General features: G+C 34.6%; 55 protein-coding genes and 1 pseudogene. 22 read left to right on the top strand and 34 right to left on the bottom strand.

What is annotated here, in order from left to right; all coding sequences use genetic code 11:
* The first annotated feature begins 3,146 nt into the window (after nt 1–3,146).
* From H4O20_RS08625 to H4O20_RS08615, 3 genes and pseudogenes are all read left to right on the top strand, one after another.
* Nucleotides 3,147–3,302 (top strand): hypothetical protein, encoded by a 156-nt coding sequence (locus tag H4O20_RS08625; protein WP_185098970.1) that lies wholly within the window; start codon nt 3,147–3,149, stop codon nt 3,300–3,302.
* A gap of 12 nt (nt 3,303–3,314) precedes the next feature.
* Nucleotides 3,315–3,440: pseudogene (locus tag H4O20_RS15375) on the top strand (helix-turn-helix domain-containing protein); the annotation flags it as partial.
* A gap of 460 nt (nt 3,441–3,900) precedes the next feature.
* Nucleotides 3,901–4,323 (top strand): hypothetical protein, encoded by a 423-nt coding sequence (locus H4O20_RS08615; RefSeq protein ID WP_185098969.1) that lies wholly within the window; start codon nt 3,901–3,903, stop codon nt 4,321–4,323.
* 67 nt (nt 4,324–4,390) lie between these two features.
* On the opposite strand, the gene H4O20_RS08610 is transcribed toward H4O20_RS08615, so the two are convergent.
* Genes H4O20_RS08610 through H4O20_RS08595 form a run of 4 tightly spaced genes read right to left on the bottom strand, consistent with a single transcriptional unit; the run spans nt 4,391 to nt 6,024 of the window.
* On the bottom strand, nt 4,391–4,624 hold the full coding sequence (locus H4O20_RS08610; protein ID WP_185098968.1) for a hypothetical protein: 234 nt from the start codon (nt 4,622–4,624) through the stop codon (nt 4,391–4,393).
* Between the two features lie 4 nt (nt 4,625–4,628).
* A complete protein-coding gene (locus tag H4O20_RS08605; RefSeq protein WP_165150503.1) occupies nt 4,629–4,865 on the bottom strand; it encodes a hypothetical protein in 237 nt (78 codons plus the stop codon).
* Nucleotides 4,843–5,265: a DUF5675 family protein gene (locus H4O20_RS08600; protein WP_185098967.1), complete on the bottom strand. Its 423-nt coding sequence runs from the start codon at nt 5,263–5,265 to the stop codon at nt 4,843–4,845. The genes H4O20_RS08605 and H4O20_RS08600 overlap by 23 nt, the downstream gene beginning before the upstream one ends.
* 3 nt (nt 5,266–5,268) lie before the next feature.
* On the bottom strand, nt 5,269–6,024 hold the full coding sequence (locus tag H4O20_RS08595) for a hypothetical protein (protein ID WP_185098966.1): 756 nt from the start codon (nt 6,022–6,024) through the stop codon (nt 5,269–5,271).
* Nucleotides 6,025–6,222: 198 nt separating this feature from the next.
* Here H4O20_RS08595 and H4O20_RS08590 point away from each other — a divergent pair, with 198 nt between their 5' ends.
* Nucleotides 6,223–6,423 carry a hypothetical protein gene (locus H4O20_RS08590; RefSeq protein WP_185098965.1) on the top strand — a complete coding sequence of 67 codons (201 nt, stop codon included), beginning with the start codon at nt 6,223–6,225 and terminating at the stop codon, nt 6,421–6,423.
* Nucleotides 6,424–6,694: 271 nt separating this feature from the next.
* Here H4O20_RS08590 and H4O20_RS08585 read toward each other — a convergent pair whose 3' ends face one another.
* A complete protein-coding gene (locus H4O20_RS08585) occupies nt 6,695–6,982 on the bottom strand; it encodes a hypothetical protein (RefSeq protein ID WP_185098964.1) in 288 nt (95 codons plus the stop codon).
* A gap of 815 nt (nt 6,983–7,797) precedes the next feature.
* Here H4O20_RS08585 and H4O20_RS08580 point away from each other — a divergent pair.
* Nucleotides 7,798–7,938, top strand: a complete 141-nt coding sequence (locus H4O20_RS08580; protein WP_185098963.1) for a hypothetical protein — start codon at nt 7,798–7,800, stop codon at nt 7,936–7,938.
* An 8-nt stretch (nt 7,939–7,946) separates the two neighbouring features.
* On the opposite strand, the gene dnaE is transcribed toward H4O20_RS08580, so the two are convergent.
* Together dnaE and dinB are read right to left on the bottom strand one after the other, a co-directional pair.
* Nucleotides 7,947–10,934, bottom strand: coding sequence for a DNA polymerase III subunit alpha (gene dnaE / locus H4O20_RS08575; RefSeq protein ID WP_185098962.1), 2,988 nt, complete (start codon nt 10,932–10,934; stop codon nt 7,947–7,949).
* A complete protein-coding gene (gene dinB, locus H4O20_RS08570) occupies nt 10,935–12,149 on the bottom strand; it encodes a DNA polymerase IV (protein ID WP_185098961.1) in 1,215 nt (404 codons plus the stop codon). It lies immediately after the preceding gene.
* Nucleotides 12,150–12,342: 193 nt separating this feature from the next.
* Here dinB and H4O20_RS15370 point away from each other — a divergent pair, with 193 nt between their 5' ends.
* From H4O20_RS15370 to H4O20_RS08535, 7 genes are all read left to right on the top strand, one after another.
* Entirely contained in the window at nt 12,343–13,059 is a 717-nt protein-coding gene (locus tag H4O20_RS15370) for a DUF6624 domain-containing protein (protein ID WP_368856697.1), read from the top strand.
* A gap of 130 nt (nt 13,060–13,189) precedes the next feature.
* On the top strand, nt 13,190–13,663 hold the full coding sequence (locus H4O20_RS08560; protein WP_185098960.1) for a hypothetical protein: 474 nt from the start codon (nt 13,190–13,192) through the stop codon (nt 13,661–13,663).
* 220 nt (nt 13,664–13,883) lie between these two features.
* A complete protein-coding gene (locus H4O20_RS08555) occupies nt 13,884–14,426 on the top strand; it encodes a DUF4287 domain-containing protein (RefSeq protein WP_139855226.1) in 543 nt (180 codons plus the stop codon).
* A 242-nt stretch (nt 14,427–14,668) separates the two neighbouring features.
* Nucleotides 14,669–15,157, top strand: a complete 489-nt coding sequence (locus H4O20_RS08550; RefSeq protein WP_139855224.1) for a MepB family protein — start codon at nt 14,669–14,671, stop codon at nt 15,155–15,157.
* 55 nt (nt 15,158–15,212) lie between these two features.
* Nucleotides 15,213–15,833 carry a hypothetical protein gene (locus tag H4O20_RS08545; protein ID WP_185098959.1) on the top strand — a complete coding sequence of 207 codons (621 nt, stop codon included), beginning with the start codon at nt 15,213–15,215 and terminating at the stop codon, nt 15,831–15,833.
* A gap of 324 nt (nt 15,834–16,157) precedes the next feature.
* Nucleotides 16,158–17,507, top strand: coding sequence for an MATE family efflux transporter (locus H4O20_RS08540; RefSeq protein ID WP_185098978.1), 1,350 nt, complete (start codon nt 16,158–16,160; stop codon nt 17,505–17,507).
* Between the two features lie 204 nt (nt 17,508–17,711).
* Complete coding sequence (locus H4O20_RS08535) at nt 17,712–17,918, top strand: hypothetical protein (RefSeq protein WP_139855218.1); 207 nt, start codon at nt 17,712–17,714, stop codon at nt 17,916–17,918.
* Nucleotides 17,919–18,020: 102 nt separating this feature from the next.
* On the opposite strand, the gene H4O20_RS08530 is transcribed toward H4O20_RS08535, so the two are convergent.
* From H4O20_RS08530 to H4O20_RS08520, 3 genes are all read right to left on the bottom strand, one after another.
* Nucleotides 18,021–18,509: an MgtC/SapB family protein gene (locus H4O20_RS08530; RefSeq protein ID WP_185098958.1), complete on the bottom strand. Its 489-nt coding sequence runs from the start codon at nt 18,507–18,509 to the stop codon at nt 18,021–18,023.
* Between the two features lie 230 nt (nt 18,510–18,739).
* Complete coding sequence (locus tag H4O20_RS08525; RefSeq protein WP_185098957.1) at nt 18,740–19,504, bottom strand: CDP-alcohol phosphatidyltransferase family protein; 765 nt, start codon at nt 19,502–19,504, stop codon at nt 18,740–18,742.
* 95 nt (nt 19,505–19,599) lie between these two features.
* Nucleotides 19,600–21,090, bottom strand: coding sequence for a PLP-dependent aminotransferase family protein (locus H4O20_RS08520; protein ID WP_185098956.1), 1,491 nt, complete (start codon nt 21,088–21,090; stop codon nt 19,600–19,602).
* An 86-nt stretch (nt 21,091–21,176) separates the two neighbouring features.
* Here H4O20_RS08520 and H4O20_RS08515 point away from each other — a divergent pair, with 86 nt between their 5' ends.
* A complete protein-coding gene (locus tag H4O20_RS08515) occupies nt 21,177–23,066 on the top strand; it encodes a TonB-dependent siderophore receptor (protein ID WP_185098955.1) in 1,890 nt (629 codons plus the stop codon).
* A 153-nt stretch (nt 23,067–23,219) separates the two neighbouring features.
* On the opposite strand, the gene H4O20_RS08510 is transcribed toward H4O20_RS08515, so the two are convergent.
* Together H4O20_RS08510 and H4O20_RS08505 are read right to left on the bottom strand one after the other, a co-directional pair.
* Nucleotides 23,220–24,515 carry a T9SS type A sorting domain-containing protein gene (locus tag H4O20_RS08510; RefSeq protein ID WP_185098954.1) on the bottom strand — a complete coding sequence of 432 codons (1,296 nt, stop codon included), beginning with the start codon at nt 24,513–24,515 and terminating at the stop codon, nt 23,220–23,222.
* Nucleotides 24,516–24,763: 248 nt separating this feature from the next.
* Nucleotides 24,764–26,044 (bottom strand): sorbosone dehydrogenase family protein, encoded by a 1,281-nt coding sequence (locus H4O20_RS08505; protein WP_185098953.1) that lies wholly within the window; start codon nt 26,042–26,044, stop codon nt 24,764–24,766.
* A 197-nt stretch (nt 26,045–26,241) separates the two neighbouring features.
* Here H4O20_RS08505 and H4O20_RS08500 point away from each other — a divergent pair, with 197 nt between their 5' ends.
* Nucleotides 26,242–28,593 (top strand): TonB-dependent receptor, encoded by a 2,352-nt coding sequence (locus H4O20_RS08500; RefSeq protein ID WP_185098952.1) that lies wholly within the window; start codon nt 26,242–26,244, stop codon nt 28,591–28,593.
* Here the strand turns inward: H4O20_RS08500 and H4O20_RS08495 are convergent.
* The 5 genes from H4O20_RS08495 to H4O20_RS08475 all read right to left on the bottom strand — a co-directional run bounded on the left by H4O20_RS08495 (nt 28,588) and on the right by H4O20_RS08475 (nt 32,514).
* A complete protein-coding gene (locus H4O20_RS08495) occupies nt 28,588–29,040 on the bottom strand; it encodes an isoprenylcysteine carboxylmethyltransferase family protein (RefSeq protein ID WP_185098951.1) in 453 nt (150 codons plus the stop codon). The genes H4O20_RS08500 and H4O20_RS08495 overlap by 6 nt on opposite strands.
* 89 nt (nt 29,041–29,129) lie before the next feature.
* Nucleotides 29,130–30,350, bottom strand: a complete 1,221-nt coding sequence (locus H4O20_RS08490) for a metallophosphoesterase (protein ID WP_185098950.1) — start codon at nt 30,348–30,350, stop codon at nt 29,130–29,132.
* Nucleotides 30,351–30,431: 81 nt separating this feature from the next.
* Nucleotides 30,432–30,722: a hypothetical protein gene (locus tag H4O20_RS08485; protein WP_260402662.1), complete on the bottom strand. Its 291-nt coding sequence runs from the start codon at nt 30,720–30,722 to the stop codon at nt 30,432–30,434.
* 153 nt (nt 30,723–30,875) lie between these two features.
* Complete coding sequence (locus H4O20_RS08480; protein ID WP_185098949.1) at nt 30,876–31,727, bottom strand: universal stress protein; 852 nt, start codon at nt 31,725–31,727, stop codon at nt 30,876–30,878.
* A gap of 154 nt (nt 31,728–31,881) precedes the next feature.
* Nucleotides 31,882–32,514 carry a YceI family protein gene (locus H4O20_RS08475; protein WP_185098948.1) on the bottom strand — a complete coding sequence of 211 codons (633 nt, stop codon included), beginning with the start codon at nt 32,512–32,514 and terminating at the stop codon, nt 31,882–31,884.
* A 128-nt stretch (nt 32,515–32,642) separates the two neighbouring features.
* On the opposite strand from H4O20_RS08475, the gene H4O20_RS08470 reads away from it, so the two are divergent.
* Nucleotides 32,643–33,413 (top strand): patatin-like phospholipase family protein, encoded by a 771-nt coding sequence (locus tag H4O20_RS08470; protein WP_139855193.1) that lies wholly within the window; start codon nt 32,643–32,645, stop codon nt 33,411–33,413.
* On the opposite strand, the gene H4O20_RS08465 is transcribed toward H4O20_RS08470, so the two are convergent.
* The 5 genes from H4O20_RS08465 to H4O20_RS08445 form a co-directional block, all read right to left on the bottom strand.
* Nucleotides 33,414–34,178, bottom strand: a complete 765-nt coding sequence (locus tag H4O20_RS08465; RefSeq protein ID WP_185098947.1) for an exodeoxyribonuclease III — start codon at nt 34,176–34,178, stop codon at nt 33,414–33,416.
* 183 nt (nt 34,179–34,361) lie between these two features.
* Nucleotides 34,362–34,940 (bottom strand): outer membrane beta-barrel protein, encoded by a 579-nt coding sequence (locus H4O20_RS08460; RefSeq protein ID WP_185098946.1) that lies wholly within the window; start codon nt 34,938–34,940, stop codon nt 34,362–34,364.
* Between the two features lie 119 nt (nt 34,941–35,059).
* Nucleotides 35,060–36,601, bottom strand: coding sequence for an acyl-CoA carboxylase subunit beta (locus H4O20_RS08455; protein WP_185098977.1), 1,542 nt, complete (start codon nt 36,599–36,601; stop codon nt 35,060–35,062).
* Between the two features lie 81 nt (nt 36,602–36,682).
* Nucleotides 36,683–38,122: an acetyl-CoA carboxylase biotin carboxylase subunit gene (gene accC, locus H4O20_RS08450; protein WP_185098976.1), complete on the bottom strand. Its 1,440-nt coding sequence runs from the start codon at nt 38,120–38,122 to the stop codon at nt 36,683–36,685.
* On the bottom strand, nt 38,118–38,612 hold the full coding sequence (locus tag H4O20_RS08445) for a biotin/lipoyl-containing protein (protein ID WP_139855185.1): 495 nt from the start codon (nt 38,610–38,612) through the stop codon (nt 38,118–38,120). Before H4O20_RS08445 ends, accC begins: the two co-directional genes overlap by 5 nt.
* A 116-nt stretch (nt 38,613–38,728) precedes the next feature.
* Here H4O20_RS08445 and H4O20_RS08440 point away from each other — a divergent pair, with 116 nt between their 5' ends.
* Nucleotides 38,729–39,847, top strand: a complete 1,119-nt coding sequence (locus tag H4O20_RS08440; RefSeq protein ID WP_185098945.1) for a PQQ-dependent sugar dehydrogenase — start codon at nt 38,729–38,731, stop codon at nt 39,845–39,847.
* Between the two features lie 151 nt (nt 39,848–39,998).
* Here the strand turns inward: H4O20_RS08440 and lepB are convergent, their stop codons facing one another.
* From lepB to H4O20_RS08410, 6 genes are all read right to left on the bottom strand, one after another.
* Nucleotides 39,999–41,558 (bottom strand): signal peptidase I, encoded by a 1,560-nt coding sequence (gene lepB / locus H4O20_RS08435; protein ID WP_185098944.1) that lies wholly within the window; start codon nt 41,556–41,558, stop codon nt 39,999–40,001.
* Between the two features lie 117 nt (nt 41,559–41,675).
* A complete protein-coding gene (gene dapB / locus H4O20_RS08430; protein WP_185098943.1) occupies nt 41,676–42,386 on the bottom strand; it encodes a 4-hydroxy-tetrahydrodipicolinate reductase in 711 nt (236 codons plus the stop codon).
* A 27-nt stretch (nt 42,387–42,413) separates the two neighbouring features.
* On the bottom strand, nt 42,414–42,992 hold the full coding sequence (locus tag H4O20_RS08425) for a DUF5683 domain-containing protein (protein WP_139855177.1): 579 nt from the start codon (nt 42,990–42,992) through the stop codon (nt 42,414–42,416).
* Nucleotides 42,982–43,881 carry a ParB/RepB/Spo0J family partition protein gene (locus H4O20_RS08420; RefSeq protein WP_139855175.1) on the bottom strand — a complete coding sequence of 300 codons (900 nt, stop codon included), beginning with the start codon at nt 43,879–43,881 and terminating at the stop codon, nt 42,982–42,984. Before H4O20_RS08420 ends, H4O20_RS08425 begins: the two co-directional genes overlap by 11 nt.
* The gene (locus H4O20_RS08415) at nt 43,882–44,652 is read right to left on the bottom strand and encodes a ParA family protein (protein WP_139855173.1); all 771 of its coding nucleotides are present in this window, start codon (nt 44,650–44,652) and stop codon (nt 43,882–43,884) included.
* 190 nt (nt 44,653–44,842) lie between these two features.
* Nucleotides 44,843–45,727: an SDR family oxidoreductase gene (locus H4O20_RS08410; RefSeq protein ID WP_139855171.1), complete on the bottom strand. Its 885-nt coding sequence runs from the start codon at nt 45,725–45,727 to the stop codon at nt 44,843–44,845.
* A 179-nt stretch (nt 45,728–45,906) separates the two neighbouring features.
* On the opposite strand from H4O20_RS08410, the gene H4O20_RS08405 reads away from it, so the two are divergent.
* Nucleotides 45,907–46,533: an SDR family oxidoreductase gene (locus H4O20_RS08405; RefSeq protein WP_139855170.1), complete on the top strand. Its 627-nt coding sequence runs from the start codon at nt 45,907–45,909 to the stop codon at nt 46,531–46,533.
* Between the two features lie 69 nt (nt 46,534–46,602).
* Here H4O20_RS08405 and H4O20_RS08400 read toward each other — a convergent pair whose 3' ends face one another.
* A complete protein-coding gene (locus H4O20_RS08400; RefSeq protein ID WP_139855169.1) occupies nt 46,603–47,286 on the bottom strand; it encodes a 2'-5' RNA ligase family protein in 684 nt (227 codons plus the stop codon).
* Nucleotides 47,287–47,459: 173 nt separating this feature from the next.
* Here H4O20_RS08400 and pheT point away from each other — a divergent pair, with 173 nt between their 5' ends.
* Nucleotides 47,460–49,886, top strand: a complete 2,427-nt coding sequence (pheT, locus tag H4O20_RS08395; RefSeq protein ID WP_139855168.1) for a phenylalanine--tRNA ligase subunit beta — start codon at nt 47,460–47,462, stop codon at nt 49,884–49,886.
* 18 nt (nt 49,887–49,904) lie between these two features.
* Here pheT and H4O20_RS08390 read toward each other — a convergent pair whose 3' ends face one another.
* Complete coding sequence (locus tag H4O20_RS08390; RefSeq protein WP_185098942.1) at nt 49,905–50,483, bottom strand: fasciclin domain-containing protein; 579 nt, start codon at nt 50,481–50,483, stop codon at nt 49,905–49,907.
* A 153-nt stretch (nt 50,484–50,636) separates the two neighbouring features.
* Between H4O20_RS08390 and H4O20_RS08385 the strand changes: the two genes are divergently transcribed.
* The 3 genes from H4O20_RS08385 (at nt 50,637) to H4O20_RS08375 (ending at nt 51,957) form a co-directional block, all read left to right on the top strand.
* The gene (locus H4O20_RS08385) at nt 50,637–51,356 is read left to right on the top strand and encodes a hypothetical protein (protein WP_306785643.1); all 720 of its coding nucleotides are present in this window, start codon (nt 50,637–50,639) and stop codon (nt 51,354–51,356) included.
* Nucleotides 51,357–51,482: 126 nt separating this feature from the next.
* On the top strand, nt 51,483–51,725 hold the full coding sequence (locus H4O20_RS08380; protein WP_139855166.1) for a DUF2007 domain-containing protein: 243 nt from the start codon (nt 51,483–51,485) through the stop codon (nt 51,723–51,725).
* Between the two features lies 1 nt (nt 51,726).
* Complete coding sequence (locus H4O20_RS08375) at nt 51,727–51,957, top strand: DUF2007 domain-containing protein (protein ID WP_139855165.1); 231 nt, start codon at nt 51,727–51,729, stop codon at nt 51,955–51,957.
* Nucleotides 51,958–52,052: 95 nt separating this feature from the next.
* Here H4O20_RS08375 and H4O20_RS08370 read toward each other — a convergent pair whose 3' ends face one another.
* Nucleotides 52,053–53,678 (bottom strand): ABC-F family ATP-binding cassette domain-containing protein, encoded by a 1,626-nt coding sequence (locus H4O20_RS08370; RefSeq protein ID WP_185098941.1) that lies wholly within the window; start codon nt 53,676–53,678, stop codon nt 52,053–52,055.
* Nucleotides 53,679–53,821: 143 nt separating this feature from the next.
* Here H4O20_RS08370 and H4O20_RS08365 point away from each other — a divergent pair, with 143 nt between their 5' ends.
* Nucleotides 53,822–55,210: a hypothetical protein gene (locus tag H4O20_RS08365; protein WP_185098940.1), complete on the top strand. Its 1,389-nt coding sequence runs from the start codon at nt 53,822–53,824 to the stop codon at nt 55,208–55,210.
* Between the two features lie 88 nt (nt 55,211–55,298).
* Here H4O20_RS08365 and fsa read toward each other — a convergent pair whose 3' ends face one another.
* From fsa to H4O20_RS08350, 3 genes are all read right to left on the bottom strand, one after another.
* A complete protein-coding gene (gene fsa / locus H4O20_RS08360) occupies nt 55,299–55,952 on the bottom strand; it encodes a fructose-6-phosphate aldolase (RefSeq protein WP_139855162.1) in 654 nt (217 codons plus the stop codon).
* A 118-nt stretch (nt 55,953–56,070) separates the two neighbouring features.
* Entirely contained in the window at nt 56,071–56,556 is a 486-nt protein-coding gene (locus H4O20_RS08355; protein WP_185098939.1) for a hypothetical protein, read from the bottom strand.
* A gap of 31 nt (nt 56,557–56,587) precedes the next feature.
* Nucleotides 56,588–57,394: an SDR family oxidoreductase gene (locus H4O20_RS08350; protein ID WP_185098938.1), complete on the bottom strand. Its 807-nt coding sequence runs from the start codon at nt 57,392–57,394 to the stop codon at nt 56,588–56,590.
* Nucleotides 57,395–57,671: the final 277 nt, after the last annotated feature.

The following is a 57,671-nucleotide window of genomic DNA, read 5'->3' as shown; positions in this document are numbered from 1 at the left end:
ATGTGTAAACATCAAAGTCGGTTTTCTCAAAGTTCGAGTTTTCTATTCTTTCAAATAGTGTTTTTTGTTCGTTATTGTCTGTTAGTTTTAAATAAACTAATTCATTATCAGATGATTTAATTATGTTTAGGTTATAAGAACTACCTACAAGCCATAATTCAGAGGTTTCTTGATTTAAATTGTTCTCAATCTTTCTATTGAAGCTTATCCGTTTTTCAATTCCATAGGGTTTATTTTCGGTAACTTTTTCTTTACTCCAAAAGCTGTCCAATTCCTGAAAGTTGAAACTGTCCGATTTAAGAATTGCTATCAAACTGTTTAATTTTTCTTTTACAGGTTTATCGTTAAACTCGAAGTTTGTTCTCGAAGAAATTCCAAAATCGCCACTATTGTTTATTTCTATTTTGAATATTTTCTCTTCTGAATCATATCCTTTTTTATTCGGGTCTTTTTTGATATAGTAAGAAATTCCATTTTGAGTATTCCAAGCATAAGTCTTTGATGTGAAACAGCCTTTGTCATTGTATGTATTCCAGACGTCTTTCATTGTACTTTCATTTAGTACAATTCCGTTTTCTGTTGTTGCTTTAAAAGGCGATTCAACTGAAATTGACCTAACAATTTGGTTTTTGTCATATGGGTCAATTTGAAAAGTTAAACCGATTTTGTTGTAACGATAGTTTGTTATCAAAGTCTTTTCGGATAAAGTATATTCAGTTCCAAACGTTTCAATAACATCCGAAATATTGGATGAGTCAATCACAATAGATATTCCCTCAATTCCTTTATTCGGAATTAGCACATTTGTTTGTCCAGATAATGGATTAAAACAAAGTATTAAAAGGATGATATTTATTGTCTTTAATGTCATTTTCATAATTACACACAACGTCAGTCTGTCTCAAAACTACACTAATTTTCCTTTAAATTCAGTTTCAGGGTTAAGATTTCCGTATTTCATGAATTTTATGAAATTTCTCGGGAATGCGATTTTTAAAGCTTGCTGAGTGGATAATTGGGTTATAGCAAGCAACATAACCCCTAAAACGAATTGAGCGCAGCGCAAACGTCCGTTATATCGAACTTTACCCCGCTAGTGCGCGAGTCCCCTCGCGTTCCTTCCTAATTACACTTAAATTCCAAAACGTCTATTTAAGAACAATTCAGTAAACTACAACATCACCTTCAAACCTACCATAAAAAAACCTAATTTTATTACGGGATTCCTCAATGAAGTAACATTTTATTACAATACCATCCAAAAAATAGGAATTCTACTAAAGAAACAAAGCTATTGTAAATAACCAAACGCCCCACCTCCGGCACTTACTCATTCTCTCGTTCCGCAGGCTACACTCCTTCAATCGCAAGAGCCTACGATGTACTTTATCTTGAGCGGAGTCGAAAGGCGCAGCATAAGCAATAATTTAATGAACATTAGTCTTTCAATTAAAGTAAAATCAAATTATTGCCTATGCTTTTTGCCTTTGCCCTCACATCAGCACACATCAAAACACCTAGTTAAACCATTAACCTCACGGAAGGGCAGGTAAATAGGTGTTCGTCAGTCGTTCCGCTTTGTTCCGCAAAAACATATCTGCAAACCAATTAGGCGTAAAATTATAAATAGGCATAAACTAAACTCACGCTACACAACAAAACCCAGTCGTGTCATAAGGCTTGCAGATACCATAAATAGCACCACTGCGGCGACACGTCCTCGTTGGTGCTATTTATTTGTTTTGCTTCACACGCTACTCTCCTTCCTCACCCGTGGCTACTCCATCCCCCCAACCCCAATAAGGTGCCTGCCCAATAGCAGGCGGGTTCGCTAGCTCACAACTTAATAATTGGGGGTCTGCCGCCACTTGATAATTGTGCGAGCCTGCGTGTCGCTGCGGGCTAATCGGGCTGTCACGATTTTTGCAGTTATCCACTTGCCTACAGTCGCTAAGTTTCCCTCATTCGTGCCTCATTCACTCAACTCAGCCACTTTCGGCATCCCGCACAAGAGTAGCTCCTTCCCTCCACTACAACAGCCTACGGACCTTCATTTCGCAATGCCTAAACAATAAATTAAAAAACAGAAACTCAATACTTAAAAACAACTGAATAAATATTATCAAGCATTGCTCCATTCCGGCTCCGGCACATTTCGCTACATTCAGTCGCTACCCTTGTCTTTCCCAACGCCGAAGCAAAAAATCGCGCCAGCCCTGCCGTAAACGGTAGCTGTCTGCCGCCCTCGACCCTCGTTCTTTTGCATCCAGCACCCTTGCTCCGCTCGCAGGCGGCTCGCATTATAGTTCCAGCAATCCATTCCGCTGCTCTCCATTCCTTGCTTCCACTATAGCTCCGCTTTGGTTTACCTGCCTAATGCAATATTATCAATTTTCAAGGTTGTTTTATAAAAGCCTCTTTTTTGGCCTATCGAAAATTTATCGTAATAATTTGAAATGAGAGCGCCGTCAAAACTTTAGGCTGTTTGAGCAATCCAAGTCTTTTACCAGATCAAAAGGCTTTAAAGCGAGTTCCTAAAATTTAGGTGCCGAATGAAAAATTTAGATAAGTTTTCGTCAGCCTAGATTTTTTTGGTTCGTTTTTTCATCAATGGAAAAAATGAACATGTTAAATGTCTAAAACAAGATTTAATAGAAACATACTGTTATCCGGCTTCTACAAACAAGAACCCTTCAGATTCACCCCATTTACATAAAGGCAATAATCACACTTTAAATTCGGCTTTGCATTAACCTTTCATTAGAAAAAAGTAAAAACTCAAACATAAGGCAAAGTTACAGGCGTGCGGATGCGAGAGCTGCAAGGGTTCACTACGCCTGTATGAAAAAATCTCCACCTTATCAGGTAGTATTTTTCCATCCATCCCTTGCATCAGTCGCACCGAACCTGTGTTAAATGGCATTATGTTCAAGTTTTTGTTTAGAGTCCGTTTAGGCAGCCGATGGTTGCTGGCGGGCATACGCACCTCGGGCAAGCCGTTCTTTATTGGTGCGCATTACGTAGGCTTCAAGGAGTACACGTTGCGTATTTTTTGGATAGAGTGCTGCCTCACAGAGCTCCCGTTTTAGGGGGCTCTTTTTTTAATCGTATTATAATACCTTTAAAAACCTATAAAACCTGAAACTATGAAAACAAAAACAATCGAAATAACAGAAGTTACAGTTGATGAATTAGCCGACAAAGTAGCCGATAAACTACTTGAAAAAATCAAACATTATATCGACGAATTAAACACAAATCAGAACGATATATTTCTAACGAGAACAGAAACAACTGAATAATTAAAAGTAGATCTATCAACCCTTTGGAACTGGACCAATAAGGGCAAACTAACAAGCTATGGTTTGGGGAATAGACGATATTACAACAAAAAGGAAATAATCGATTTATTAAGAAGAAACGAATTACAGCGACGATGAAATCCCCTATCGAAGAAATTTGTTAGGGTGTTTACTTAATTACTCGTCTGCTAAACCGTTGATGTCTTAATTGGTTAAGCATTTTGCTAAATTATGTCATTTCCAACAAGCATCCACAAAGGTTTGTAAAGATCAATTCATATCGGTAAAGTATTGCCTCACAGAGCTCCCTTATTAGGGGGCTCTTTTTTTTAATCGTATATCGAAAATTTTAAAAAGAATTCAGCAAAGTTAGGAGGGTTGCTTCCTCCGCACCAGCCACACAACGGGTTATCAAGGTCAAGCACTTTGTGTTTTTATGAAAATCTCCACCCTTCGGGTAGTATTTTCATTCAAAAACCTTGACAACCCTAGCAACCCTCCTGGTCCAAAGCTTTCTCTTTTCTTCTTTTCGTTTTTCCGAAAAAAATGAAAGCAGAAAAGTGATTCTCAATAAAGTTTAATTAAAAATTGATGCATTATGAAAGCTTTCAAAATCAAAACACATCGACCAGGGCAAACCTACCAAGCCCCACATTTCTTCATCCTTAGCAAAGGAAACAATGCCGGAAAACCAAGTGTTTCTGAATTCACAAACTCATTTGTAATAACGGTAAAGTCTGAAAAACAAGCACATCAGCTCTATTGGATTTGCAACATCTTATACACTGGGCACTACTTTCGTACAAGATTATGCGGGTCCGTAATTCCATTTATCCGAATTGGCGAAGTTCAATCACTATTGGAACGAATGATCTTAAATTATGAAGGACACCATTGGTACGGCCGCTTCCAAGCCCTTGAAAAACTGGAGCAATTAATCAAAGTTCTTCAGCACCAAAAAAACTGCATTAACCAATACAAACTATTACTGATGCAGTCCTACCAACTGGATAGAGATTGAACGATTTATCAAACGAAAAAGCCCAGGAGTAATTCCCTGGGCTTCTGATTATATATACAATGAAGATCTAAACCTCATCTGAATTTTTCTTCTTCCGAAAACTTACATCCGATTTAAATTTTGCAGAAAAGAAATTTTTAACAACAATTTTTAAAGATATCGAAACCGAAAAACTAACTACCGCACCAACAAATGCAAGGATTCCTGTTCGAATTAAATCATCCGACCCAATAACCGGCCACGTAGCCAAAAAAGTACCACCACAAGTACCAACAATTGTTGAAAGCGATTTAAATGACATCTTCTCAATTATTATTTTCTGTATTTTTTAATTCTTCACCATCACTCACCACCGCCTGACTCACCGCTGTAACGACGGTTCCAGCCACTGTTAGATAAGAAGCAATAGAAATTAATGTTGCAGGCAGCGTGATAGGAGCCGTCAAAATTGCAGCTCCAGATGCACCCAACGCGATTCCAACATTGCGCAAAATTTTAAAAAATTTTGGCGTAGGTTTCTTATATCGATCTAATATGTTCATACAAACTGTTTTTAATGGTTAATACAACTTCCTCTTTTCGGTCAAAGGTCTGGTGGCACAACGAAAGCACCTTTTGCATCGCCACACGGGAATTACTTCCCCTTCCAATGCCTACCAACTCCGAAACTGGTGCAATACACCCACGTAGCTCTTTCTTAGCATAATTGGCTGAATGCAACAAAATCAACTGCCGATTAGGTACATTCTTAACCAATAGATGATTACCAAACTTCTTTGAATATCTCTTCTCAAGTGTGTACGCCCCTTCAGGAATACAAGATTCCATCTTTCGATTATCTACCCAAGGAAGCTCAATGGTAAAACACAAAAACCGATTATTCAAAAAGAGGGAGCCATTGGTTCCCTCTTGATGATAACTACGTTCTAAAACCAACTCCATAGTCTACTGCTTATCGGTGAGCACAATAGCCAAAGAGTTATACATTCCGTTTTTCAGCGAATACATTTCACCATTTACCTCCTGATAAAACTCAATGCCTAATACCCCTACAACAGGAAGTGTTGAGTTTGCAGTAAGTGTAGAAACCAAGTTCAATACAGCCGTATCTGGTACCGTATATGGCAAAATCCCAGAGCTGTCCATATCAAAAACAAACAAATCGTTTTCAAAATCCAACTCGGCTGCACCGGAAATTATTCTAAAATGAGTCGTTCCCCCTGGAGCCGCTATTCTTACTACTGGACTAAACGGTGCCAAATCCGCAGTAAACTCACCTGTAACTCGGTCAAAACCTGCAGTGTAAGGAGAAAACAAAGTGTTTCCCAGCTTCCCGCGAATGTTAAAATCAAAATCATTAATCAGATCAAGATTTCCATCCTGAACAGTTCGTAACCCCCTCTCATTTACCGTATCCGATTTCACAACCACAAGCATCTCTTTGGTTAATCTACTAGTAACACGTTTGTCTTTTGCATTCTGCATCAAAATACGCAGCGCATTTCTAACAAGCTTTCCACCCTTGCCAGCACGTCCAAATTCAGCACCATTCTCACGAGTTCTCTGAAAAGCAGGATCGTTCATAATACGGTTCTTGTCCACACCGCCCTTTTCTCGAGCTAAGTGTCCATCCGATGTCTTATAAAAGGAAATATCGCCGATAGTTCCTTTTAATTTAATAATTCCACTTTGTCTTGCCATTGCTATAAAATTTTAAGTTCTCAACAAAACACCGTATTTTTAACTCACCACACGATTTTGACCCTCCACCCGTTCCGAACACACCCCTTTTTACCGTTATTTCCGGTAAACCATTCCTATATTTTAAATAAAGCTGAGGTATAGATGAGGTATGGATGGAGTATAGATAGTGTATGGATAGAGTATGAAAAACTTATTATGAAGCCACATCGAGTATGCATATTCCCTAAAGACGTCCAGCGCATCACTGGAAGAAGTGAGCGATACGGAAGGCTACTTCTACACCAAATCAGAAAGCATTTAGACAAACAGCCCCATCAATTTATCACCGTGGATGAGTTCGCAGAATTCACGGGTATTAATATTGAGACAGTAAAGGACTTTCTTAAAAACAACTAATCTGCATTATTTCTTATGACTGACATTAGACAAAAGTTCTTATCTTTACAATTGAATATGAAGGTAAATCAATTCAACGCACAATAAATCATATATACCCTAATCAGACACCCCTCTGAAACACAAAGAGTTAACTTGCTGATAATCAATGGGTAACACACAGGGTTCTCTTCCTGTCATCTCGACAAGAAAAAACACCAAACAACACTAAAACCCTGTAAATCATATGGTTTACAGGGTTTTTGAGTTTTGAAATCGATGGCAAAAAATATTACAACTCCCCCTTTTTGACAAATTGGTAGTAATTACTTTTTTTCCCATCGATGATTCTTTCATCATACAGCAATTGGAAATTATTTTCATCAAAAATTTCAAAAAAAACATCCCAGGAAATTTTATTTAAAAATTCTTTATTCTCGTGAAAATTGATTCTTAACATTTGCCCTGCCATTGACTTATTGGCTATTCCTTCTGTCATAGCAGGTACACCTTCTCGCTCTTCAACCCAATTTCTAATGGTTGTATGATTGTCTGTTGTTTTTAATTGGCCTGAATTCATAATTTCTCCTTTTAAAGTATCTAAGTAATATTATTAAAATAGTAGTATTCCTATTTTCTTTTCTAATTAGACTTCACTTTTTAGGTGAATGTCTTTATCGTGATAATGGATTGTGAATTTATCTGTTTCTCAAAGCACGAATATTTCATGCGGTAGCAAGGTTTATCGCCACTATAACTTTATCCACAATTGTCTTGCCGATTGTTTGCAAGCTTGACAAATTAATTTTATGGGTAACAACCTTCCTATTATAAAGTTAGCGTTCACAGTTGGAATAATAAAATATGCTAACAATTTTTTAATACTTAATTCTTATAGATTCAACAGGAGTAATGGTTGTGACTTACTATTATAAGGCAGCTAAATAGATGAAAAAAAATCAAACAGCCAGTTTAATTTATTAAACGCCTCTACTTTCAGTTGGAAACTCATAGGCATAAAAAACATATAACAAAAATTATATCTTTTAGCTCTTAACTACCTGTACCTGCTTTCCCTTAGAAGGAAATCAAAATTTTTATAGAGCGCGTAATAATTTTTATTTCGGTTAGGCCTCAAAGTTTGTTTAATGATAATGATAAACTTTCTTCAAGTGTGAAATTAGCTATCTAAATATTTCCATACCTAAAGAGGATTCAGAATATAGTAAACTCTCGCGCTTTATCTTTTTAGTAAAAATAATTTCAGGTTAGTACTATAAATCGGAAATTTAACCTCTTAATTGTTCTTACATCCTTTATTTCGTATTTTTATATTTCATAAATAGAATTCAATTATTTGGATATTCAACAATTAAGAACTTAAAATCTAGAATCATGGATGATAAAGAAAATAATACCCGTCCCGAACAACGACCTGTTGATCCTGAGAAAAATAATGCTACGCAAGAAAGAGAATATCGAAAAGATAAGAGAGAGGGGAAATTGGATGGAGCGATAAAAGATTCAGAAGAATAATAAAACTATTAAATAGTAATATTCTTATCAGAATTTGCAATTCCAGACTGACGGGGGTCTGGTAAAAGGTTTTGAAATTTTATTTTTTCAACAACTATCGATAAGTAGTCTAAATCGTCTACTACCTTTCCAATAATCAAATACACCCCGTTTGTTCTTATAGAATATTTACGCGCAATTTCAGGAAAGTGAACTGTATCAAAAATCACTCCTTCGTAATCGATAAAGGTCCCGAAAATCATAATATCACCTTTACTGGTACCCGTCTGCTTGGCGGTAATCAACTTACCAAAAATAGAAATACGCTTCCCTATATTATAAGGAATGTCTTTAGCCAAACAATTAGGCAGGTTGTCTTTTTGAATTAGATTGAAATACCCCTTTAATGGAAAACCTATTAACTCCAATTCATCGTAAGCATCAATCAAATGATTGCTAAGTATCTCTGGCAATGTAAAATTTACTTGCTTAGGCTTAAACAACAATAATGCAGTATCATCAAGCTTGTTTTTTGAAGATTTAAGATGAGCTTCCCACATTATTTGATGCTTGTCTTTTCCTGTAAACCTAAAACAGTCTATTCGAATTAATGTTATTAATTGTTCGATACCAATAGGCACACGATCTATAAAATCATCAAAGTCCTCAAAATCGCCATACAATCGTCTCGATTTTAATATCCTCTCCACTACCCTTTCCTCCAAATCGCGTATTAACACAAATCCCAAGTAGATGGTTTTACCTTGAATTATTGTTTCATAAAAACTATTATTTATACAAGGTTTTTCTACAATTCCCCCCTGTAAAATAATTTCTTGAACATAGGTTTCAATAGAATAAAATCCACCGCCATTATTGAGTACGGCAACCATAAACTCTAATGGGAAATATCGTTTTAAATACAAGCTCTGATAACTTTCTACAGCATAAGATGCCGAATGGCCCTTGGCAAAAGCGTAACCCGCAAAAGCACTTACTTGGTCCCAAACCTCCATTGTTAGTTCTTCAGAATACCCTTTTTGCAGACAGTTACTCTTAAACTTTTTCTCAACAGCTATAAATTCCTCTTTAGATCTAGACTTCCCACTCATCCCTCTTCTCAATACATCTGCTTCTCCCAAATCCAGTCCTGCGAAATAATGCGCTACTTTTAATACATCTTCCTGATAAACCATTACACCATAGGTTTCGTGGAGAATTTCTAATAAAACAGGATGACCGTTCTTTCGTTTTTCAGGGAATTTATGCCTTATTATATATTCATTTTTCATGCCGCCATTGGTTACTCCAGGCCTAATAATCGAGCTTGCAGCTACAAGACCTAGATAATCTTGCGTTCGCAACTTGGTCATTAAAACACGCATGGCAGGAGACTCAACATAAAAAACGCCCATACAATCTCCAGTTTTCAACAATTCATTGATATTAGGGTCATTTTTAAACTGATAAACCTGATTTATATCTGCTACTTCTGCTTCAGGCTGATTGTACTTTATAATTTCCAGACATTCTTTTATCTTAGAAAGTCCTCGTTGCGCTAGAATATCAAATTTAAAAATGCCGACATCTTCAGATATATTCATATCAATCTGAACTGTTTGAAAGCCCTTTGGCGGCATAAATGTGGCAGCAAAATAGTTGATAGGTTTATTCGTAATTAAAATCCCTCCGGAGTGAACACTTAAATAATTTGGAAACCCACTTATTAATTTCCCGTATTTCACAATCAGTTGAAAATATTCATCCGCTTTTGAAGCCGTTTTCCCACTTTGTAGAAATGCATCTATTTCGTGTTTTGGAATTCCAAAAACTTTTCCCAGCTCTCGTATAACTGCACGGTATTTAAATGTAACATAAGTCCCCATTAATGCAGTATTCGGAAATCGCTCAAAGATATATCGTGTAATATCATCCCTATCACGCCAGGAAAAATCTAAATCGAAATCGGGAGGCGAGGACCTATATATGTTGATGAAACGTTCAAAGTAAAGGTCGAGCTCAATCGGGTCAACGTTTGTGATTTCTATAATATAAGCAATCACACTATTAGCACCACTTCCACGACCTATATAAGGGTAATTCTTCGACTTTGCGTATTGCAATAAATCCCAATTAATTAAAAAATAGGATACAAAATCCATCTCCTTAATAGCTTTGAGCTCCTTTTCAATTCTATCATAAACAACTTGATCAGGGTTTGGATATCGTTTTTCGAGATTCTCAAAAACCAATTTCCTCAGAAAATTAAAATCAGCATTTTTATCTTCCAAATAGCACTGTTGATTCTGATTCTCTCTTTTCGAATTGAATTTGAAAGCTACATTTGTTTCAGAAAGTAGTCTCTTCGTGTTTTCAATTGCAAGAGGAAATTCTTCAAAGTGATTTAATATTTCTGCTTTTGAAAACATCTTATCAGTTTTCAAACCTTGTTCTTCTTCAGGTAGTTTGCTTAACAAAGTGTTTAACCCAATTGCTCGCAATAATCTGTGAGCGTTATAATCCCTTTGCCCGCGAAATGTAACCGTCTGTTGAATAATTAAATTTTTATAATTCCGATATTTCGAAAATTTCAGCTTTCTTAACCCCATAACAGACACCCCTATATATTCATTCTCCTTAAATGAAGTTTTTTCCAACTCCATTACATTTTCAAATGGATATATAATTGCGCAATCCTTTAGGCTAGGACATAAATCAGGGAACTCTTTTTTTTGATGTAGGTATTCGGTTAAATATTCATTTAAATATTGAAACCCTAAATTGCTTTTAGCAATAACAACGTATTGCTGATTTATTCCATTTCGAAAATCGACACCTACCGAAACCTTAATATTATATGCTGAAGCATTTTTAAGCACACTCAAGCAAGCAGAAGTGGAATTAATATCGGTAAGCGCAAACGTGTCAATATCATTTTGCTGCGCCAACTCCAGAAGCTCAGTTTCTGAAATGGTACCGTAACGTAATGAATAGTAACTGTGACAATTTGTATACATTTATTGCTTTCTATGTGCCAACAACAAGGGAGGTTCGCCATTAAAAGGATTATGATTGCTACGAATAGATTTTACATCTAGCGTAGAAGCTCTCATTACGGCCCCGCTGCCAAATCGATTTCTAATTTTATCGAGTGATGCGTATAGATTCAAATTCTTTAAATCGTCATCAAACAAATTAATTTGATAATGCCCCCCAGTAAGATGTGAGAAATTAACACCAATTAATCTCACCAAAATTCGCCTTTGGTATATTTTATTAAAGAGACTGTGAATAAGCGGTATTAAAATATGATCGGCACTTGTAAAAGGAATTTTTAATTGTTTGCTATAGGTGCTAAAATCTGAATACCGAACTTTAACCGAAACACAACTTGTAAGCTTATTGCCCAACCGCAATTGATAAGCGAGCGTCTCTCCCATTGCAGTTAGACTAGCTTCAAGTTTTTTAATATCTATAGTATCCTTATCAAACGTTCGTTCGGTAGATATAGATTTTCGTTCGCTATATTGAACTACGGGTGTTTTATCAATACCATTGGCTCTATTCCAAATAAGTCTTCCATTTTTACCCAACACCGAAACCAACATTTCTACAGGCATATTCTGAAGGGTGCGGACTTCGTGAATTCCCAGGTTTCGCAACTGTTGACTTGTAACTTTTCCCACCATCGGGATTTTACGAACAGAAAGAGGCGCTAAAAAATCTTTCTCAAAACCAGAATCAATTTTAATTTGGTTATTAGGCTTTGCCTCCCCAGTAGCTACTTTAGAAACTACTTTATTCTTGGAAAGACCAAATGAAATTGGCAAGCCTGTTTGTTTAATAATGGTGTGTCGGAGTTCTTTGGAAAATTTATAGTTTCCAAAAAAACGATCCATTCCCGTTAAGTCTGCATAAAACTCATCTACACTAGTTTTTTCAAAAACGGGAACTTGAGATTTTATAATCTCGGTCACCATATCTGAATACTTCATATAGGTGCTGGAATTTCCTTTTATCACAATAGCTTCTGGACATAGCTGCCTTGCCATTTTCATCGACATCCCCGAGTGTATTCCAAATCCTCTAGTTTCGTAACTACAAGCAGCAACCACTCCTCTATCACCAATACCACCAACTAGAACAGGACGCTTCAATAAACGACTATCTAAAAGCCGCTCTACCGAAACAAAGAATGTATCTAAATCTAAATGTAAAATCGACTTTTCCATTGATTTCCTACTAGCTAAAATTATAAATTGAATAATACAAAATTATGGATTATTTCCATTTATTTGGAAATAATCCACATTAAAAGATATTAACAGTAAAAAAGAATTAGTATTATTTAATAGAAAGCGAGGCGGTACAAAGCGTTAGCTTTAATATATTGTGTTTTAGATGTTGGTTATTTTTATTTGATATATTTACCTAAGGCAATACATTAAAACGAATACTGTAAAAAAACTTGTATTACTTATAATTGTTATTTTTTCATCTTGTCTTGAAAAAGATAAATTTAATCCTGAATTAAAATCTGAATTATCTTCAATTTTAATAAGAGATCAAGGCTTTAGAGAATTATTTAATGGGAATATAACAGAAAAAAGAAAATCCGAGCTTTTAAAATTATTAGAAATAAGCGAAGCAGATTTTTTAGAAAACGAACGTGATATTTTTCGAAAAAACGACAGTCTTAATTTAATAAAAATTGAGAAAATCATCAACAAATATGGATACCCGGGGAAATCTTTAGTGGGAGAACCTGAGAATGAAACTGCGTGGTTTGTTATTCAACATTCGGGTAAAATTGCGGATTATTTTCCTGTCATTGAGAAAGCTGGACAAAAAGGAGAATTAGACCTCGTTAAAGTTGCGATGATGAAGGATAGATTACTAATGAACTTGGAAGAAGAGCAATTATATGGTAGCCAAGGAAAAAGGATTTTTCTTGTATGGCCACCTATAAAACAGACAGATTCTAAAGTTATAATTTGGCCTATTAAAAACCCTGCGACAGTAAATACTTTGAGACAACAAATCGGTTTTAAAAATACTGTTGAAGAATACGCCCAAAGTTTGGGCATTGATTATAAACCTTATACTCTATCAGAAGTTAATCAAATGAATTCTGCAAAATAATAATTGGTTTTCATCTATTCACCAATCTCAAAAGCCTTAGGGACGCAATTTTTTATGGTTGGACAATTGTTGTTAATTTAATTACTTAACCACCCCCGATTAATAGCTTAAGTGTCGGCATGCATTTAAAATGAAAAAAACCACAAAAAAAATATTAATTTGGACGTTTTCGATTCTTGGAATTGGAATCATTGGATACATAGGTTTTGTAGGTTATGTAATGTATACTTTTGTGAGTGGTTGCGGAATGGATGACGGACCATTTAATGCAGTCCTAATTAAGCAATCAAAAATTTCGGAAAATTCGGAAATCTTTGAATTGAAAAATAATGGAGTCTTAATTTTGGACAATCGAACAGACTCGCTCTCACCAACGCTGACTTTAAAAGAAAACGGAATTATTAAATGGACTTTAGACACTGATACACGCAACACTAAAGGATACGAATCGACGCGAATTTGGAAAATAAGCAATGTAACGGTAACTAAAAACTCTGACCCTATAAAACTGAATTTCGCAGGACATTGGACCTATGGAGCAGAAGCAGGTTCAATGGAAATTTCTCGAGATGATGGTGAAAATAGTTTTTGTTTGAGTTGGTAAAAAAATAAAGGTGACGCGCCAACACCATGCCTAATTAATCGTCTATTGTAGCTTACTTAAAAATATGTGTAGTTATCGGGACGCAAGTTTTTGATTCATACAGCCCACTTCGCTCGTGTCTATTTGGTTTGAATTGGTTAAATTAGTAGCAGAATCATGCTATCACTCTTACCGGAAAGCGTGACCCACTAAAATCCGAAGAACATAAAACATTATTCCTATGGACAAAGCTCTCAAAACAATGATTGACAATATGCCTGAAAAAACAGGAAAATCATTAAGCGAATGGAAAGCAATCTTGAAAGAAAAATCCTTTACCAAACATTCAGAAGGTGTAAAATATCTAAAAACTGAGCATAATGTTACTCACGGATTTGCCAATACTATTGTAACGCTTTCTAAGGATGAAAATACTCCTTCCGAAGACCTTATTGAAAATCAATATAAGGGTAAAGAAAATTTAATTCCAATTTATAAGGAACTCATTACATACATTAAATCATTAGGGGATGATGTGACTATAACTCCAAAAAAAGGAAGTGTAAGTATTATACGGAAAAGACAATTTGTTTTAATTAAACCTGCTACTAAAACTAGAATTGATTTAGGTTTTAAATTAAAAGACAAACCTACCACTGAAAGACTTGAGGACTCCGGGCCTTTTGGAACTATGTGTACCCATAGAGTAAAGATATCGGAACTGAAAGAAATCGACCGTGAACTAAAAAAATGGATTAAAGAGGCTTACGAAAAATCGATATAAACGGGCTACCTTAACGTTCTCTGCTTACTTACCTCGCTAGTGCACGATTGCATCGCGTTCCCTCCCAATTCCATGTTCATACATATTAGTAAAACACCGTGAAATCATTTAGCCATAAACCACCGCTACCTAAGAACCGAAACTTTCGAGAGCATCATCACGAAATTCTGACTTAGCATTTACCAAACCATACCCCAATAAAACCCAACAATCCCATACAAATAAATAGAGAGAACATTAAAATGAACAGCAATTTAAAAAAGATTGATAGAGAAATATACGCCCAATGTTCTCTTCAAATTTCGGACTTAAAAAAAGAACCAGAAGGAAAAGAATATGATGCTTGCCAATTCAAACTTAACGGAATGAATATTATTTGTAGAAGTTCTAAAGTTACACCTAAAAAAATTGGACAATTTGTAACTTTCTGGAAACGAAATAATGATGGAATAACAGAACCTTTTAACGAAAATGACGAGATTGACTATTATGTAATAAATGTAAATTCGGAAAATAATCTTGGGCAATTTGTATTTCCAAAATCTGAATTAATTAATAAAGGAATAATAGCAACAAAACTAAAAGACGGAAAAAGAGGGTTTAGAGTTTATCCTAAATGGGACAAAGCAGAAAATAAGCAAGCTAAAAAAACTCAAAAGTGGCAGTTAAATTACTTTTACGAAATAAATAATTCAACGGACTTAAATAAAGTGTCGGAATTATATAAATAACCACTATTAATACCGCGCTGCTGCGCGATTGTATTGCACGCATCCCATGATTTGAATGAAAAATTCCATTTTAAAATATTCAATAATTCTCTTTTTGCTTTCTAGCTGTAGAATAATATATCCTGACATTAAATATGAGCCTATCAAATTTGGTTCTTACTACTTTCCCACATATGATGAAGTGAAGTTTAAGGAGAAACAAAAAGAATCTGGAGAAATCAATCTGTGGAATTCCACAGGGCCTAACGATTCTCTTAGTGAATTTACTAATCAGTGGTACTCAAAACACCTTAATAGTCTTGGGGAACCAATCTTACATACCAAGAAGAATAAAAAGAAAAAGGTTATAAGATTCACGCATTTAGGCACTTGGTCCAACCCTTATTCATATAGATTAGAGAAGGACGATGAGGTGGTAAAAATAACCTACAATAAAACAAGAGGACTTGGTGGTTATAAAGCAGGTAGGAGAATTAAACACAAAACAAAGAAGGTAGATTTGGAAAAATGGGAACAAATCATAGAAAAAGTCGATAAAATTGATTTTTGGAATATTGAAACTCACGACCCAAACATGATTTTTGACGGAGAAGAATGGATTTTAGAAATCTTAATCGACGACCGATATCATTTTGTAAGCAGAAATAGCCCAGATGTTTACGATGGAAAAGAATAGCGGAATTATGTACGCTGATAGCGAACTCGTTTAGTGATTAGAATTATTGCTAACGGGAGTTTAAACATAATATATAATAAGTCTTTATCCAGAAGTAACTGTATAAATCATATTTACAAAAAATCAAATATCAAAAAAAAATCAGCTTTGAATTCCTTACTACTTCTTCAATAAATGAATACCCTGAAAATGTAAACAAGCTTATTTCGTATTGTAATCTATAATCTTATGAGTATTAAGAGTTATTTAGGTATTATTTCGGAAAGGTTGTTACAATTTTGCCGTAATGACTCCTAATAAAAAAATAAGTTTACAGAAGGGAGAATTCTTAGCTCTCTTATAAGCTTAGCTCTGCCCATAATTTTCGCCAATATTCTTCAATCTGCTTATCAGCTTATTGACACCTTTTGGTTAGGACGATTAGGGGCCGATGCAGTTGCGGCTGTGAGTTTAAGTTTTCCATTGCTTTTCTTAGTACTATCGTTAGGTGCAGGACTTACCTTGGCTGGAACTGTTTTGGTAGCGCGGTACAAAGGTGCCGAAAATCAACAGCAGGTAGATTTTAGTTCATCTCAGAGTGTTTTTCTTATTTTTCTAACTTCTATTGTATTAGCGATTATCAGTTATTTTGCTTCAGCTCCCTTAATGCAATTAATTGGTGCTGGTCCTGATATTATAGACGACTCTATACAGTATTTTAAAGTTTCCTCCTTAGGTTTTGTTTTTCTATTCCTGTTCTTCATTTTCCAATCACTAATGCGGGGAATTGGGAATGTAATGCTACCTGTATATATTGTTTTATTTACTGTAATACTCAACGCTGTTTTAGACCCGCTATTCATATATGGCTATGGGTTTGTGCCTGGATATGGCGTAGCAGGAGCAGCTGTGGCAAGTGTAGCCACTCAGGCTATTGCTTCTATTATCGGTTTAGTTATTCTTTTTAGAGGGAAGCACGGAATTAAAATTTCGCTCTCGTCTATGTACTTTAATATGGAGAACTTAAAAAGAACTTTTAATATAGGTTTTCCAGCAAGTATAGAACAATCTACTCGTGCTTTGGGGATGACGTTTATGATGGTGATTGTTACAAGTTTTGGAAGTGATATAGTAGCCGCCTACGGAATTGGTGCTCGTATGTTGAGTTTTATTGTAATTCCTGCCCTCGGACTAGGAATAGCAACTACCTCTTTGGTGGGACAAAACATTGGAGCTTTAAAGATAAAACGTGCTGAAAAAGCCGCTGTTTTAAGTGCTAAAGTATCTTTCTTTGGCTTTACTGGGTTAGGATTATTAATGTTTTTGGTTGCCGAACCTTTAACAACCTTCTTTATTCCAGAAGATCCACAGGTAATTCAGGATGGAACTTTATTTATAAAAATAATGTCGCTGAGTTTTGGCTTTCTCGGACTACAGCAGGTAATGAACGGTACTTTTAACGGTGCAGGATTTACAAAGGCATCCATGTTTATTTCTATAATGAGTTTGTGGTTGGTGCGTTTCCCATTAGCTTATTTGCTTTCATATACATTGGAAATGGGCCCCGAAGGTATTTGGTGGTCCTTCCCTATTTCAAACCTAATAGCAGGTATTGTTGCTTTCAGTTATTTCAAAACAGGCTATTGGAAGAAAAGGGTTGTTCGAGATAGAAGCTTTCTAACTGCTCATGATTAATGTTCCGTATCAAGATAAATTATTCATTTTTAAAAGTTAACAAATTAACTATCTCCACTTTATCGGTGTTAAATTATGTTAGCTAATATCGGAAAACGCAAAAGTTTTAATAGTTTGGCGAGTCAATAAATCTTTCAATTTTCATCTAAAGAAATTTGATTGACAGTAACTGAAGCAATTATTAATCTATTAAATATCTGTATTATGAAGAAGAAAACGCCAATGCTTGACCCAAAAGTTAAAAATGAACAAGATATAGAAAAGCAAGACTCTCCTGCTGAACCAAATTCAAAACCTGATACCGTAAAAAAACCAGAAAAAGGTGATGCTAAAGATGTTCCAGAATCTAACGACCCTGCTGGCTATAGTGAAACTGAAAACATAAAGAAATCACCTTATAAAAAGGATTAAGTTTTTTTAAAATATAAAGTGAGTTTATGCAGCAATAAGGAGAATACTCACATAATTATAGGTTGATTGTCTTCAAATCGACAATGATTTTTGAAGGCAAGTTCAACCTACTTTTTTTCCAATAACTCCAAAAACAAGGTTTACCAGAAGTACTGCAACGGTAAATAAAATCAGATCGGTTACCAAGTATAAGGCAGCTAAACACCCTGCGGCTGCGCTACACCAGATTGTGGCAGCTGTAGTTAAACCTTGTACTGTTCCTCCTTTTTTGAGAATTACTCCTGCACCTAAAAAGCCAATCCCAGTTACCACCTGACTTAGCACTCGAGTGAGATCTATAAACTTCCCTCCTTGATATTCCAAGGATAGGATAACAAAAGCACAAGCACCTACCGCAACAAGCATATTGGTTTTTAAGCCAGCATCTTTCCCTTTAAATTCTCGTTCTAAACCTATTAAAAGCCCTGCAACAATGGCTAACAGAACTTTAAATAGAAAATCCGGACTAAACGAAAAGTCTGGCTCCTCTCCTATGCCTGTAAGTACTTTTTCAGTGGTTTGTATAACACTAAAAAGAAATGAAAACGTCATTTTGCTATTTTTTTAGGTTACTGATTGAGTCGATGAAAATTTATATTGGTTATAAAAAATTTTGTTAGTGAATTGCTTAATAGTAAAGGTCTTAAAAAAACACGAAAAGAATTAGATTCTACTTCCAAAATTTATACAATAATGATGAATACCTTGTTATTAAGCTTCAAAATCTTTCAAATACCACGAGTTTTTATTACCCTAAATCTTAATCCTCAAAAACATTCGGCTTAATAAAACTGTTTTCTAATTGCGATAAAAACAAATACCATAACAGTATAAGCTAAAAAGAATGGGAGAATAAACTCTTTAAGATTTAAAATTAACATTACTGCTATTAAAAATAATTGAAAACCGAGACCGAAGGTTGAAATCGCCGTCATAAACCAATTTGGAAATGTTTTACTCTGACTCGCTTTTCTGTCCAGAGCATAAATTATTTTATCAAAGACGCCATAGCAGAATTTATATAAAGCGAAGAGAATGTTTACATGTTTCTGCTTCTCTCCTTCTAAGGCAATAGGCGTTTTATTTTCAAAAACTCGGCTAGTACTATCTCCATCAAGTTTATTCCGTAGAATAACGTAGTAATAATTGTAAAGAGTGCCTTGTAATTGTAAACCTAAAAAAGCTAGAACACCAATATACCAAGCGGTATTACTAATATAAGCGATAGCTGTAAATATTATAGCGTTTAATATAATATCGGCTACAGAATCTAAATATCGGCCAGTATATGAAGGCTTTTCTTTTACTCGAGCTAACTCTCCATCTGCAGCATCTAAAATTGATTTTAAAATCAGAAAGAAAGCAGCCAACCAATAATAGCCTTTAACAACGCAATACACCCCAAAAAGGCCAGCGATTATAAAACTTATAGTCACATGAATTGGAGTAAAAGAAGTGTTTTTTAAAGCGTTGGCAATGGCTTTAGCTATCGGGCGTCCATAGTCGGATAAGTCTAGGAATTTATGTTGTTTTGGAAGTTTAGACATTCAGAGCTGCAATAATGAGTATTAAATTCTAGTAAATGTAAGGTTTAATGTTTAAAGCCTATTTTCAATAAAAAATAAGCAATTAAGGAAGTAAACTAAAGTTCTATTTTAGAGATAGAAACCTCGTAAAAAGCATCTTTGAGAATTAGTAATGTCTTTTCAATTTCATATTCGTTTAAATGTGCAAAAGACAACCTTAGAGCTGTTAAATCACGATTTTGGTAGAGACAAACACTTGGAATTAACAAGCCTTTTTTTCGTGCTTTTTTCTGTAATAAAACAAGTGAAATGTTTTCTATAAACTCAATCCAAAAGGCTAAACCGGACTCCGGAATTTTAAATTCAATTTTATTCCCGAAGTGGTAAGCTAAAAGGTTTGCAAATAATTCTTTTCTTTCCGTAAGTAGCTTTTTAGATTTTCTTTGATATCTGTGAATGTCACCCTGATGAATGATTTCCCCTAAGGCTTTTTGCTTCATTAAATCGCTTTTTCCAAAGACATTTAGGTATTTCGCTCCTTCTTTAAGTAAATCTTGTGGTCCGATTATGAAATTCATTTGAAATCCAGGGTGTAAAAACTTCCCGAAACTACCCATATATATCACACGATTTCCACCGTTTTTAGCAAAAAGCGTATCTCTTTTACTTTTCTCCATTGAAAATTCAAAATCGGTGTCATCTTCAATTATGATGAAATTATATTCTTCTGCTAATTTTAATAACTGAGATTTTCGTTTATCAGAAAGGTTAACGGTGGTAGGGTATTGACACCTAGAATTTATATAAACAAAACGAATCTCTCCTGCTTTAAAGTTATTTTGAATAAAATCTACGTCCATTCCATTTTCATCTATGGGAATGGTTTTCATTTTTGCACCCGCTTGATTAAATATCATATTAGGGAGAAAATAGCTGAGTTCTTCCACCAAAACAATATTGGCTGAATTAATCAACAATCGCGATAAGATTGAAAGTACTTGCTCCACGCCATAAACAGGTAGAAGAAAATTTCTTGAAAGATGAAAGCCTCTAGTTAGATTTAAATAATTACTTAGTTGGTTTCTAAAGAATATATTTTCATCAGTCGAATTAAAATGTGGATTCAATTTATTCTTTCGTTTTAAAACAGAAGCATAAAAACGAACAAGTTCTTCCGAATTAATCACTCGATAATCCGGTGTGCCATCGGTAAAATAATATTCTTCTACATTTCCTTCCAAGGGAGTATCTAAAATAAAATCCTTTCTGAAGTGAAAATCAGCCTTTTTTGGTGGTTGCTTAAAAGCGTTCTGCTTTAAGGCATTACTTGTGGAATTTTCAGGGTTTTTAACAAAGGTTCCAATACCAGGAAGTGTTTTCACCCAACCTTGCTCCTGAAGTTCGGTAAAAGCGGCTACTATTGTTTTTCGGTGAAGCTGTAGCTCTTCTGCTATTTTTCGGCTACCAGGAAGTTTATCTCCAGCCTCTAAATAATTGCGTTTTACTGCGTTAATAAATTGATACACAAACTGCATATAGATTGCATCCTTACTTCTGCGATCTATTTTTATTATTGACTGAAATCGAACTTTAACTGGACTACTCACTATTTACAATATGGACTACCAAAATTAATGGTTTAATCCGAACCTTTGCGCCCAATTTTAGAAATAGTACAGATTAAAAAACATTTATGAAAAACACATTAGTTGCTTTAGGATTAACGTCAGTATTTTCAATCACTGGATTTACTCAGGAGAATGATAGTATTGTAGATTCAAAACTGCAGCAGAACACTTTAGAAGAAATAGTTATTCGAGGAAATCGTCTTGAAACACCTTTTAATAAAGTAAGTAGGGATATTCAAGTAATAACCCAAAAACAAATTGAAGCGCTTCCAGCAAAATCCCTTAATGAAGTTTTATCTTATATAAGCGGAGTGGATATTCGCCAGCGTGGCCCGTTTGGAACACAAACAGATATTTCTATCGACGGTGGCACTTCAGAACAAACGCTTGTGCTTATTAACGGAGTTAAAATGCTTGATTCTCAAACAGCGCATAATATGATGAATATTCCTATTCCATTAAGTGCGATAGATCATATTGAAGTATTAAGAGGTGCAGCAGCTAGAGTATATGGTATAAACGCCCTTACTGGAGCTGTAAATATCGTTACCAAAAATCAAAATTATTCGTCAGTTACTGCAGATGTGAAAGCAGGAAGTTCTTTCAAAAGTAAAGAGGAAGGTGATGGTACAGGAATTTACGGAGGTGGATCTATTGAGGTTACAGGAATTTATGGCACTGAAAAACAAAGCCAATTAATCTCTGTTTCACAAAGTAATTACAACGGACAGCGATACAATTCAGGTTCAAAAAACACTCGGTTATTTTACAATGGAAATTATGATATAAACATAAACAACAGCCTTCAAGCAATGGCGGGTTACACAACGAGTTTGTTTGGGGCAAACGGATTTTATGCTGCGCCTTACGATGTCAATTCGGAGGAGTTAGTAGAATCGTCTGTTTTCAGTATTTCTTCAAAACATAAACTCGGCAACTTTACCTTTTCTCCACGTATTAGTAACAGATATGGAGAAGACGACTACCGTTTTTATAAAGACGATTTAAGCAAAGCTCGTTCACAACACTACACCAACGCTTTAATGCTTGAATTTAATAGTAGTCTTGAAACTAAGATAGGAACTTTTGGGTTTGGCTGGGAATCGAGATTAGAACAAATAAACAGTTCAAATATTGGAGAGCACAAGCGAAATAATCACGGTGCTTATGGAGAACTAAAGAGTGGTATAGGTGAGAAATTGCAAGGTTCAGTTGGAGTTTACGCAAATTACAATACCGATTTCGGATGGCAGCTGTATCCAGGAATAGATTTGGCCTATCTTATAAATAATAATTGGAAGGTTTCAACAAGTATTGGCTCCGGACAGCGAATTCCTTCATTTACCGATTTATATTTAGATCAACGCCCAGGGAATGTTGGAAATGAATTACTTCAACCTGAAAATGCTTGGAATTACGAAGGAAATATTCAATACGCTAAAAATAATTTTCAGGCAAAAGCGGGCTATTTTTACAGAAGTATTACAGATTTCATCGATTGGCTGAGGAATGATTCTTCTGAGCCATACTCACCAACTAACTTCGGTGAAAATAAAATGCACGGAATTTTCGGTAGAGTTAAACAAGATTTTACTTTAGGAAACAACCAGTCTATAGGATACCAAGTGAGTTATAATTATCTGAACCCTTCTATAGAGACTTCATCTGATAATCAATCAAAATACACCTTAGAGTCTTTAAAGCATCAGTTTGTTGCAGGACTTCATTATAGAAACAAAAACATTTCTCTAAATGTAGTAAATAGATGGTTAAAGCGCGAGTTAGCGAATGGGTACAATATTGCTGATGTTCGTCTAAATTACCACCTAAAAGACTTTCTGTTATATTCTGAAGTGACCAATATATTTAACGCATCGTACAATGAGGCTGGCGCAGTGCCAATGCCAACACGCTGGTTTAGTTTAGGTGTGAAATACAACTGGAAAAACATCTAAAAATATAGAAGAACAGTGTAGATAAAATTTCTTAAAGATTTATATTTCCTTTACTATAAATAAAAATGAATCACCCTCTTGCTTCCAAACCTGGATTTAAGAGGGTGATTTTTAATAGTTAGTAAATAACTAAAAACTTTAGGATAGGATTTATTACTTTATCACAAACTTTCCAGTTGTTTTTGAATCTCCTACCTCAACCTTATAAAGATATACTCCAGAAGCCCAGTTTTTTGTAGGAATTGTAATGGTGCTATTTATTCCATTTTCAATAGCTTTATTGTACTGTACTCTACCCATAACATCGGTAATTGTTAAGGTTGCTTTATTACCCAGTTCTTTTGGAAGCTGAAGGTTAACAAAATCACTAGCAGGATTTGGATATACAATTGCTTTTAATGTTGATGGCAATTCTTTTACACTTAGTACCTCAGCTGGAACTGGAGCTTTATAAACCCCTCCTACATCTTCAAAGCTAGAAAATACTCCACAGTACATAGTTTCTCCATTGAAAACAAAATTCATCGGTACTCCGTAAAGATCGACTCCTGGCACAGGTGAAAACGCAGGGAATTCTTCGCGATAATCAGTCCAAGTTTCCCCGTGATCTAATGTATAGTAAACCGCGTCGTGCACATGCCCCATAAAGAACGCTCCTTCGTAGTATTCTAAAATTCTAACTGTAGTTTGTAATCCGGCAGGAATTGGCATTGTTTCCCAATTCTGAAAATCGGTAGTATATCTAATCGCATCTGGAATTCCACCAGCATTGTAAGCCACATAAAAAGTATCGTTAACAACTAATGAACTACCTGCGTACCCGTAGTCGTCCACTTGTGACCAAACATCTGCTGTTTCATCGTACTTCCAAATTCCAAAAGCACCTACATTGTATAATTCTCCATTAAAAGATTTTAAATTATATGTCCACTGCCCTCCGTTGTCAGGATTGTCAACATCCCATAAAGATTCCTGATCGGTAAGATGCCATGTTTCACCATTGTCTTCACTATAAACAACACCAATACTTAAAACAGAAGCATATACTCTTCCGTTGTGGTATTCCATTGCATAAATAGCATCATTTTCAGTAGCAGAAGGAAGTAAGGCTTTAAAACTTACATTGGTCCAAGTTTCACCATTGTCGTGTGAAATAGCGACATTGCAATCCACACCGCCCATATAAACACTTTCATCTTTTACAAGAGAAGATGTGTAGGCATAATCTGTAGCAGTAGATTTTGTCCATGACGCTCCTTCATCTTGAGAGATGTAAATTCCACCTAATTCAGGATAAATATCTTCGGCAGCAATTAAGTTTCCATTTTCGGCTTGACTTAGCACCCAGGTACTCTTATCAAAACCTGTGGATTGCCATTGTGCTGTAAGGACAGAGGTATTTAAAAATAAAAATGCAACTAGTGCGAATAGTAAAGTTTTTTTAATCATAATAAAGGGAAATTTTAATGGTTTTTAAAAAAGTTAGATTTTTTAAATTATTAGTAAAATATTAAAAACAAATGGCTAACATACCAATTTATTTTAACAGAAAATGAATGATTTCAAAATTTTATAATACCCTTATTCCCCACCCCTATGTAAACAAAAGATTGCTAGTATTTTAGTGAATTAGAATACTAATTATAAATATCTAAGTTTTTTAAGATTAGAAATTTGAATGCATTTATTAATATTTTCTAATTCCCCTTATAACTAACTCTCCATATATGATGTGTTTTATCGTCTGTAATTAACATAGAACCATCTGCTAAAACAACTGCCCCTACAGGTCTACCACGCACCTCATCTTTCTTTGGCTCAACTATAAAACCTGTTAAAAAATCCTCAGCTTTCCCTGAAGGCTTTCCATCTTTAAATGGAATAAAAATCACCTTATATCCTGAAAGTATATCTCTATTCCAAGAGCCGTGTTGGACTACAAATGCTCCGTTTTTGTATTTCTTTGGAAAAGCATCTGCCGTATAAAACACCAAGCCTAAAGAAGCAGTATGCGAACCAAGATCTACATCTGGAACTATAGCAGATTTTAATCTAACATTGGGTGGTACAGGCATTCTAGGGTCAAAATTGTTTCCCCAGTATGAATAAGGCCAACCGTAATAACCATCTTCCTGAACAGAAGTTAGATAATCTGGCACCAAATTATCTCCTAAGCCATCTCGTTCATTTACGGTAGTCCAAAGGGTTTGAGTTGTTGGTTCCCAATCCATTCCTACTGGATTTCTAAGGCCAGAAGCAAATACACTAAGATTGCTACCGTCGGAATTCATAACTAATATATTAGCCTTCATCACTTCATGCTCCATTCCTTTTTCACCAATATTATCGCCACTACCTACTGCTATATAAATTTTAGAGTTATCTTCATTGGCTATAATATTACGAGTCCAATGCTGATTCACTTTCCCAGCTGGTAGGTCTACAACTTTTTGCCCTTTCGTCTTAATTTTTGTCTGTCCTGTTTCATAAGGAAAACTCAATATCGCGTCGGTATTTGCTACATATAAACAATCCCCTATTACCAGCATTCCAAATGGTTGATTTAAACCTTCTTTTTTAGTTAGTAATATTTCTCTAAAATCAGGGAGTCCATCATTATTTGTATCCCGAAGTAGGGTAATTCTATCGGCACTGCGTTTTAAATTGTTTGATCCTCCTGCACCAATAATCGCGGCACCTATTCGCTTTAAAAGACTATAATTACTATTGCTTTCAGCTACTAATACATCTCCATTTGGCAATACGTACATCCAACGTGGATTCTCAAAACCATCTGCATATTTAGTAACCTGAAAACCTTCAGGAGCTTTGGGAGTTTCACTATCTTTCCATCCTATTACATTAGAATAATTGGAAACCGACTTTGTTTCAAAAGGTTCAGGTAATGGTTTTTCTTCTTGTGAAAAGAGAGACAATTGGACTATAATTAAAGCTAAAAGTGAAATGGACTTTTTCATTTTTTATATTTTAAACTATTCAGTATTGAATAGTAGTTAATGCCAATGAAGATATTGTATAAGATTAAAAATTTCTCTTAACAAATTGTTATACTTTTAAATAGAAACAGCTGAGTTAAAAATTAGGTAAACTTTCTGCCTCAATTAGCCAATTCTATTCTTATTGCTTATTTTTAAATAGATTCGAAAAATTAGATATGAATAAAATTTACTTACCCTCCTCCTATTTTAAGTCTCGCTATTCAAACCTATCATTTTCTATTATCGCAATAGCATTTTTTTTCTTGAGCGTTTTTCCCAACACCTTGAATGCACAAGAAATACAAGGAACAGTTTACTCAAATACTAATAAACCTATTAACGGAGTGTCTGTATTCTTGAATAGTAAAAAGCTTACGGAAACAAATAGCGAAGGGGTTTTTAGTCTTTCGAAAGCTTATCAGCTTCCTATTAATTTGAGATTGGAACACCCTAAATATTATATTAGTACTGTTACAATTTCAGAAAACAACTCTACTTTTAAGCTATCTCCACTTTCAAAATCGGAAGATTTAGATGAAATTATCTTAACAACAACTACCCAGAAACAAACCTCACCATCAGCAGAAATAATAATCCCAACTGAAAAAATAAAGACGGAGAAATTCGATGCGTATAGTCCTATTGAGCTTATTTCAGCAATCAATGAAACGCCTGGGGTATTTATTCAAAGTGGTGCATTAAACACCAATAGAATTACGATTCGCGGGTTTGGGTCACGGACACTTTATGGCAGCAATAAAATTCGCGCTTATTTTAATGGTATTCCAATTACAAACGGAATTGGGGAAACAACCATTGATATGTTTGACCCAGAAGATTTACAATCGCTAGAAGTTATAAAAGGCCCAAAGGCCACACAATATGGCACCAATCTAGGGGGAACACTTTTATTAAATTCAAAACAAGCTGCGGTAGGAGAAACTTTTCTGAAATCAAATCTAAGTTTAGGTTCCTTCGGCCTTATAAAAAATACTGTGAGCGCTGCAACTGCTACAGAAGAGTTTTCTTTGAATATTAATTATGATCATCTCGAAACCGATGGCTTCAGGGAAAATAATAAATACAATAGAAATGGATTACTACTAACTTCCAACTATAAACTAAATGCCAAAAGTGAAATTTCACTTTTAGTAAATTACATCGACTATAACGCTCAAATTCCTAGTTCAATTGGCAAAACTGCTTTTGAAGAAGACCCCACACAAGCTGCATTTACTTGGAAAATGGCACATGGTTATGAAGACAATAAAATTCTATTAACTGGTTTAAGTTTTACGCAGCATTTTACGGATAACTTTACTAATAGCACCAGCGTATTTTATACCTATTTAGATCATTATGAACCGCGACCTTTTAATATTTTAGATGAATTCACCAATGGATTTGGAGGTAGAACAGTTTTTAATAAAGGCTTTCACTTCTTGAAAAACGAGGCAAATTTCAGTTTTGGAGGAGAATTTTATAAAGATCAATACAACTGGAAAATCATAGAAAACCTTTACGAAGACAACAATGGCAATGGAAGTTTAGAAGGAAATTTATTAAGCGATAATATTGAAAACAGAGATAACCTGAACATTTTTGCCACTGTAACAATTCCATTTACTGAAAAGCTTAAGGGACAGTTTGGGTTGAATTTCAACAACACAAACTACAGCTTTACCGATGAGTTTAATTTAGGTGATGCCAATAAAAGCGCAGACCGAGACTTCGACCCTATTTTTGCACCGAATGTAAATCTGCTTTATCAATTTAATGAGAACTTAAGTGCTTATTTTAATTTCAGTCGCGGATTTAATTATCCTTCCATTGAAGAAACCCTAACTCCAGAGGGTGTTATAAATCCAGACCTCGGACCTGAAAAAGGATATAATTACGAAGTAGGAAGTGAAGTATTTCTATTAAAAAGGAAACTTCACTTTAAAGTAAACGCCTATCTTTTAGATATTGACGATTTGTTGGTTGCAGAGCGTGTTGGCGACGATCAATATATCGGTAGAAACGCAGGAAAAACAGAACATAAAGGAATTGAATTGCAACTCTCATACCTCCATCCATTAAGTAATTCTGGTTATATTTCGCCCTATATCAATGCTGAATTCAACAATCATAAATTCATTGATTTTGTAGATGGTGATCGCGTTTTTTCTGGTAACAAACTCACAGGAGTTCCTGATAGAAAAGTGAATGGTGGAATTAATTTTGGATTTAAAAATTTCATTTTAAATACCAATTTTCTTAATATAGGCGAAATGCCTATGAATGACGCTAACCAACTTTATTCAGAAAAGTATACCGTTTTAAATGCTAAAGCATCTTATAAAAAAGAGCTTTCTAAAGCTTTATCAGCAGAAATGAATGTTGGCATCAACAACTTTACAGATGAAAAATACGCTTCTTCTATATTGATAAATGCAACTGGTTTTGGCAATAGTGAACCACGGTATTATTATCCAGGAATGCCTAGAAATTGGTTTGGTGGAATCAAACTGAAATACGTTTTATAACCCAGGAAAGAATCGTCCTGATCGTTTTTTATATTCAGTGTAGTTCGGGAATTTTTCAATCAGACATTTTTCTTCGTATAAACTTTTAATGTAAAACAGTACAAAAAGAAGTGTGGCGATAAGCAATCTGTATCCAGAATCAGTGATAACCGCATAACCGTAGAAAGCTAAAATCAACCCCGTATAGATAGGATGACGAACCAACTTATAAATACCAGTCTCGACTAGTTTGGCGCCAGGTAAAGGGCTAGGAAATGGTGATAGGTGAATATTGAGATGTAAGACAGCAACCACCGTTATAAAGGCTCCGGAAATAAAAAATAATAGCCCAATCCAAAATAATACCTCCGGAAATATTATCGATAATACTTCAAAATCGAAAGCAAAAGCTATAATCAACAGGAATTGAAACAGCACAAATAATATGTCTTTTAGTGGAATTTTCAACTGGAGCTAAGATTAGTGGTGACTTTTTACAAAGATGTAAAAGATATTTCTATCAGACATTAATTTTCAAACCTGACTTTTAAGAAAAATTATTCCGATTTTTTTAAAGTGATAAGGGTAATTTCTGGACGCATCCCCATCCTACCTGGAAAACCGAGCCATCCCAACCCTCTAGTAACATATAGGTTTTGATTTTCCACAGTATATAATCCTGCCCAGCGTTTGTATTTATATTTTATAGGGCTCCATTGTTTCCCCATAATATTAATTCCTGCTTGCATGCCGTGAGTGTGCCCGGAAAGTGTAAGGGCCACATCTGTATATTTTATCACCTCTTCATCCCAATGAGTGGGATCGTGAGAAAGAAGTATTTTAAAAGGTATATCCTCAATATTATTTAACGCATTTAATAAATCACCATCCTGCCTGAATGGTGGAAGACCCCAATTTTCAACACCTGCGATTGCAATTTCTTGATTATCTCTTTTAAGTGTAACACTTTCGTTTAGTAGAAGTTTGAAGTCTATTTTATCATAAAAAGATTTAATTTCTTCAAAATTTTCACTTTTAGCTTCTGGGGAATCCCATTTGCTATAATCGCCATAATCGTGATTTCCTAGAATAGCATATTTCCCAGTTTTAGCCGAAAGTTCTTTTAGGACTTTATCCCATCCATTTAATTCCCAAGCATAGTTATTTACAAGATCTCCTGTAAAAAAAATTATGTCGGCTTCCAATTCATTTATAATATTAACGGCTCTTTCTAAAATTCTATATCGATAATTAAAGCTTCCAAGATGTAGATCTGAAATATGAATAATTTTATAACCGTTAAAAGCTTCAGGTAACTCTTTATGAGCTACTTCAATTCGATATACTTTATATTTATAAGCTCCTTTAAAGATGGCGTAAACAATTACGAAGAATGGAAGAAACCCTGCAAGTAATCCTACTGTAGGAACAATGATTAGAGATTCTGTTTCAGAGAAAACATAGTTTGAAAAATATAGAATGCTAATTATTATTACGAATAGTATTTTAGGTGTAAATGAAGAAATTGTAAGTCCATACAATGAAGATACTAACATTTGCCTTTTAGTTACAGGCAAGGCATCCATTTTAATCTTTAGAATTAATATGGCTGAAACTAAGCCAATTGTAAATGTCCAAAACAAGATATTGATAATCGTATTCAACAATGGAGAGGTTAAAAGCTGAGTAATAGATTGCAGCCAGTAAAAGGTGAGCACGTCAACCCCCACAATAACTACACACAATAAAAAAATTGTAAAAAGTGAATACGAACGCATTATCAATTTATTAAATTACATTCTTAAAATTACACAGTAGTTTGAGCATTATTAAATAACGACAGAAAATTAGTGGAAAATTTAATATTGAATTAAACCGTAACCAGTATTTAATAAGTACAAGCCCATAAGAAATAACAGTACATAAATAACTTGAATTAATTTAAGGCTTATAAAATCAATTGCCTTTAATGCCAATGATGGAAAAGCGAAAAGCATTAATCCTTTAAATAAAGCTATCCAACCTATCAAACTAACAATTACCGTGGCGCTAGAATCCCAAATATTATGGAAAAGAATATTGAGTAAACCTATTACAATAGCAATAAAGGCAACAAGTATTGAAAACTTCTCATCTTCTAGGAATGACAAAATTTGTTTTATCCGCTTGGGGTTATAGCTTAATATAAAAAAGAAGAATATTAAATACCAACCCCAAAACTTCGCTAAAAAAATAGATACATCCATAATTCTTACATCTAATTAATTTTCTCTTGTTTTGAATTATTTCCTTTAATAGAACTATTAATTAGTAAACTCAATTGATGGTATAACCATTATTGGCATGTTTGTATGGTATACCATTTGTCTAATTACAGGCTTAAAAAGTAAGTTTTCAAAAAAGGAATGTTTATTTTGAATCATCACTAAAAAATCAATTCTTTGCTTTATTTGAAATTGCTCAATAGCTTCTACTAAGTCCACATCTTCAGCGGTATGAAAATCGTGAGGGTTATTTTTAAAAAACTCTCCAAATTGATTTTTTACATTTTCTTGTGCCTTACTCAACGGCTGCCCCAAGTATATATTTAAAATATTGAGTCGGGAGTTATGCAGTTCGCAAATAGACTTTAGCAAGTTTAAATTTTCATTTTGCATTGAGAATTTAAAATCTGAAGGAAATAAAATCTCCTTAGGCTCCTTAAAAGTATAGTTATCAGGGACAGCGATTACAGTACAGTGTACTTTTTTTATGGTAAACATTGTATTTGTACCTAAAAAAACCTCTTTTGCACCAGTGGCTCCCTTAGTTCCCATTATGATTAGATCAATATTTCGATCTTTAACAACCGCTTTTATTTCATCCGTCAACAAATTGAAGGATGACAGCCTTTTAAAGGAATGATTAGAGTTATCATATTTCTCCCTTAGTTTCTCTTCTAATTCTAGCAATCCACTTTCAGAGTTTTTTCTGATAATTTCTTCTAACAATAATGAAGAATAACCCTCATTGAATGTAGCCATACTATAGGCTACAGGGGTATACGTATTTAATAGATAAAAAGTACACTCTTTGTTTTTATAAAGTTGTACTGCATATTCTATAGCGTTAAAAGCGTTATCAGAAAAATCTGTCGGGAGTAAAATATTTTTCATTCTATGAAGGTTTAGGTTAATTAGCTCGTTGCAACAAGCTAATTTAACCTATAAACCAAACGTTCACAATGACTTAAATCATATTGAAATGTTTAGAACACTTAGAAATGATAAAAAACTAGGTATATAAATTTTTAAGTTGTCGATAAGCTTACTAATTATTAGTATTCCTTAATGGTATTTTGATTTCCACATCTATCTCTGGCCAAAGTTTTGAAATACCATCAGCCCCCTTAAGGTGTTCCACACATTCCCACTCTATTCTACTGAGTGCTTCCTCCCCTTTCCATTTTTTTAAATCTAGTTTGGTAAATATTGAAATTGTGTCATTCACCAATGAATATGTGAATGGAATATTTTTTGAGATTTTATTCATTTTTAACCTAACAAAGCCCTTAGACTCATTTACTTTTAAAATAGTTCCATTGATAGTTGAAGTATTAAACGCATCAAAAAAAGAACTTCTTAGTTTAAAATCTCTAATTGCATTCATCGCATCAACACTATGGGTAGGAATCGATATTCTTAATTTGGTTAAGAGATTTTCAACAGAACCAGATTTACTATGTTTTTTAATAGAATAATCATCAAAAGTTCCTGTAACGGCTATTTTGTCTGTAAATTTATAAGCTGTCCAAGCCACAGTTATTCCGGAATCATCAATAACGAAGGATTGATTTTTAGAAATTTCATTTTTGCCTTCCCTTGATTCTTTTGCAGAATTATTACAAGACCAAAACACAGAAATTATAAAAACAAAACCAAGGGACTTTAAAATGAGTTTCATAAACAAATGATTATTAATGTAATACCTACAAATCTAGAAACTTAAAAATTCATTTAATATGACCTAAATCAAGTTTTGTTACTTTTGAATATAATTACTTTGTTAAGTAAATTAATTAAATTGACTAGATGGACAACATAGGTTTAGTACTATCGGGCGGTGGAGCGAGAGGCGCAGCTCATATTGGAGCATTAAAAGCATTTGAAGAATACGGAATTTCTCCAACACACATTTCAGGAACTAGTATTGGCGCTATAGTAGGGGCACTTTATGCCGCCGACGTTCATTGGACTGAGATATTAAAGTTCTTCAAAAACACTTCTATTTTTCACACCAAAAGATTCGCATTTAACAAGCCAGGATTTCTAGATACCGAAAAGTTTTATGACGACCTCAACGTCTATCTCCCAAGGGATAATTTTGACAGCTTACAAAAGCCTTTATACATTACTGCAACAAATGTTTTAAACGGAAAATTAAAGATTTTCAGCAAGGGGCAACTTATAAAGCCAGTAATTGCTTCTGCTTCATTCCCAGGGGTTTTTACACCTACAGAAATCAATGGTTCATATTATATCGATGGAGGAATTCTGAACAATTTTCCCGTAGAACCAATAAAAAAGCACTGCGATAAGATTATTGGAGTCTATATCAATTCCCTTAAAAAGATAAGCATAAAAGATTTGAAATACTCTTATAGTGTTGCAGATAGAGCCCTGAAAATTAGGGCTGCTTACGATTCAATAAAAAAGTTCCCAGAATGCGATTTAATTATTTCTCCTGAAGAAATTGGGGAGTTTGCCGTTTTCGGAATGAGCAATACAGACATCATTTTTGAACTAGGATATAACGCCACAATAAAAGCCTTAGAAGAAAATAAAAATCTTTTTAAAAGCTAATTACAGTTTCACTTCAAGCTTAATTGGGCAATGATCGGAACCGTAATATTCTGATAATATTTCAACATTCTCCACTTTTTCTAACAATTGATTACTTACCAAGAAATAATCAATTCGCCAACCAGTATTACGCTCTCTTGCTTTAAAACGATAGCTCCAATATGTATATGCAACTGTATCTGGGTTAAAGTGTCTATAGGTATCTACAAATCCTTCGTTGAGCAGGTTATCCATCCCATCAATTTCTATTTGAGTATATCCAGCAGTTTTGTTGTAATTAGACTTGTCGTTTTTAAGGTCAATTGCACGATGTGCAACGTTTAAATCGCCACAAAGAATAACAAGTTTTGTTTTTTCTAAAGACTTTAAATAGTTTTTGAAATCTACATCCCATTTCTGTCTGTAATCAAGCCTTACTAACTTCTGACCAGAATTCGGAACGTAAACATTTACCAAAAAGAAGTCTTTAAATTCTGCGCATATTACTCGCCCTTCCTGATCGTGTTCTTCAACTCCCATATCGTAACTAACTGATATAGGTTCTATTTTACTTAAAATAGCAACGCCTGAATATCCTTTTCTATCTGCAGAATTATAAAATTGGTGATAGTCCTTTAACTGAGATAATGCCTCAGCAACTTCCTCATCCTGAGCTTTAGTTTCCTGAAGACATAGAATATCTGGATTTATTTTGGAGATATCCTCAAAGAAATCTTTTTGAGTTATCGCCCTTACACCATTAACATTCCAAGAGATTATTTTCATTGCTAAATTTTATTTTTGTAAATATCAGAAAGGAGAAAAGAATATCCAATAAATATGAAGATCAAATTCAACCAAGACAGTTAATAATCGTGAAGGAATTTGTAAAGGTAATTCCATCCATAAGGTTTTTTGTATTAAAAGTGGTCGATAGGCAATTAAACTATCCGCAACTATTTAAGTCAATCAAAACTTCTTCGCCAAACCAATTCCAAAAGAGAAATAGTTAAGTTTCGTTTCCGTTGAAACATTTTCAACTTCTATATCTGTTGAAAGAGAACGATATCTTAACATTGGTCGCAATGAAATTTTAGAAGCCAGCTCATAATCTATCCCTACCGCAAGTTGCCACCCAAACCCATATTCTGTATCTGCAGTTATATCGCCCGCGATATTTTCTAATTCTATGTGATTGTAAATTGCACCAGCTCTCGCCAAATAAGAAAATGAAGAGGTACCAATTGGACGATTAATTTGAAATCCAAAAGTGAACCCTTTTTCTAACAAAGTAATGTCCTCGTGGGTAAAAACATCATCACCTCTAAATTGATTAAAGCCCCAACCTGCATAAAAAGCCAAGTGAGGCATAATTTTATATGCGCCTGTTATCTCAAATCCATACCCGATATCGGCATCAGTATCACCTACATCACTTGTAGGGAAATTTAAACCAGGTCTGAACTCAACAGCCCATTTCTCCTGCGCAATGGTGGGGGTCGAGAATAAAAAAATAACAGACAAAATTAAAAGATAATATCTCCTCATAATTCTAAGATTTAACTTAATTATATCTCCAAATTACTGCGAAAAAAAACCTTTAACTATGACTTAAGTCAGTTAAAGGTTGTTAATCAACTATCTATCTAAATAAATAATAGTAAAAACTACAAAGGAATATTTCCGTGTTTTCTATTGGGTCTCACCACATCTTTAGTTTCTAACATTGTGAATGCTTTTAATAGCTTTCTACGGGTTTCACGAGGTTGAATTACTTCATCTATAAATCCACGTTGTGCAGCTTTAAAAGGGTTTGCAAACTTTTCGGCATATTCGGCTTCTTTTTCTGAAAGTTTCAATTCAGGGTTTTCAGCTGCTGCAATTTCTTTTCTAAAAATAATTTCACTAGCTCCCTTTGCTCCCATTACCGCAATTTCAGCAGTTGGCCAGGCGTAATTCATATCTGCACCAATATGCTTACTATTCATTACGTCATAAGCTCCACCATATGCTTTTCTGGTAATAACAGTTACACGTGGCACTGTTGCTTCACTTAAGGCGTAAAGAAGTTTAGCTCCATTAAGAATAATTCCGTTCCACTCTTGATCGGTTCCTGGAAGGAAGCCTGGAACATCTACTAAAACTAAAAGAGGTATATTAAAACAGTCGCAGAAACGTGTAAATCGCGCTCCTTTTTTAGAGCTATCTACATCTAACACTCCTGCCAAACTCATTGGTTGGTTTGCTACAATTCCGATACTTCTACCACCTAATCTTGCAAATCCAACAATAATATTATCGGCGTAATCTTTATGCACTTCAAAGAAAGAATCGGTATCGATAATTCCCTTAATCACCTCGTGCATATCGTATGGCTTATTTGAAGAATCTGGAACTATATTTTCCAATTCATCTCGATATTCATCAGCAGCTTCAAAAGGAAGTTTTTCTGGAGTTGTTTTATTATTTTGAGGCAGGTAGCTTAAAAGAGTTTTCATCTGTTCTAAACAAACAATATCATTTGCAGCTGTAAAATGCGTTACCCCACTTTTTGTAGCGTGGGTTTTCGCTCCTCCTAATTCTTCTGAAGTAACAGTTTCATTCGTAACAGTTTTCACAACATTCGGACCTGTAACAAACATATAACTACTGTCTTGAACCATCAAAGTGAAATCGGTCATTGCTGGTGAATAAACTGCTCCCCCGGCACATGGTCCCATAATGGCAGAAATTTGAGGGATTACTCCTGAAGCTTGAACATTTCTGTAGAAAATATCTGCATATCCACCTAAAGAGCGAACCCCTTCTTGAATACGCGCTCCACCAGAATCGTTTAATCCAATAACGGGAGCACCAACACTCATTGCGTGATCCATTATTTTACAGATTTTCTCGGCGTGAGTTTCTGATAAAGCTCCTCCAAAAACAGTAAAATCTTGTGCGAACACATAAACTAAACGTCCGTTAATTGTTCCGTAGCCAGTAACAACACCATCCCCATAATACACTTCTTTTTGCATATCAAAATCGGTGGTTCTATGGGTAACGAGTATACCCATTTCTTCAAAAGAGCCTTCGTCTAAGAGGTATTCTACACGCTCGCGAGCAGTTAATTTCTTTTTTTCGTGTTGTTTTGCAATTCTCTTTTCGCCTCCACCCATCTTGGCTTCAGCTATGAATTCTTGCAGTTTTTTATTATTGTCGCTCATAATTTTTGTAATTGACATCTATGCGAAATCTGGGGCTTCACGGTATTTTTTTACCGCAGAGGCGCAGAGGACGCAGAGACATTACTTCGGTAATTGAAGTTTTTCTGAATCTTTAAAATATTGTTTTAATGCAAATAGTGCCGCCACTTTTGCCTCTTCTTCATTAATAGCCTTAAGCTTGTCTTCGGAATAGTATTTCTTCACAAAATTAGTATCGAAATTTCCACTGCGGAAAGCCTCGTGTTCAAAAACAAATTTTCCAAACGGAAGTGTGGTACTCACACCTTGAACATCGTAATTAGCGATTGCTTCAAGCATACGTTGCATTGCAGCGTTTCTTGTTTTTCCGTAAGTAATAAGCTTAGACAGCATAGGATCGTACTGAATTGGCACTTGCATACCTTCTGTAAAACCATCATCCACACGAATATTCTCACCGCTTGGTGGTCGGTAAACTTCTAGTTTTCCAACACTCGGCATAAAATTATTAAGTGGATCTTCGGCATAAACACGAACTTCAAAAGCGTGTCCTTTAATTTTTATATCCTCCTGCGAAAAAGCAAGCTTTTCGTTATTAGCTACATTAATTTGCTGTTCGACTAAGTCGAGACCAGTAATTAATTCGGTAACTGGATGCTCCACTTGTAGGCGGGTATTCATCTCAAGGAAGTAGAAATTTAGATTTTCATCTAAAAGAAATTCCACTGTTCCCGCTCCAACGTAATCACAGGCTTTGGCAACTTTTATAGCCGCTTCTCCCATGGTCTTACGCAATTCTGGAGTAAGAACTGAAGATGGTGCTTCTTCTACAACTTTTTGATGACGTCTTTGAATACTACAATCGCGCTCAAAAAGATGAACTGTATTTCCAAAATTATCAGCTAAAACCTGAATTTCAATATGGCGTGGAGAAGTAACAAACTTTTCAATAAAAACAGAACCGTCGCCAAATGCATTTTCAGCTTCGCTAATAGCGCGTTTCATTTGGTCTTCAAATTCTTCGGCATTTTCAACTACTCGCATTCCTTTTCCACCACCACCGGCAGAAGCTTTTATAAGAATTGGAAATCCAATTTCTCTAGCAATTTGTTTGGCTGCTTCAACATCTGTAATGGCTTCATCGGTACCAGGAACCATAGGAATATCATAAGCTTTTACCGCTTCTTTAGCAGCTAGTTTGCTTCCCATCACACGAATTGCGTGCGACTTTGGCCCGATAAAAATCATTCCACTTTTTTCAACCTTCTCTCCAAACTCAGCGTTTTCACTCAAAAATCCATACCCTGGGTGAATAGCATCAACGTTTAGGTCTTTAGAAACTTTAATGATGTTATCTCCTAATAAATACGATTCGTTTGAAGGAGGTGGCCCGATGCATACGGCTTCATCTGCAAACTTAACGTGTGGAGAGTTTCTATCTGCTTCAGAATAAACTGCAACCGTTTTGATCCCCATATTACGGGCGGTTTTCATAATTCTTAAAGCTATTTCGCCACGGTTGGCAACTAATATTTTCTTAATCATTTTTCTCTAATTCAATTAGCAATTTTCCTTTATCTACCGTATCACCTTTAGCGACGTTTACAGTTTTTACAATTCCATCTCGAGAAGCTGTAAGAGTGTTCTCCATCTTCATAGCCTCAAGAACACAAAGGGAATCACCTTTTTTAACTTTATCGCCTTCAGCAACATTAACTTCTAAAATAATCCCCGGCATAGGTGCGTGGATTTCGTCTTCAAAGGAATCATTTCCTAAAGAGAGCCCCATTTCTTTTATAAGCGCATCCAAAGGTGTTCCTACATTAACACGGTAAATATTACCATTTACTTTTACGCTGTAGTTTCTATTAATGAAGTCGTTTTCTAAAAGTTCAATTTCGAAAGATTTGTTGTTGTGAAGTAAATGTATTTTTTGACCAGAAAGTTCGGTTTGGTCTATGTTCTCGGTATCTTTTTTGACAAGTTGGAATTCGTAATTCTCATCCACCGAAACGCTATAGCTTTCTTTCATAATTTTGAAAATTTTGGTTAAAGATAAGGTTTGTTTAGGTTTTCGACCAAAAGGAATTTCCTAAGATTTTAGAAATCACACTCATTTTTGGTATCTTTAAGCTAAAAGAAATAAAAATGAAGAAATACCTACTTATTTTATCGACCCTTATCGTTTTTACATCTTGTGGACAGCAGAAAAAAAAAGAAGATGTAGCCTTAAAAACAAAACCCCAAACTTATAAAACTGAAATGTTTGTAAACGACCTTTCAATTCCGTGGGGAATGACTTGGTTGCCTGAAGGCAGTATGCTTATTACAGAAAAAGATGGGAGATTAATACACTTTAAAGATGGCAAGAAAATAGAAATAGCAAATATGCCAGCGGTATATGTAAATGGCCAAGGTGGGTTATTAGACATTAAACTACACCCAAATTATAATGAAAACGGGTGGATTTATATGACTTATGCTTCGGAAGAAGGCCCAGGGAAAGGAGGTCATACTGCTTTAATGCGCTGTAAACTAGATGGAGATTCGCTAACTAATATTGAGATGCTTTATAAAGCCAGCCCAAACTCTTCGGCAGGACAGCATTTTGGTTCCAGGATTGAATTTGATAAAGATGGTTATGTGTATTTCACCATAGGAGAACGCGGAGATAGAGAAGTTAACCCGCAAGACATTACTCGTGATGGAGGTAAAGTTTACCGATTAAAAGACGATGGCAGCATCCCTGAAGACAATCCATTTTTCAACGAACCAAATGCTAAAAAGGCAATTTATACTTATGGAAATCGCAATCCACAAGGAATGGCTATTCACCCTGAAACAGGAGAAATATGGATGCACGAGCACGGACCAAAAGGCGGGGATGAAATTAATATTGTGAAGAAGGGTGCAAATTACGGTTGGATGGTAGTTACCTATGGGGTTAATTACAGTGGCACAGAAATCACAGATCAAACTGAAAAAGAAGGAATTGAACCACCTATTTACTATTGGGTTCCTTCTATCGCTCCTTCCGGAATGGCATTCGTTACTAGCGACAAATATCCTGAGTGGAAAAACAAATTACTCGTAGGTTCGTTGAAGTTTGCATATGTTGAACTGCTAACTCTTGATGGAGAAAAAGTAACCAAGCGAGAAAAAATAGCTCAGGATATCGGACGAGTTCGAAATGTAAAGATTGGTCCGGATGGACTGATTTATATTGCAGTAGAAGGACAAGGTATTTACAGGTTAATACCTGAATAAATAAAACCTATTCTCTTTAAAAAACAAAGTCGAGACCTATTTGATAGATCTCGACTTTGTCTTTTTTATTCATCCTAGATATCAGAATGGAGCCTAATATTCCACAATAATTAGTAATGATTGAAGTTGAAAGGCTCGAACTAAATTGCTTTTACTTTTTAGTTCCTTTCTTTTTCTTTCTAAAGAAATCAAAAGCGAACCAACCTATTACTGCAATTACGAAATACATTAAATAAGACACTGGTTTTCCACTTCCACCTACTGTTGTGAAAACTCTATCCCAACGTACTTTTTTGTTAATTCCATCCCAGCTCATCCATACAAATACTGGTTTTCCTACAACGTGATTATAAGGTACAAAACCCCATGTACGAGCATCCTCACTGTTGTTTCGGTTGTCTCCCATCATCCAATAGTAATCCATCTTGAAAGTATAGTCGGTTAATGGTTGACCATTTAGAAGAACTTCCGTTCCTGATTGAGTAATTTTATTTTCAATTCCTATTTCGCTTCCTTCATAAACTTCTATAATACGCTTGTAGAATGGAAGAGTTTCTGGATTTATTGAAACTGTTTCTCCTTTCTGAGGAATATAAATTGGTCCGAAGAAATCATTATTCCAAGGATATTTTTGATCGTTTGGAAAAATCCCTGGATCCCACTCTCCTTTTTCACTTCTAAGACGCGTAATTTCAACCACATTTGGGTTGTTTTTTAGCATATTCATAGACTCTTCAGAAATAGCTGCAAAACGATATGTATTATTACCAAATCCATAACGATCGGTAATATCATATCGATTATAAAGCATTTCTGGATTTAATTGTCCGTTTACCTTAACGTCATACGCAAATTGAACTTTAGCACGGTCTGGAAGTTGGTTTTTCTCCCCATTAATATATACGTAACCATCGCGAATTTCTAGAGAATCCCCAGGAACACCTACAGCACGCTTTACGTAATTCGACTTTTTATCGATTGGCTTGTAGTAATATTTCCCATCTCCATACTGCTGAAACGCGTTTACAGTATCTACAGGCCAGTTAAATACTACAATGTCATTTCGTTTTATACTCTGAAAACCTGGCAATCTGAAATAAGGTAGTTGTGGTTTTGAAAAATATGACTTTTTATGAATCACAGGAATTGTATCGTGCACCATTGGAAATGCAACAGGCGTCATCGGGTTTCGAGCCCCATAATGAAACTTACTCACAAAAAGAAAGTCACCAACCAATAAGGTTTTTTCTAACGATGAAGTTGGAATTGTGAAAGGTTGCATTACATAAGTATGCACAACTGTTGCAGCTACAACGGCAAATAATATAGAACTCACCCACTCTCCAGTTGAAGTACGCGGTTTTAAGCTTCTATCCTTTATATGCGTAACATCTTGAGTGTAATTTATGTAATATATGTAAAGCCCTAGAGTAACTATCCCTAAAATTGTATCCGTAGTAGAATTACGTCCAAAACTGCGTAAGGTTTCAACCCAAACTACCGGAAACATAATCAGGTTAACAATGGGAATAAATAATAAAATAGTCCACCACCAAGGGCGATTAATAATTTTCATTAAAACCACAGCATTGTAAACTGGTACTGCTGCTTCCCAAGGTTTTCTACCTGCAGCCTTATAAAGCTTCCAAGTTCCTGCAAAGTGTATTAATTGAACTATTAAAAATAATATAAACCAACCTGTCCAACTCATAATTTGTAATTCGTTAAATTGTAATTCATTTAAACCCCTTCTAATCTATACTGCAAAATAATAGGGATAATATATTTTGATTGAAATTGTACTAATACAACTGCAATCTAAAAACTGTTAATCCGCATTTGTTAATCCTAAAACATCCTTCATTGAGAAAACACCTTTTTTATCTTTAAGCCATTCCGCGGCCAAAATAGCACCCTTCGCAAATCCTTCACGGCTATGTGCTTCGTGTTTTAAAGAAATTGTATCAATATTAGATTCATAGGAAACTATGTGGGTTCCTTTTACGTCTTCTTCCCTTTTAGCGGTAATTGATAAAACTTCGTCAGAAGTAGAATCTAGATTCCATTGTTTTTTACTGTTGTATTTTAAAATATTCTCAGCTATTGTTATTGCTGTTCCGCTTGGGGCATCTTTCTTTTCAAGATGATGTGTTTCTTCAACAGCCACATCGTACTCCTTCCATTGAGCCATCAACTTAGCAGCATATTCATTAATGCTAAAGAAAAGGTTAACTCCAACACTGAAGTTTGACGCATAAATAAAACTTCCGTTACGCTTTTCGCATAACTTTACCATTTCATCATAACTTTCTAACCAACCTGTAGTTCCTGAAACTATTGGTAAATCTGCTTCTAAAGCTTTTTTAATATTACTTACTGCAGCTTCGGGAGAAGAGAATTCAATAGCAACCTCAGCGTCTTCTATATTACCTTCAGAAGATTCAAACCAACTTTTAAAAACAATTGAATGACCACTTTCTAAAGCTAATCTTTCAATAGTTTTTCCCATTTTACCATAACCGAGTAAAGCTATTTTCATAATTTTCTATTCTCTATAAAACACCAACTATTTAAATCGATACGTCAACGACATTCCGTATTGTGGTTTTGCATTAAATTGATTGTAATTTAGGCTAGGTTGTAATGACAGGTCTTCACTCACTTCATATTGTTGTAAATGAGCATCTACGTTTGCATCAATAACATTAAGCAAATAGAAACCTAGAGTTACAATAATACTGTAACTCTTATTTCTTTGTGCTGATTTTTGAGCATTTATAAGTCTATCGTTTGAAATCCCTTGAAATTCATCATCTGTATAGCCTGCAAGTCTTCGCTTATAAGCATCTCTAAAACGATTATAGTCGTCGTCCTGCTGCTTATAAAAATAAACTCCAGCTGCCATTCCAGCATAAATAATAGGGATTTTCCAGTATTTTTTGTTGTAAGCTTGTCCTAATCCAGGGATTACTGCTGAGTAAAATGCAGCTTTAGCTGGAGCCAATGGATTGTATTCAACCTTAGGCCCGAGTGAATCTTTCACTACAATTACTTTTTCTTTCTGTACAGAAAGAGAATCAGCTGTCTGCGCAAACAGTGATGAAGCGAAGATTAAAAAAAAAATATTTAGAAGATTACTTTTCACTTTTAATTAGCTTCAAAATACGCTCGAAATCATCTTGATTTTTAAATGGCACAACCAACTGCCCTTTTCCTGACTTTGAAACCTTAACATCCACAGCAGTTTCGAAAAGATCTGTAAGTTCTTTCTTTGCTTTTTTAGCAAAAGGTGGTGCACTTGGTTTTGATGGAGTAGCTTTTTTATCTGGGTTTTTAAAACTTCTAACTAAAGCTTCTGTTTCACGAACCGATAAGTTCTGACCTAAAATTTTCTCGTAAATATCGAGTTGATCAGATAAATCTTCAACATTAATTAATGCTCTACCGTGGCCCATACTTATAAAGCCATCTCGCATTCCTGTTTGGATTATTGGATCTAGTTTAAGCAAACGCAAATAGTTTGCAATAGTAGATCGGTTTTTTCCAACTCTATCACTCAATTCTTCTTGAGTAACGTCTATTTCTTCAATTAAACGTTGGTATGAAAGTGCTATTTCAATAGGATCTAAGTCTTGTCTTTGGATATTTTCAACCAAAGCCATTTCTAGAGATTCTTGGTCGTTTGCAATACGAATATATGCTGGTATTGTTTCTAAACCAACCAATTTTGAAGCACGGAAACGACGCTCTCCACTTACTAACTGATATTTATTAAAATCTAATTTACGAACAGTAATCGGCTGAATTACACCTAGTTCTTTTATCGATGAAGCAAGTTCACGAAGGGATTCTTCATTAAAACTAGTTCGCGGCTGAAAGGGGTTTACTTCAATACTACCTAACTCCAACTCTACTATGCTACCAACAACTTTGTCGGCATTTTTGTCTTCAACAGATTTTATATCATTGGTAGGATCTTTCAACAGTGCTGAAAGACCACGACCTAATGCTTGCTTTTTTATTGCCTTCGCCATTTATTCCGTTTCGTTTTTTTTGATTAACTCGTTCGCCAAACTTAAATAATTATCCGCTCCTCTACTTGATGCATCGTAACTAATAATACTTTCACCATAACTTGGCGCTTCACTTAAACGCACATTACGCTGAATGATTGTTTCGAAAACCATTTCATCAAAATGCTTTTTCACTTCATCTACCACTTGATTTGATAGACGTAAACGTTGATCGTACATGGTCAACAACAATCCTTCAATATCAAGGTTTACATTGTGAATTTTCTGAACGCTTTTTATAGTGTTCAAAAGTTTTCCTAAACCTTCTAATGCAAAGTATTCGCATTGAATAGGGATAATTACAGAATCTGATGCTGTAAGAGCGTTAAGGGTTAATAACCCTAAAGATGGCGCACAGTCTATAAGTATATAATCGTAATCATCTTTTAAACCTTCAATAGCTTTTTTAAGCATATATTCACGGTTCTCAACATCTACTAATTCAATCTCGATTGCCACCAAATCTATATGCGACGGAATTAAATCTAAATTAGGAGAACTTGTAGATATTATCGCTTCTTTTGCGGTAGCACTATGTTCAAGCAACTGGTAAGTACCTAGTTCTACAGTTTCAACATCAATACCCAATCCTGACGTAGCGTTAGCCTGCGGATCTGCATCTATTAGTAAAACTTTTTTCTCTAAAACGCCTAAAGAGGCCGCTAAATTCACAGAGGTTGTAGTCTTACCAACTCCTCCTTTTTGGTTTGCAATTGCAATTATTTTACCCATTAATTTACTTGAGATTTTAGCAGTTAAAAGTACAATTAATTATGTTGATAGAAAATCATTTTTGTTAACACTAAGTAAACAGACTCTCTATTTGAAAATGCAAAAATAAAAAACACCAAATTCCAAACCTACTTGTTTAACAAGTGAGCTTGGAATTTGACTGTAATCTCGATTATTACCGATTTAAAATTTATTTTTTTGTTTTTTGTGAACGAATCATAGCTTCAAGCATATCCCACATTTGTTGTGGTACTTCCTCAAGCTGATTCATTTGCCCTGCGCCCTTTAACCATTCGCCACCATCAATAACAACAACTTCACCATTGATATATGCAGAGAAATCTGAAACTAAATATGCCGCTAAGTTTGCAAGTTCTTGGTGTTCACCAACTCTCTTAACCGGAACTTTTTTAGCTGGATCGAATTTTTCTTTTAAGTCGCCTGGCAGCAATCTATCCCAAGCCCCCTTTGTAGGGAATGGTCCCGGTGCAATTGCGTTAAAACGAATTCCGTATTTAGCCCATTCAACGGCAAGAGAACGCGTCATAGCCAATACCCCAGCTTTTGCAGTAGCACTTGGAACAACATAAGCAGAACCTGTGAAGGCATAGGTTGTAACAATATTTAAAACCGTTTTATTAGTTTCCTTTTTATCAATCCAATGTTTTCCAAAAGCTAAAGTACAATTTTTGGTTCCTTTAAGAACGATGTCAATAATGGTATCAAAAGCATTCGCTGAAAGTCTTTCGGTTGGAGAAATAAAATTTCCTGCAGCATTATTTAAAAGAACATCCACAGAACCAAACTCTTTTACCGATGCTTCAACCATAGCTTCTACTTCTTCATAGTTCCTAACATCACATTGCACTGGAAGAACTTTTCCACCTGTGGCAGTTTCCAGCTCCGCTTTAACTTTTTGTAACTTTTCAATATTTCTAGAGGTAATTACCACATTAGCACCTAATTCTAGAAAATAGGTTACCATTGCTTTCCCAAGGCCACTTCCGCCTCCAGTTACCACTATTGTTTTTCCTTTTAACGCGTCGTCGCGTAACATTTTTGAAGTATAGTCCATCGAATAATTTGTTTGTAGGTAAAGATAAGAACTAAAGTAATGAATGAAGAATTAGTTAACAAGAATTAGCAGTTGTAAATAACCTTCTAAAGTTAATAAAGCGATAAATGATTGCTTTTAAGGCGTTAAATAATGTGAAATGGCTAGCCTACTAAAAGCATTACTCTTAACTTACAACTATGGAAAAAGTATTAGTAGCAGGTGCAAATGGCACCACAGGAAAAAAGATAATTTCAATTTTAAAACAATCTGATAAATACGAACCTTTTGCTATGGTTCGCAACAAAGAACAAGTTGAACATTTTAAAAAAGATAATGTAAAAACAATACTTGCAGATTTAGAACAAGATGTAAGCGGAACTACTAAAGGAATGGATCGTGTTATTTTTGCAGCTGGTTCTGGTGGAAAAAACGTTAAAGGCGTAGATCAGGAAGGAGCTAAAAAACTTATGGATGTATCTAAAAAAGATGGTATTAAGAAATTCGTAATGCTAAGCTCAATGGGTGCTGATAATCCAGAAGTTTCCTCTGAACTGAAAGACTACCTAAAAGCTAAGCAAAACGCAGACCAACACCTAGTGAATTCAGGACTTGAATACTCAATTGTACGTCCTGGCGCTCTGAACAATAAAGCTGGTAAAGGTAAAATTGTATTAGAAAGCAAACTAAATCAACAAGGTGAAATATCCCGTCAAGATGTGGCTGAAACTTTAGTTGGGTCACTAGAAAGTTCTGTTGCTAGAAATAAAACTTTTGAAATCTTACAAGGTGATACGCAAATTAAATCTGCTTTAGAGAAGATTTAGAATTTAGAATACAAATACTAAAAAGCACGTAATTTACTTTACGTGCTTTTTTTATGAAATTTGGTGAAACTATTCTGAAGTCCACAATAGTTTTTGAGCAGTTCCGTGATCTCCTAATTGATATACAGCTAAGGATGATGGCAAGAATGGTATTGGCTTAAAAACAGTTTCAGATAAGCTATCCAATAAAACTCTTTGAGCTACCCCCAAACTTATGTGTGGGTCAAAATTTTCGTAGCTGTACTTTTCAACAAAATCGGGCACATAATCTACAGTAAATTCACTTATTTCACTTCCATCCGGATTTTGAACAAAAGACTCTTGAGACCCACCTTTAACTATATACGGTTTTACAAGTTCTATCGTTTTTTTATGAAGATTAACTATAGATTCGGTTCTACTATGCCTAATCATTGCAAAACTATCTTCAGTATCACGAGAGTAGTATAAACTTTCGGTATAAATAGTATCATTTTTAATTGTTTCGAAAAGACCTTCAACAGCTTTATTAACTTTCGGCAAATCTTGTTCTTTTATAAAACATTGCAAGAGCGTTATATGCGGAATGTGGTTATCGTCAAGCTTTATCGTTTCAGGATTATTCTGATTGATTAAAGTATTTAATTGAAGTGATTGCGCTTGCATCGCTTCAGAAGGAGTTAACAGCACATCAATTGCAATTATTTTGTCATTCTTAGGAACACAGGATAATACCATTATAGAAGTAGCTATTAAAAATGCGATTTTTTTCATATTTCAAAACTAATATTAATCGATTAGATTTTGATTAGAAAACTGTATCATTTTGATTCCCCACCAACTAAATCTCTTTTTAAAATAATATCGCAAACAATAAACAATTAACTAGACACATAATACGCGAGAATATTATCTTTGCAGACTGTGTAAACTATTTTAACTAGAATATGACAATTTCTTACAACTGGCTAAAGCAATTTATTGATCTTCCTTGGGACGCTGAAAAAACAGCAGAACTATTAACCGACCTTGGTCTTGAAGTGGAGGGAATAGAAGAATTTTCTTCCGTAAAAGGCGGATTAAAAGGTATTGTAGTAGGTCACGTACTTGAATGTGAACAACACTCTAATGCCGATAGATTAAAAGTAACTAAGGTAGATGTTGGTGGCGAAAAGCCTTTACAAATAGTTTGCGGTGCACCAAACGTAGCCGTAGGTCAGAAAGTTCCTGTTGCTACTATTGGCACAACCTTATATGACGCCGAGGATAAACCTTGGGAGATTAAAAAAGGGAAAATTCGCGGAGAATCAAGTGAAGGAATGATTTGCGCAGAAGATGAACTAGGAATAGGAGAATCTCACGATGGAATTATGGTTTTAGACAACGATTTAGTTCCTGGAACTCCTTTGTCTAAAATTTTAGAAGTAGAAAACGATACTATTCTTACAATAGGACTTACTCCAAATCGCGCCGATGCAATGAGCCATTGGGGTGTTGCAAGAGATTTAAAAGCTGGATTGTTACAAAAAGGTATCTCTAAAAAGTTAGACACTCCTTCTACTAGCAGTTTTAAAATAGACAACCGAGTATTAAAAATAGGTGTTCAAGTTGAAGATAGCTCACTTGCTCCAAGATACTGCGGAATTACAATTAGCAATATTAAAGTAGAACCATCTCCAGCTTGGCTTCAAAATAGATTAAAATCTATAGGAGTTGCTCCTATTAACAATGTGGTTGACGTTACTAACTATATTCTCCACGACTTAGGACAGCCACTTCACGCCTTTGATGCTGCGAAAATATCAGGCAATAATGTAGTTGTAAAAACATTACCTGCAGGAACTAAGTTTACAACTCTTGACGGCGTTGAACGCGAACTCCACGAAGAAGATTTAATGATTTGCGACGCTGAAAAACCAATGTGTATTGCAGGGGTTTACGGCGGTTTAGATAGCGGAGTTACCGAAAATACAACAAGTATTTTCTTAGAAAGTGCATATTTCAATCCTGTGAGTGTTCGTAAAACAGCGAAACGCCACGGCTTGAGTACCGATTCATCTTTTAGATTTGAAAGAGGTGTTAACCCAAATATCACCGATTACGCACTGCGTCATGCGGTAATCCTAATAACTCAATTAACTGGCGGTCACGTTTCAAGTGATTTAATAGACATTTATTTAAAGAAAATAGACGACCATCAAGTTGTATTGAATTTTGAAAAAACCAATAGAATTATTGGTGAAGAAATTCCTCAAGAAACCATTAAAGACATTCTTACTTCTTTAGAAATAAAGATTAATAACTTTACTGAAACGGGTATCGGGATGACTATTCCGGCATATAGAAATGATGTAACTCGTGACGTTGATGTTATTGAAGAAATATTGAGAGTTTATGGATACAACAACATAAACTTCACACAAAAATTAAATGCGTCTATTGCCCCTATTACTCCAGGACAAGATTATAGTGTGCAAAATAAAATAGCACAGCAGTTAACGGGGCTTGGTTATAACGAAATGCTTAACAATTCACTTACAACACCTAAATACGGTGGAATGAGTGAAACGGTTAAAGACAACTACAATGTTGAAATGCTAAACCCATTAAGTAGTGATCTTTCAGTTATGCGTCAGTCTATGTTGTTTTCTGGATTAGAAACCATAGCGTATAATGCTAATAGAAAGAATAGCGACTTAAAGCTTTTCGAATTTGGAAAAACATACCATAAATTCCCAGGAGGGCATATAGAAAATAAACACTTAGCATTGTTTATTACTGGTTTTAAAACACAAGGAAATTGGGCTTTACAAGAAGTAAAAACTAATTTCTTCTTCGGAAAAGGAAATGTTTCAGCCATTTTAGAACGACTAGGAATTAATGATTACTCCGAAACTTCTACAGACAACGATATCTTCTCTGAAGGAATTGCTTTTAAAAAGAACAAGTCTACAATTGTGGAATTTGGAATCGTAAAGAAGAAAATCGCTAGTGAACTAGATGTTGATGCAGAGGTGTTTTATGCAGATTTTAATTGGGATGAAGTATTAAAACTAATTCCTTTAAAAACACTTAAGTTCCAACCTATTCCAAAGTACCCAGGATCACAACGTGATTTTGCACTTTTATTAGATGATTCTGTAAGCTTTGGCGACTTGCGTATTGCCGCGTTTAATACTGAGAAAAAAGTATTGAAAGAGGTAACGCTATTCGATGTTTATAAAGATAAAAATCTACCGGAAGGCAAAAAGAGCTATGCATTGTCATTTACTTTTGAAGACAAATCCAAAACATTAACCGACAAACAGGTTGATAAAATAATGGATAAGCTTAAAAGAACATTTGAAAATGACTTCGGCGCAACTCTAAGATAACTGAGTTTTACTTAAAACTTACTCTTCTTCTGTCGGGAAAACTAATCCATCTACAATATGGAAAAATCCGTTTTTGTGATAGAAGTCTGATGCTATAATTGTAGCAGTTCTGTTTTCAGAATCTATAAGCTGTAGGTTGCCATCTTCTTCTCTAATAGCTAGGTTTTGGCCATTTAGAGTAGAAAGGTGTGCTGTTCCGCCATTTTTCAAAACAGCCATTTTTAAACTGTGACTATCCAACCTACCTGGCACTGTAAGATACCTTACTAGAGATTGCGTTATTGTTTTATTACTGATAATTGAATCTCTACTCTTTTCTTCAATTTTCATAAAAGCATCATCTACAACAGCAAAAATGGTTAGCATTTCTTCTCTTTCAAGTTTTGCCTGCAACACTTCATCATTCAATATTTCAGAAAAAAATGTAAGCGATTTTGCTTCTGAAATATTATCAATAAAGGATTTTGTTGAGGTAAATGTTATATCATTCCATTTTTTAGAAACTTCTACTTTTTCAGCAGAAAGGTATTTTTGCGCAACAGCGGAAGTAGTTAAATTGATTACCAATAGAAGCAATAAGGCATTTTTGAATGGCATAGCATAATTTTTATAGGTGTAAATATAGCAAATACAACAGCAAGTTTGTGAAAATCAATTTACAGCTATACTGTTTAATAAATTCATAAAGTATTTAAATTATTTGTTTTGATGAAATCTTGTGCTTAAATTTATTCATCCTTAAGCTTCGCAATGATGTTTTCAAAAACAAATATCGAACAAAAACTTCGCAATTATCGTTCAAAACGCATTGACGAAAATTCTATAATGGATGAAGTTTATCGTATTTTTTCTAACAACGAAATAGAACGATCTCAAATTGTTTCACGTCTACAAGAAAAATCTAAGGAACAGGAAAATTCATTTTCATTCGATTCTCTAGATGGCAAACGAATTTATCATATAGAAGACATAAAAAAGCTTTGTATAAACTACAGATTGCGTTTTTTAGATTCACATTATTTTAAAGGAGACTTTCCAGAAGAGGCTATTTCAGAAATAAGAAATCTAGAAAAGGAACATAACACTAAACTTAAGAATTTTAAAATTGTTGCTCCTGCTAAGCTTTTAAAGCTAGAAAATGCTGACGACCCACTACTGTTTGCTCCTATGGGGAATGACTATTTTTATTTAATACACAAGTGGGGAAACGATTTACACCCCTTCAGAAAACTTCTGATGTGGCCTTATAAAAGCTTTGAAAACATTGTGTTTACGGTAGTTGTTATTAGCATTCTACTCACAATTTTAGCACCTATAAATATGTTAACCTCAAACCCTAGTATTGGGCTTTATATATTTTTGGCTTTTTACATATTTACAGCACTTGGAGGAATTGTAATTTTCTACGGTTTTTCTAAAGGGAAAAATTTTAACGGCGCTATTTGGAACAGCAAATATTACAACGCTTAAAATCCACTAAATTCTTCTTACTAAAACGGGCATCCATATTTTTGTGAAATTTTTCACACATAGTTTATACTTGAATTTGAAAATAAGTTAGTAATTTGATAATCTAATCCATAAACATATACAACTATGTCAGATAATTCAGAAGAAACAATTCGCATATACACTGGTTCAGATATTATGGCCCAAGCTTTAGTAGAAAGATTAGAGAATGTAGGAATCACTCCTATCCTTCGAGATGACGAACAAAGCGGGGTTATGTTTGGTTCTGGGAGTAAGTTTGACGACCAAGTACGCATCTTTGTTCGTAAGGATGAACTTTCGGTAGCGCAACCTATTGCAGATGCTTTTATTGAAGAAACAAAAGAATAACATGGCAAACACAACAAGAATTTATACCGGTCCAACACTTATTGCAAAAGGATTAGTTGCACGATTAAATGAAATAGGAATTAGTCCTATAGAAAGAAACGATCATGACAGTAGCTTAAGGGCTGGTCTTACTATGGGTATTGCAAATCAAACCATGGTTTTTATCCGAAAAGATGAAGAGCAGAAAGCACAACCTATAATTGATGAGTTTCTAAAAGATATTGAAGAGTAACAGGATTATTTAAAAATAGCTTACAATTTAAGAAAACAAAAAAAGCGGTCTAACCTTTATAGTTAGACCGCTTTTTTGTTGTTAAGAGTATTTAATTAAGCTTCAACAGCATACATTTTATCTCTTAATTCCTTAATTTTCTTATCGCTCATATACTCATCAAAGTTCATATATCTGTCTATTGCTCCATTTGGAGTAAGTTCGATTATACGAGTACCAACAGTTCTAGCAAATTCGTGATCATGAGTAGTAAGAAGAACAGTTCCTTTAAAGTTTTTAAGTGAGTTGTTAAACGCAGTAATCGACTCTAGGTCTAAGTGATTTGTAGGCTCATCAAGCATTAATACGTTTGCACGCATCATCATCATTCTACTAAGCATACAACGTACTTTTTCACCTCCAGAAAGCACATTACTCTTTTTCAAAGCTTCTTCTCCACTGAACAACATTTTTCCAAGGAAACCTCTTAAAAACACTTCTTCGCGTTCTTCTTCAGTTTTTGCATATTGACGTAACCAATCTACTAATGACAGGTTATTTTTGAAGAAAGCATCGTTATCTAAAGGCAAATAACTTTGATTTGTAGTAACACCCCATTGGAAAGTACCACTATCAGCTTTCATATTATCATTTAATATCTCATAAAAAGCTGTTGCTGCACGAGAATCTTTTGAGTAGATAACTACTTTATCTCCTTTAGCTAAGTTAATATCCACATCTTTAAAAAGCACTTCTCCATCAATAGATGCCGAAAGGTTTTCTACATTTAATATTTGATCTCCTGCCTCGCGTTCGCGTTCAAAAATAATTGCTGGATAACGACGGCTAGAAGGTCTGATATCTTCAATATTTAATTTTTCAATCATTTTCTTACGAGAAGTAGCTTGCTTACTTTTTGCAACGTTCGCACTAAATCGCTGAATAAATTCTTGAAGTTCTTTCTTTTTCTCCTCTGCCTTTTTATTTTGTTGAGCACGTTGGCGTGCAGCTAGCTGGCTACTTTCGTACCAAAACGTGTAGTTACCGCTGTAATGGTTTATTTTTCCAAAATCGATATCACTAATATGGGTACAAACAGCATCTAGGAAGTGACGGTCGTGAGATACTACAATCACACAGTTGTCGTAATTTGCTAGGAAACCTTCAAGCCAACTAATTGTTTCGTAATCTAAGTCGTTTGTAGGCTCATCCATAATAAGCACATCTGGATTCCCAAAAAGTGCTTGCGCAAGAAGCACACGTACTTTTTGTTTACCATCAAGATCCTTCATTAATGTATAGTGTAGACTTTCATCTATACCTAAGTTTGAAAGCATTGCTGCAGCATCACTATCTGCATTCCAACCATTCATTTCTTCAAAGGCAACTTGAAGTTCGCCAATTTTTTCGGCATTCTCGTCTGTGTAATCTTCGTAAAGCTTATCTATCTGAGTTTTTATTGAAAACAACTCTTTGTTTCCTCGTACAACTGTCTCAAGTACGGTAAATTCATCATACGCGTTGTGGTTCTGTTCTAGAACCGACATACGTTTTCCTTTTTCTAAATGTACATGTCCCGAAGTAGGCTCCTGTTTTCCTGAAAGGATTTTCAAGAAAGTAGATTTACCCGCACCATTGGCACCGATAATTCCGTAAATATTCCCTGTGGTAAATTGTGTATTTACATCATCAAATAAAATACGTTTACCAAATTGAACCGAAAGATTTGAAACTGAAAGCATAAAATTCTGTATTTTGCGCAAAAGTAGCTAATTAAGCAACACCCTGAAAAATATTAAAGCTTTAAAAACCCTTTTAACCTTCATTTAACATTAACCATCAGAAGGCTCTGCTATCTTTGTGTGTTAATCTAATTTTGTCTCATTTGTTTAGAAAACTACTCCTTTTACTTTCTGTTCTTGCACTGTTCTCCTGTAAAAATAAGGAAGAAAATACTGTGCAATCTACCTATATACGTGGGCAGATTATAAATCCTACGCTAGATTACGTCATATTTTCTAAAGGAAACATCGTTTTAGATACGATTCCTCTAGACGAAAATAACTTCTTTGAATATTCTACCGACAAAATTAAAGCTGGATTACATCTTTTCAGTCATAGTGAAGGTCAGGTATTTTACATTGAACCTGGCGATAGTTTATTAATACACATCAACACTATAGATTTTGACGAATCATTAGCTTTTTCAGGAAAAGGCGGGGACCAAAATAACTTACTGATTGAGCTTTATCTAAAAAATGAGAAGGAAAATCAAAATCTTCCAAAATGGTATTCCCTTTCTTCGGAGGAATTTGAAGGCAAAATAGATTCTTTAAAAGCTAGCAAACTTCAGAGCTATGAAGAATTTATAGCAAATAATAAAGTTTCTGAAAGTTTTAAAGACATTGCGCTTTCAAACATTGAATATGATTATTATTCAAAAAAAGAATTATACGGAGCTGCGAATAGAAATACTCCTGCTAAGTTTTCTGATGATTTCTTTAATTACAGAAAAAACATAGATTTCAATAAGGATGAATTGAAGTTTTATTATCCATATTATCGTTTTCTAAATCGATATTTTGAAAACATGGTTTGCACAAAGTACAATGAAAATGATGTAATAGATCGAAATTCATTCGATTACAACTACAAAAAAATCCATATTATAGACAGTGTAGTCGCTTCAGATTCTATTAGAAATAGACTTTTACGCTACAATACGATCATGTATCTCTTTAATGCACAAAATGAAGAAGAAGAAACTCGACTTTTTGAAGCATACAAAAAGATGAATACGGATAAAAAATATTTGAATGAAGTTGAACAAGTTTATAATGCTTCAATTCAACTCATCAAAGGGAAGAAAATCCCTAATGTTCTATTGGTTAATACCGAAAATGTATTAAATGAATTAACCAATGTTATTAATGCCCCTACTGTGTTGTTTTTCTGGAGAGGGCAGCCTGCAATTCAGCACAGAAACTTGCATAAACGCGCTTCCGAGTTAAAAGCTAAGTTTCCACAATATGATTTTATAGGTGTAAATACAGACACGCACTTTAAAAGATGGAGAGACATTGTTTACAAATCTAAATACGATTCTAAGTTTGAATATCAGATAGAAAACCTAACTGATGCAGAGAAAAAATTCATATTAAGATATATCAATTACGTAATTGTTATCGATAAAGATGGAATTATTTTGGATGGTAAAACCAATATGTTCAACATAGATTTTGAAGATCAATTACAAGCTTTCCTAAACGAATAACGCTTTAATAAGTTGTTTTGAAGCAACATATTAAAGCGTTATTATTTTATTTTAGAGTTCTCCTACTTCAATATTTACTGAAGTCTCATTAATTTCCTTTTTTATAATCTTCAAGAAACTTTTCTAAGCCAATATCGGTTAGTGGGTGTTTTAGCAACCCTTCTATTGAAGACAAAGGACCGGTCATAACATCCGCTCCTATTTTAGCACAGTTAATTACGTGCATCGTATGACGAACAGATGCTGCTAAAATCTCAGTTTCGAAGCCATAGTTATCATAAATTAGTCTAATATCCGCTATCAATTCCAACCCATCAGTTGAAATATCGTCAAGTCGTCCTATAAAAGGAGAAACATAAGTTGCTCCGGCTTTTGCAGCTAATAAAGCCTGTCCTGCAGAAAATACCAAGGTACAATTTGTACGAATACCGTGGTCGGTAAAGTATTTTAATGCCTTTACACCATCTTTAATCATTGGAATTTTCACAACAATTTGCGGGTGTAACTCGGCAAGCTCCTCACCTTCCTTCACCATACCTTCAAAGTCTGTTGCGATTACTTCTGCAGATACATCTCCATCTACAATGTTGCAGATATCTACATAATGTTTTAAAATATTATTTCGGCCAGTAATGCCCTCTTTAGCCATCAACGATGGATTAGTAGTTACGCCGTCAAGCACACCTAGGTCTTGTGCTTCTTTTATTTGGTCGAGGTTGGCGGTATCAATAAAAAATTTCATAAGTACAATTTCAGATTATTACACAAAAATAGCGAAGATTACTTCGTGGAAATAGGGTTGTTAAAAAAGATTGATAAGTTGATAATTTACAACAAATAGTCTAAATCTCTATAATATTTTACTGGAATATATTTTTTAAATCATTTATTGCCGTTAATTTTTCTTTATTATATCCTTTGATTGAAGCTGGAAGAATAATTAAAAAAAATATAAGAGGCCAAAGCATAAACCATTCAAATCTATTCTCAATTAATATATAGTATATAGAAACAATAATGTTGATTAAGCTCAATAAAAAAAACAATGAAATAATGTAAAAACTGAGAACTGGAAACTTGAGCTCTAATTCAATAGTATTATCATTTATAATTCCAAAAATGATAGGTTGCCACGATCCATTTTCTCCATATATACTTTTACACAGGATTTTGAATCCATTTTCTCTTCTAAACCCTTCATATATTTCTTTTGACTTTTGAGGATGTGTTTTACGAAATATGAATGAATTATTAAATGAAACATTAGCATCAAATCGTTCAATAATTTCAGACTTATTTAAATCCGTAACTAAATGAAACTTTTCAGGAGGGTAAATTAGAGACATAATCGACTGAGTCTAATTAAGTGAAGTAAAATTACTTCAACCCGTAATGCTTCAAAAGCATTCGTTCGTAAACTCTATCTGGCAATACGCGTTTTAAAACAATAGAAAATTTTTGCAAAGGAGCTCCTACCTTATAGTGTATCTTAGGGTTTGGGGTTTCAATAATTTTATGAACTACTTTTGCCATTTCTAAGGGATCACCGCCATTATCTACATGTTCATCCATCATCTTTAGGGTGCTTCCATAATCCCTTTTATAAGGTGAATCATCCAAAACTGGAGGGTGATATCTACCTGCAGCAATATTAGTAGCGAAATCACCTGGAGCTATATTGGTCATTTTTACACCAAATTGCAAAGTTTCCATTCGCATTGCCTCTATAGTAATTTCTAAAGCAGCTTTGGTTGCAGAGTATATTCCACGATATGGAAGCCCCATGTACCCAGCTATAGAGGTGATATTTAATATATGTCCTCCTTCCTGTTCTCGCATATGCGGCATCACAGCCTTAATCACATTTATAGGTCCGTAAAAATTGGTTTGAAAAGCCTTTTTAATCTCAGATTCTGGAGTCTCTTCAATAGGCCCGGTGATTCCAACACCGGCGTTATTTATAACAACGTCAATCTTTTTTGATTTGTCGATTATTTCAGAAATAACAGCCTCAATAGATTCAGTATCGTTTACGTCCATCTTTAATAACGGAAATACCGAACTTGAAATTCTATTAGGGTTTCTACTTGTTCCGTACACTTGGTAACCACGTTTTGATAAATATTCGCCAATAGCTTTACCAATTCCTGAAGAACCGCCTGTGATGAGTACTGTTTTAGACATAAAATTTTGTTGAAAAGCAAAGGTGCGTTTATGCAATCAGTTTTCCAAATAGTTTTTGCAAAAAGACATTAGAACAAAAACTGCTGCGCTGTAAGAAAAAGGATGAGTTTGAGGTATTTTTTAGAATCTATTCTGTTTCCCTTCAGAACTGTTTTGAGGGATCATTCTCAAAAGTTGTGTGTGAATTGAAATAGAATTCTGATTTTTGTTTTTTAAAACAAAGCTTTGGACAATTATCTAGACCTACTGAAACTTATCCTGCCTGAATTTTTAATCA

The organism is Aequorivita sp. 609, from assembly GCF_014212065.1.
Lineage (GTDB): Bacteria > Bacteroidota > Bacteroidia > Flavobacteriales > Flavobacteriaceae > Aequorivita > Aequorivita sinensis.
This window is presented reverse-complemented; position numbering and strand designations above follow the sequence as displayed.

Bases quoted from the DNA above. Each gene is read 5' to 3' on its own strand.
- H4O20_RS08625 (WP_185098970.1), top strand. From the start codon at position 3,147: ATGAAAACAAAAACAATCGAAATAACAGAAGTTACAGTTGATGAATTA.
- H4O20_RS08615 (WP_185098969.1), top strand. From the start codon at position 3,901: ATGAAAGCTTTCAAAATCAAAACACATCGACCAGGGCAAACCTACCAA.
- H4O20_RS08610 (WP_185098968.1), bottom strand. From the start codon at position 4,624: ATGTCATTTAAATCGCTTTCAACAATTGTTGGTACTTGTGGTGGTACT.
- H4O20_RS08605 (WP_165150503.1), bottom strand. From the start codon at position 4,865: ATGAACATATTAGATCGATATAAGAAACCTACGCCAAAATTTTTTAAA.
- H4O20_RS08600 (WP_185098967.1), bottom strand. From the start codon at position 5,265: ATGGAGTTGGTTTTAGAACGTAGTTATCATCAAGAGGGAACCAATGGC.
- H4O20_RS08595 (WP_185098966.1), bottom strand. From the start codon at position 6,024: ATGGCAAGACAAAGTGGAATTATTAAATTAAAAGGAACTATCGGCGAT.
- H4O20_RS08590 (WP_185098965.1), top strand. From the start codon at position 6,223: ATGAAGCCACATCGAGTATGCATATTCCCTAAAGACGTCCAGCGCATC.
- H4O20_RS08585 (WP_185098964.1), bottom strand. From the start codon at position 6,982: ATGAATTCAGGCCAATTAAAAACAACAGACAATCATACAACCATTAGA.
- H4O20_RS08580 (WP_185098963.1), top strand. From the start codon at position 7,798: ATGGATGATAAAGAAAATAATACCCGTCCCGAACAACGACCTGTTGAT.
- dnaE (WP_185098962.1), bottom strand. From the start codon at position 10,934: ATGTATACAAATTGTCACAGTTACTATTCATTACGTTACGGTACCATT.
- dinB (WP_185098961.1), bottom strand. From the start codon at position 12,149: ATGGAAAAGTCGATTTTACATTTAGATTTAGATACATTCTTTGTTTCG.
- H4O20_RS08560 (WP_185098960.1), top strand. From the start codon at position 13,190: ATGAAAAAAACCACAAAAAAAATATTAATTTGGACGTTTTCGATTCTT.
- H4O20_RS08555 (WP_139855226.1), top strand. From the start codon at position 13,884: ATGGACAAAGCTCTCAAAACAATGATTGACAATATGCCTGAAAAAACA.
- H4O20_RS08550 (WP_139855224.1), top strand. From the start codon at position 14,669: ATGAACAGCAATTTAAAAAAGATTGATAGAGAAATATACGCCCAATGT.
- H4O20_RS08545 (WP_185098959.1), top strand. From the start codon at position 15,213: ATGAAAAATTCCATTTTAAAATATTCAATAATTCTCTTTTTGCTTTCT.
- H4O20_RS08535 (WP_139855218.1), top strand. From the start codon at position 17,712: ATGAAGAAGAAAACGCCAATGCTTGACCCAAAAGTTAAAAATGAACAA.
- H4O20_RS08530 (WP_185098958.1), bottom strand. From the start codon at position 18,509: ATGACGTTTTCATTTCTTTTTAGTGTTATACAAACCACTGAAAAAGTA.
- H4O20_RS08525 (WP_185098957.1), bottom strand. From the start codon at position 19,504: ATGTCTAAACTTCCAAAACAACATAAATTCCTAGACTTATCCGACTAT.
- H4O20_RS08515 (WP_185098955.1), top strand. From the start codon at position 21,177: ATGAAAAACACATTAGTTGCTTTAGGATTAACGTCAGTATTTTCAATC.
- H4O20_RS08510 (WP_185098954.1), bottom strand. From the start codon at position 24,515: ATGATTAAAAAAACTTTACTATTCGCACTAGTTGCATTTTTATTTTTA.
- H4O20_RS08505 (WP_185098953.1), bottom strand. From the start codon at position 26,044: ATGAAAAAGTCCATTTCACTTTTAGCTTTAATTATAGTCCAATTGTCT.
- H4O20_RS08500 (WP_185098952.1), top strand. From the start codon at position 26,242: ATGAATAAAATTTACTTACCCTCCTCCTATTTTAAGTCTCGCTATTCA.
- H4O20_RS08490 (WP_185098950.1), bottom strand. From the start codon at position 30,350: ATGCGTTCGTATTCACTTTTTACAATTTTTTTATTGTGTGTAGTTATT.
- H4O20_RS08480 (WP_185098949.1), bottom strand. From the start codon at position 31,727: ATGAAAAATATTTTACTCCCGACAGATTTTTCTGATAACGCTTTTAAC.
- H4O20_RS08475 (WP_185098948.1), bottom strand. From the start codon at position 32,514: ATGAAACTCATTTTAAAGTCCCTTGGTTTTGTTTTTATAATTTCTGTG.
- H4O20_RS08470 (WP_139855193.1), top strand. From the start codon at position 32,643: ATGGACAACATAGGTTTAGTACTATCGGGCGGTGGAGCGAGAGGCGCA.
- H4O20_RS08465 (WP_185098947.1), bottom strand. From the start codon at position 34,178: ATGAAAATAATCTCTTGGAATGTTAATGGTGTAAGGGCGATAACTCAA.
- H4O20_RS08460 (WP_185098946.1), bottom strand. From the start codon at position 34,940: ATGAGGAGATATTATCTTTTAATTTTGTCTGTTATTTTTTTATTCTCG.
- H4O20_RS08455 (WP_185098977.1), bottom strand. From the start codon at position 36,601: ATGAGCGACAATAATAAAAAACTGCAAGAATTCATAGCTGAAGCCAAG.
- H4O20_RS08445 (WP_139855185.1), bottom strand. From the start codon at position 38,612: ATGAAAGAAAGCTATAGCGTTTCGGTGGATGAGAATTACGAATTCCAA.
- H4O20_RS08440 (WP_185098945.1), top strand. From the start codon at position 38,729: ATGAAGAAATACCTACTTATTTTATCGACCCTTATCGTTTTTACATCT.
- lepB (WP_185098944.1), bottom strand. From the start codon at position 41,558: ATGAGTTGGACAGGTTGGTTTATATTATTTTTAATAGTTCAATTAATA.
- dapB (WP_185098943.1), bottom strand. From the start codon at position 42,386: ATGAAAATAGCTTTACTCGGTTATGGTAAAATGGGAAAAACTATTGAA.
- H4O20_RS08420 (WP_139855175.1), bottom strand. From the start codon at position 43,881: ATGGCGAAGGCAATAAAAAAGCAAGCATTAGGTCGTGGTCTTTCAGCA.
- H4O20_RS08415 (WP_139855173.1), bottom strand. From the start codon at position 44,652: ATGGGTAAAATAATTGCAATTGCAAACCAAAAAGGAGGAGTTGGTAAG.
- H4O20_RS08410 (WP_139855171.1), bottom strand. From the start codon at position 45,727: ATGGACTATACTTCAAAAATGTTACGCGACGACGCGTTAAAAGGAAAA.
- H4O20_RS08405 (WP_139855170.1), top strand. From the start codon at position 45,907: ATGGAAAAAGTATTAGTAGCAGGTGCAAATGGCACCACAGGAAAAAAG.
- H4O20_RS08400 (WP_139855169.1), bottom strand. From the start codon at position 47,286: ATGAAAAAAATCGCATTTTTAATAGCTACTTCTATAATGGTATTATCC.
- pheT (WP_139855168.1), top strand. From the start codon at position 47,460: ATGACAATTTCTTACAACTGGCTAAAGCAATTTATTGATCTTCCTTGG.
- H4O20_RS08390 (WP_185098942.1), bottom strand. From the start codon at position 50,483: ATGCCATTCAAAAATGCCTTATTGCTTCTATTGGTAATCAATTTAACT.
- H4O20_RS08385 (WP_306785643.1), top strand. From the start codon at position 50,637: ATGATGTTTTCAAAAACAAATATCGAACAAAAACTTCGCAATTATCGT.
- H4O20_RS08380 (WP_139855166.1), top strand. From the start codon at position 51,483: ATGTCAGATAATTCAGAAGAAACAATTCGCATATACACTGGTTCAGAT.
- H4O20_RS08375 (WP_139855165.1), top strand. From the start codon at position 51,727: ATGGCAAACACAACAAGAATTTATACCGGTCCAACACTTATTGCAAAA.
- H4O20_RS08370 (WP_185098941.1), bottom strand. From the start codon at position 53,678: ATGCTTTCAGTTTCAAATCTTTCGGTTCAATTTGGTAAACGTATTTTA.
- fsa (WP_139855162.1), bottom strand. From the start codon at position 55,952: ATGAAATTTTTTATTGATACCGCCAACCTCGACCAAATAAAAGAAGCA.
- H4O20_RS08355 (WP_185098939.1), bottom strand. From the start codon at position 56,556: ATGTCTCTAATTTACCCTCCTGAAAAGTTTCATTTAGTTACGGATTTA.
- H4O20_RS08350 (WP_185098938.1), bottom strand. From the start codon at position 57,394: ATGTCTAAAACAGTACTCATCACAGGCGGTTCTTCAGGAATTGGTAAA.